The 57671-nt window shown below is 37.1% G+C and carries 56 protein-coding genes and 1 riboswitch (2 of these 57 cut by a window edge); of the genes, 6 read left to right on the plus strand and 50 right to left on the minus strand.

What is annotated here, in order from left to right:
• The 11 genes from QNH24_RS23830 to putP all read right to left on the minus strand — a co-directional run.
• A protein-coding gene (locus QNH24_RS23830) for a siderophore ABC transporter substrate-binding protein (RefSeq protein WP_283869841.1) crosses the window boundary here: on the minus strand, positions 1-965 show its 5' portion. 43 nt of this gene lie to the left of the window's left edge; the window shows 965 of its 1008 coding nt (coding positions 1-965); its start codon is at positions 963-965; its stop codon lies off the left edge, out of view.
• Positions 966-1028: 63 nt separating this feature from the next.
• Entirely contained in the window at positions 1029-1790 is a 762-nt protein-coding gene (locus QNH24_RS23835) for an iron ABC transporter ATP-binding protein (protein WP_283869842.1), read from the minus strand.
• Entirely contained in the window at positions 1787-2740 is a 954-nt protein-coding gene (locus tag QNH24_RS23840; protein ID WP_283869843.1) for an iron chelate uptake ABC transporter family permease subunit, read from the minus strand. The genes QNH24_RS23835 and QNH24_RS23840 overlap by 4 nt, the downstream gene beginning before the upstream one ends.
• A complete protein-coding gene (locus QNH24_RS23845) occupies positions 2733-3683 on the minus strand; it encodes an ABC transporter permease (RefSeq protein ID WP_283869844.1) in 951 nt (316 codons plus the stop codon). The genes QNH24_RS23840 and QNH24_RS23845 overlap by 8 nt, the downstream gene beginning before the upstream one ends.
• A 288-nt stretch (positions 3684-3971) precedes the next feature.
• A complete protein-coding gene (locus QNH24_RS23850) occupies positions 3972-5024 on the minus strand; it encodes a YkvI family membrane protein (RefSeq protein WP_283869845.1) in 1053 nt (350 codons plus the stop codon).
• A 98-nt stretch (positions 5025-5122) separates the two neighbouring features.
• The gene (gene menC, locus QNH24_RS23855; protein WP_283869846.1) at positions 5123-6229 is read right to left on the minus strand and encodes an o-succinylbenzoate synthase; all 1107 of its coding nucleotides are present in this window, start codon (positions 6227-6229) and stop codon (positions 5123-5125) included.
• 22 nt (positions 6230-6251) lie between these two features.
• A complete protein-coding gene (locus tag QNH24_RS23860) occupies positions 6252-7076 on the minus strand; it encodes a GNAT family N-acetyltransferase (protein WP_283869847.1) in 825 nt (274 codons plus the stop codon).
• Positions 7076-8221, minus strand: a complete 1146-nt coding sequence (locus QNH24_RS23865; protein ID WP_283869848.1) for a M20 peptidase aminoacylase family protein — start codon at positions 8219-8221, stop codon at positions 7076-7078. The genes QNH24_RS23860 and QNH24_RS23865 overlap by 1 nt, the downstream gene beginning before the upstream one ends.
• Before the next feature lie 276 nt (positions 8222-8497).
• Positions 8498-9985: a peptide MFS transporter gene (locus QNH24_RS23870; RefSeq protein ID WP_283869849.1), complete on the minus strand. Its 1488-nt coding sequence runs from the start codon at positions 9983-9985 to the stop codon at positions 8498-8500.
• Positions 9986-10366: 381 nt separating this feature from the next.
• Positions 10367-11650, minus strand: a complete 1284-nt coding sequence (gene hflX, locus QNH24_RS23875) for a GTPase HflX (protein ID WP_283869850.1) — start codon at positions 11648-11650, stop codon at positions 10367-10369.
• Between the two features lie 124 nt (positions 11651-11774).
• Positions 11775-13259, minus strand: a complete 1485-nt coding sequence (gene putP, locus QNH24_RS23880; RefSeq protein ID WP_283869851.1) for a sodium/proline symporter PutP — start codon at positions 13257-13259, stop codon at positions 11775-11777.
• Between the two features lie 159 nt (positions 13260-13418).
• Here putP and QNH24_RS23885 point away from each other — a divergent pair, with 159 nt between their 5' ends.
• Complete coding sequence (locus QNH24_RS23885) at positions 13419-14579, plus strand: class I SAM-dependent methyltransferase (RefSeq protein WP_283869852.1); 1161 nt, start codon at positions 13419-13421, stop codon at positions 14577-14579.
• Between the two features lie 60 nt (positions 14580-14639).
• On the opposite strand, the gene QNH24_RS23890 is transcribed toward QNH24_RS23885, so the two are convergent.
• Both QNH24_RS23890 and QNH24_RS23895 read right to left on the minus strand, forming a co-directional pair.
• Entirely contained in the window at positions 14640-15959 is a 1320-nt protein-coding gene (locus QNH24_RS23890) for an ABC transporter permease (protein WP_283869853.1), read from the minus strand.
• Between the two features lies 1 nt (position 15960).
• Positions 15961-16647 carry an ABC transporter ATP-binding protein gene (locus QNH24_RS23895; RefSeq protein WP_283872937.1) on the minus strand — a complete coding sequence of 229 codons (687 nt, stop codon included), beginning with the start codon at positions 16645-16647 and terminating at the stop codon, positions 15961-15963.
• A gap of 374 nt (positions 16648-17021) precedes the next feature.
• Here QNH24_RS23895 and QNH24_RS23900 point away from each other — a divergent pair, with 374 nt between their 5' ends.
• The 3 genes from QNH24_RS23900 to QNH24_RS23910 all read left to right on the plus strand — a co-directional run bounded on the left by QNH24_RS23900 (position 17022) and on the right by QNH24_RS23910 (position 21274).
• A complete protein-coding gene (locus QNH24_RS23900; RefSeq protein WP_283869854.1) occupies positions 17022-17642 on the plus strand; it encodes a DUF47 domain-containing protein in 621 nt (206 codons plus the stop codon).
• A gap of 20 nt (positions 17643-17662) precedes the next feature.
• Positions 17663-18679: an inorganic phosphate transporter gene (locus QNH24_RS23905; RefSeq protein ID WP_054771035.1), complete on the plus strand. Its 1017-nt coding sequence runs from the start codon at positions 17663-17665 to the stop codon at positions 18677-18679.
• 483 nt (positions 18680-19162) lie between these two features.
• Positions 19163-21274, plus strand: a complete 2112-nt coding sequence (locus QNH24_RS23910; protein ID WP_283869855.1) for an MMPL family transporter — start codon at positions 19163-19165, stop codon at positions 21272-21274.
• A gap of 45 nt (positions 21275-21319) precedes the next feature.
• Here the strand turns inward: QNH24_RS23910 and QNH24_RS23915 are convergent, their stop codons facing one another.
• The 23 genes from QNH24_RS23915 to QNH24_RS24025 all read right to left on the minus strand — a co-directional run bounded on the left by QNH24_RS23915 (position 21320) and on the right by QNH24_RS24025 (position 43809).
• Positions 21320-21928 carry an alpha/beta hydrolase gene (locus QNH24_RS23915; protein WP_283869856.1) on the minus strand — a complete coding sequence of 203 codons (609 nt, stop codon included), beginning with the start codon at positions 21926-21928 and terminating at the stop codon, positions 21320-21322.
• Positions 21929-21946: 18 nt separating this feature from the next.
• Positions 21947-22138 carry a hypothetical protein gene (locus QNH24_RS23920; protein ID WP_283869857.1) on the minus strand — a complete coding sequence of 64 codons (192 nt, stop codon included), beginning with the start codon at positions 22136-22138 and terminating at the stop codon, positions 21947-21949.
• Between the two features lie 22 nt (positions 22139-22160).
• Entirely contained in the window at positions 22161-22625 is a 465-nt protein-coding gene (locus tag QNH24_RS23925; protein WP_283869858.1) for a P-loop NTPase family protein, read from the minus strand.
• Positions 22626-22736: 111 nt separating this feature from the next.
• Entirely contained in the window at positions 22737-23357 is a 621-nt protein-coding gene (locus QNH24_RS23930; RefSeq protein ID WP_283869859.1) for an NUDIX hydrolase, read from the minus strand.
• Positions 23358-23368: 11 nt separating this feature from the next.
• Positions 23369-24478, minus strand: a complete 1110-nt coding sequence (locus QNH24_RS23935; protein ID WP_283869860.1) for an AI-2E family transporter — start codon at positions 24476-24478, stop codon at positions 23369-23371.
• Positions 24479-24662: 184 nt separating this feature from the next.
• Positions 24663-26360, minus strand: a complete 1698-nt coding sequence (locus QNH24_RS23940; RefSeq protein ID WP_283869861.1) for a M3 family oligoendopeptidase — start codon at positions 26358-26360, stop codon at positions 24663-24665.
• A 68-nt stretch (positions 26361-26428) separates the two neighbouring features.
• On the minus strand, positions 26429-27004 hold the full coding sequence (locus QNH24_RS23945) for a YdcF family protein (RefSeq protein ID WP_283869862.1): 576 nt from the start codon (positions 27002-27004) through the stop codon (positions 26429-26431).
• An 86-nt stretch (positions 27005-27090) separates the two neighbouring features.
• Positions 27091-28833, minus strand: coding sequence for a methyl-accepting chemotaxis protein (locus QNH24_RS23950; protein WP_283869863.1), 1743 nt, complete (start codon positions 28831-28833; stop codon positions 27091-27093).
• Positions 28834-29480: 647 nt separating this feature from the next.
• On the minus strand, positions 29481-30776 hold the full coding sequence (locus tag QNH24_RS23955) for an arsenic transporter (RefSeq protein ID WP_283869864.1): 1296 nt from the start codon (positions 30774-30776) through the stop codon (positions 29481-29483).
• Between the two features lie 52 nt (positions 30777-30828).
• Positions 30829-31548, minus strand: coding sequence for a YebC/PmpR family DNA-binding transcriptional regulator (locus QNH24_RS23960; RefSeq protein ID WP_054771039.1), 720 nt, complete (start codon positions 31546-31548; stop codon positions 30829-30831).
• Positions 31549-31942: 394 nt separating this feature from the next.
• Positions 31943-32407 carry a low molecular weight protein-tyrosine-phosphatase gene (locus tag QNH24_RS23965; RefSeq protein WP_283869865.1) on the minus strand — a complete coding sequence of 155 codons (465 nt, stop codon included), beginning with the start codon at positions 32405-32407 and terminating at the stop codon, positions 31943-31945.
• Positions 32408-32512: 105 nt separating this feature from the next.
• Positions 32513-33121 carry a lysophospholipid acyltransferase family protein gene (locus QNH24_RS23970; protein WP_054771040.1) on the minus strand — a complete coding sequence of 203 codons (609 nt, stop codon included), beginning with the start codon at positions 33119-33121 and terminating at the stop codon, positions 32513-32515.
• 165 nt (positions 33122-33286) lie between these two features.
• Complete coding sequence (locus tag QNH24_RS23975; protein ID WP_283869866.1) at positions 33287-34117, minus strand: putative RNA methyltransferase; 831 nt, start codon at positions 34115-34117, stop codon at positions 33287-33289.
• Positions 34118-35503, minus strand: a complete 1386-nt coding sequence (locus tag QNH24_RS23980; protein ID WP_283869867.1) for an MATE family efflux transporter — start codon at positions 35501-35503, stop codon at positions 34118-34120.
• A 149-nt stretch (positions 35504-35652) separates the two neighbouring features.
• Positions 35653-36420 (minus strand): tyrosine-protein phosphatase, encoded by a 768-nt coding sequence (locus QNH24_RS23985; protein ID WP_054771041.1) that lies wholly within the window; start codon positions 36418-36420, stop codon positions 35653-35655.
• 176 nt (positions 36421-36596) lie between these two features.
• Complete coding sequence (locus QNH24_RS23990; protein ID WP_283869868.1) at positions 36597-37124, minus strand: hypothetical protein; 528 nt, start codon at positions 37122-37124, stop codon at positions 36597-36599.
• Positions 37125-37140: 16 nt separating this feature from the next.
• The gene (locus QNH24_RS23995) at positions 37141-38373 is read right to left on the minus strand and encodes an aminopeptidase (RefSeq protein ID WP_283869869.1); all 1233 of its coding nucleotides are present in this window, start codon (positions 38371-38373) and stop codon (positions 37141-37143) included.
• A gap of 22 nt (positions 38374-38395) precedes the next feature.
• Positions 38396-39157: an ABC transporter permease gene (locus tag QNH24_RS24000; protein WP_283869870.1), complete on the minus strand. Its 762-nt coding sequence runs from the start codon at positions 39155-39157 to the stop codon at positions 38396-38398.
• Between the two features lie 4 nt (positions 39158-39161).
• Entirely contained in the window at positions 39162-40100 is a 939-nt protein-coding gene (locus QNH24_RS24005) for an ABC transporter ATP-binding protein (protein ID WP_283869871.1), read from the minus strand.
• Between the two features lie 482 nt (positions 40101-40582).
• The gene (locus QNH24_RS24010) at positions 40583-41548 is read right to left on the minus strand and encodes an ABC transporter substrate-binding protein (RefSeq protein WP_283869872.1); all 966 of its coding nucleotides are present in this window, start codon (positions 41546-41548) and stop codon (positions 40583-40585) included.
• A 1-nt stretch (position 41549) separates the two neighbouring features.
• Positions 41550-42092 carry a hypothetical protein gene (locus QNH24_RS24015; protein ID WP_283869873.1) on the minus strand — a complete coding sequence of 181 codons (543 nt, stop codon included), beginning with the start codon at positions 42090-42092 and terminating at the stop codon, positions 41550-41552.
• Between the two features lie 258 nt (positions 42093-42350).
• Positions 42351-42548: riboswitch (cobalamin riboswitch) on the minus strand.
• A 76-nt stretch (positions 42549-42624) separates the two neighbouring features.
• Positions 42625-43170, minus strand: a complete 546-nt coding sequence (locus tag QNH24_RS24020; protein ID WP_283869874.1) for a glutathione peroxidase — start codon at positions 43168-43170, stop codon at positions 42625-42627.
• Between the two features lie 90 nt (positions 43171-43260).
• Positions 43261-43809, minus strand: a complete 549-nt coding sequence (locus tag QNH24_RS24025) for a hypothetical protein (protein WP_283934518.1) — start codon at positions 43807-43809, stop codon at positions 43261-43263.
• An 81-nt stretch (positions 43810-43890) separates the two neighbouring features.
• Here QNH24_RS24025 and ytvI point away from each other — a divergent pair, with 81 nt between their 5' ends.
• Positions 43891-44949, plus strand: a complete 1059-nt coding sequence (ytvI, locus tag QNH24_RS24030; protein WP_283869876.1) for a sporulation integral membrane protein YtvI — start codon at positions 43891-43893, stop codon at positions 44947-44949.
• An 88-nt stretch (positions 44950-45037) separates the two neighbouring features.
• Here ytvI and QNH24_RS24035 read toward each other — a convergent pair whose 3' ends face one another.
• The gene (locus QNH24_RS24035; RefSeq protein ID WP_283869877.1) at positions 45038-46156 is read right to left on the minus strand and encodes a C40 family peptidase; all 1119 of its coding nucleotides are present in this window, start codon (positions 46154-46156) and stop codon (positions 45038-45040) included.
• Between the two features lie 337 nt (positions 46157-46493).
• Complete coding sequence (locus QNH24_RS24040) at positions 46494-48482, minus strand: ABC1 kinase family protein (protein WP_283869878.1); 1989 nt, start codon at positions 48480-48482, stop codon at positions 46494-46496.
• 288 nt (positions 48483-48770) lie between these two features.
• Between QNH24_RS24040 and QNH24_RS24045 the strand changes: the two genes are divergently transcribed.
• Positions 48771-50465 (plus strand): FAD-dependent oxidoreductase, encoded by a 1695-nt coding sequence (locus QNH24_RS24045; RefSeq protein WP_283869879.1) that lies wholly within the window; start codon positions 48771-48773, stop codon positions 50463-50465.
• Positions 50466-50503: 38 nt separating this feature from the next.
• Here QNH24_RS24045 and QNH24_RS24050 read toward each other — a convergent pair whose 3' ends face one another.
• The 12 genes from QNH24_RS24050 to QNH24_RS24105 all read right to left on the minus strand — a co-directional run.
• On the minus strand, positions 50504-51454 hold the full coding sequence (locus QNH24_RS24050) for a c-type cytochrome (RefSeq protein ID WP_283869880.1): 951 nt from the start codon (positions 51452-51454) through the stop codon (positions 50504-50506).
• A 233-nt stretch (positions 51455-51687) separates the two neighbouring features.
• Positions 51688-52392, minus strand: coding sequence for a DsbA family oxidoreductase (locus QNH24_RS24055; RefSeq protein ID WP_283869881.1), 705 nt, complete (start codon positions 52390-52392; stop codon positions 51688-51690).
• A gap of 13 nt (positions 52393-52405) precedes the next feature.
• Positions 52406-53182 carry a sulfite exporter TauE/SafE family protein gene (locus tag QNH24_RS24060; RefSeq protein WP_283869882.1) on the minus strand — a complete coding sequence of 259 codons (777 nt, stop codon included), beginning with the start codon at positions 53180-53182 and terminating at the stop codon, positions 52406-52408.
• Between the two features lie 95 nt (positions 53183-53277).
• Positions 53278-53505: a sulfurtransferase TusA family protein gene (locus QNH24_RS24065; RefSeq protein WP_049663237.1), complete on the minus strand. Its 228-nt coding sequence runs from the start codon at positions 53503-53505 to the stop codon at positions 53278-53280.
• 158 nt (positions 53506-53663) lie between these two features.
• Entirely contained in the window at positions 53664-54791 is a 1128-nt protein-coding gene (locus QNH24_RS24070; RefSeq protein ID WP_283869883.1) for an MBL fold metallo-hydrolase, read from the minus strand.
• A gap of 90 nt (positions 54792-54881) precedes the next feature.
• Positions 54882-55277 (minus strand): DsrE/DsrF/DrsH-like family protein, encoded by a 396-nt coding sequence (locus QNH24_RS24075; protein ID WP_283869884.1) that lies wholly within the window; start codon positions 55275-55277, stop codon positions 54882-54884.
• A 12-nt stretch (positions 55278-55289) separates the two neighbouring features.
• Positions 55290-55844 (minus strand): sulfurtransferase TusA family protein, encoded by a 555-nt coding sequence (locus QNH24_RS24080; protein WP_283869885.1) that lies wholly within the window; start codon positions 55842-55844, stop codon positions 55290-55292.
• Positions 55845-55922: 78 nt separating this feature from the next.
• The gene (locus QNH24_RS24085) at positions 55923-56219 is read right to left on the minus strand and encodes a rhodanese-like domain-containing protein (RefSeq protein WP_283869886.1); all 297 of its coding nucleotides are present in this window, start codon (positions 56217-56219) and stop codon (positions 55923-55925) included.
• 12 nt (positions 56220-56231) lie between these two features.
• A complete protein-coding gene (locus QNH24_RS24090) occupies positions 56232-56522 on the minus strand; it encodes a rhodanese-like domain-containing protein (protein ID WP_430675555.1) in 291 nt (96 codons plus the stop codon).
• A gap of 93 nt (positions 56523-56615) precedes the next feature.
• Positions 56616-56876, minus strand: coding sequence for a metal-sensitive transcriptional regulator (locus QNH24_RS24095; protein ID WP_283869888.1), 261 nt, complete (start codon positions 56874-56876; stop codon positions 56616-56618).
• 256 nt (positions 56877-57132) lie between these two features.
• Positions 57133-57357 (minus strand): sulfurtransferase TusA family protein, encoded by a 225-nt coding sequence (locus tag QNH24_RS24100; RefSeq protein ID WP_283869889.1) that lies wholly within the window; start codon positions 57355-57357, stop codon positions 57133-57135.
• 17 nt (positions 57358-57374) lie between these two features.
• On the minus strand, positions 57375-57671 hold the 3' end of the coding sequence (locus tag QNH24_RS24105) for a YeeE/YedE family protein (protein ID WP_283869890.1). The gene runs 765 nt beyond the window's last position; 297 of the gene's 1062 nt are visible here — the last part of the coding sequence; its start codon lies beyond the right edge, outside the window; the stop codon is at positions 57375-57377.

The following is a 57671-nucleotide window of genomic DNA, read 5'->3' on the forward strand; positions in this document are numbered from 1 at the left end:
GAAGTTAATCCACCACCTGATAAATACCATACTTGAGGATCAAGGTAGAAGATTTTGCTATTTTTCGCTGCATTAGTAGCACTAACGATTTCGTTTTCAATTGCAGCTTTTGTACCTGACTCACCTTCTGGGTTTACTGCAGCGTCACGGTCAACTACAAATAAAATATCTGGGTTTGTATCACGAATATATTCAAAGCTTACATTGTCACCATGAGTATCAACTTTAATGTTTTCATCAGCAGCTTTTACACCAAATACATCATGAATCACACCAAAGCGTGAACCAGGACCATATGCAGATAATGAGCCTTCAGAGCCTAAAACAATTAAAGCTTTCTCTTCTGATGTAGTAGTTTTCGCTTTTAATTCTTCTACTTTAGCTTGATATGCAGCAAATGCATCAGCAGCTTCTTTTTCCTTACCAAAGATTTTACCAGCTAATTCAGTATTCGTTTTGAATGATTCTACAAAATTAGCGTTATCAACACCAACAAATACTGTAGGCGCGATTTTAGAAAGTTCCTCGTAAGCTGAAGCTTGACGACCAGAAATGAAAATAATATCAGGAGCCATTGAAGAAATCGCTTCGAAATCAGGCTCTTTTAATGAACCAACATTTACATAAGTTGTATCAGTATATTTGCTTAAATAGCTAGGAACAGATTGTTGAGGAATACCTGCAACTTCTACTCCTAAAGCATCTAAAGTATCAAGGAAACCGTAATCAAATACTACAATGTTTTTTGGTTGTTCCTTAAGTGTTACTTCTTTAAATGTGCTTTCTCCGCTTGTACTACCTGGGATTGTAATTGGATATGCTGAGGCTTCTTCTTTTTGTTCTTCAGCTGGTTTATCAGTTGTTGTACCTTTATCATCTTCTTTATCTTCTTCCTTAGAACTACAAGCAGCTAATACTAATAGCATCATTGCCATTAATATAGTAAGTAATTTCCAATTTTTCATTGTAAAATTGCTCCTTTAAAATTAAAATTTATAGTTTGATGATGGTTGAACCATCTATTACTACTAAGAGTTAAAATACACACAAATACGACAGCCATTCTGTTCTTGAACAGGGATATCCATATCATAGATTTCCTTCAATGCATCCGAGTTAATGATGTCATTTGTTGGTCCGTCTTTTACAACACGCCCATTTTTTAAGGCTACGATATGATCGGAATATACGGATGCAAAGTTAATATCATGCAATACAATAACAACCGTTTTACCTAGCTCATCAACTAGCTTTCGTAAAATTTTCATGATTTGCACAGAGTGCTTCATATCTAAATTGTTAAGTGGTTCATCAAGCAGGATATAGTCTGTATCCTGAGCTATAACCATAGCAATAAAAGCACGCTGACGTTGACCACCTGATAATTCATCCAAATAATTGTGCTGCATATCTTCTAAATTCATATATTGAATAGCTTCATCTACCTTCAGCTCATCTTCTGGCTTTAAATTTCCTTTTGAATAAGGGAAACGGCCAAATGACACAAGCTCACGAATAGTTAGACGTACATTCATATAGTTTGATTGCTTCAAAATAGAAACACGCTTTGCAAAGTCATCTGATTTCCAACGACGTACATCTGATTTATCGAGTAATACTTCTCCAGTATCTGCATTTAGTAAACGGCTTACCATTGAAAGTAATGTTGATTTACCTGCACCATTTGGTCCAATAAATGACGTAATTTTCCCTGGGGCAACGTCCACACTGACATCTTGAATGACCGGTTTTTTACCAAAAAACTTGGAGAGTTCCTTTACTTGGATCATCCTGCTGACCTACTTTCCTTCAATAATAAGTAGATGAAGTACACGCCACCTACAAAGTTAATAATAACGCTAAGTGTTGTATCAAAGTTGAAAATTCGTTCAACCATCCACTGACCACCGACCAAAGCAACAATACTCATCACACAAGAACCTGCTATTAACACAGAGTGCTTGTACGTTTTGAAAAATTGATAAGATAAATTCGCTACGATTAAACCAAAGAATGTAATGGGTCCAACAAGAGCAGTAGATACTGCAATTAATACTGAGGACAGTATAAGCATGCGTTGTACAAGCTTATCGTATGGCACTCCTAAGTTGATAGCTGTATCACGACCAAGAGACATTACGTCTAATTGGCTCATATGTCGCCACCCATAGATAAAGGCAACGATAATTGCAATAGCTGCAAGCCACACTAAATCCGAATTCACATTATTGAAGCTTGCAAACATTTTACTTTGTAAGCTTAAAAATTCATTCGGATCAATTAAAACTTGGAAGAACGTTGTCACACTTCCTAAAAAAGTTCCTACTATCATACCGACAAGCAGTAAAAAGTAAATTGGACGCTTTCCCTCTTTGAACAATACACGATAGAAAAGTAATGCAAAGACAACCATTGCTGAAACAGCAAGTAAAAAATTGTATTGAGCGCTAATCACAAATATCGACATTGAACCAAAGAAATAATAGATAAATGTTTGAACCATCATATATAACGCATCGAGTCCCATTACACTTGGCGTTAAAATACGATTATGTGTAATTGTTTGAAAAACCACAGTAGAATATGCAATAGCTATTCCTGTTAACGACATCGCTACGACTTTAATGAGGCGGCGAGGGAACGCATAATGATAGTTTCCATTTAGTTCATGAAATACATACAGTAAGATAGAAGCTACTGCAAGACCAATTAAAATCAACATCTTTGTATGGTTACGCATATGCTTTCCCCCTAAACAACATAATTAGGAAGATCGCACTTCCGATGACACCAACTGTCATACTAATTGGAATTTCATAAGGGTAAATCAGCACACGCCCTAAAATGTCGCATAATAGTAAGAACGACATCCCTAGCAAAGCAGTATGAGGCAATGTTTTTGCAAGATTATCCCCCTTGAACAGCGAAATGATATTTGGAATGATTAACCCAAGGAAAGGAATCACACCAACAGTAAGCACCACTGTTGTTGAAATAAGGGCTACTAACACTAAACCAAAATTCACAACAAACTTGTAGGAAAGACCAAGATTTTTAGCAAAATCCTCACCCATACCAGCGACTGTGAAACGGTTTGCATAAATGTAAGCAAAAATCAGCACGGGTACACTTATGTATAAAAGTTCATAACGACCTTTCATCATTAATGAGAAATCTCCTTGTAACCATGCAGAAATGTTTTGGATAATATCTGCCTTATACGCAAAGAATGTCGTAATAGACGAAAGAATATTCCCAAACATCAAGCCAATAAGCGGTATAAAGATTGCATCTTTAAATTTAATCCGATTTAATATTTGCATAAATAATAGTGTGCCGGCTAGAGCAAATATGAAAGCGAAGGAAATTTTTTGAAAGTACGTGACATTTGTAAAAAACATCATCGAAATCAGCACACCCAACTTTGTAGCATCTAAAGTACCTGCAGTTGTGGGTGACACAAACTTATTCCTACTTAAGCTTTGCATAATTAAACCAGCAATACTCATACCTGCACCAGCCAGTAAAATTGCTACAAGCCTAGGTACACGACTAATTAAAAATAGTCTAGTTTCTTCTGATTGGAAGTCTAATAGATCACTCGGTTTAATATTCACTACTCCGATAAACAGTGACACAATCGACAACACTACAGTTGCTGTTAAAAGATATCTTATTTTCATTGTAATCCCCGGTAGATTCATTTTAGCTCGTAATCCATTCTCTAGTGAAAATGATTATCATTACTCACGATTCCAATTATAAGTGTGTTTTCATTCTCAGTCAACCTATAAATGAGAATTGTTCTCGTTTTTACTAGAATCCTTTAAAAACGAGCAGAAATAACAAAATAGCAACACTTTCTACTATTACGTAAATTGAAAATATTCACTTATTCTTCAAATTTCTTATACAAAGGAAAAAGGTAATTGAGAATATAATATTTTATCTTTCCTCAATCACCTTTTTAATTAAGCAATACGTTGATTTCTTTTTAGCCATGCAAAAATAATAAAAATGACTAACATAAAACCTACATATCCCATAACAGCATATAGCTTTGCCACAAGCGTCGTAAATCCGGCGAGGCTTGCAAAAAAACCTAAGATGCCAATAATGACGCTCGCAACCTTAAAACTGGGTTTGCTAGGTTTAAAAAAACGAACCATAAAGGAATAAAACATTCCTACGGCAGTATTATAAATCATTCCTAATAAAGAAAAGGACATTAGAAGACCAGCGAATGGATGAATTTCATTTGCCAATGCTAGCATCGGTATGTCTAATCCTACTATGACATTCATTTTAGCAAGAAGGGAAAGATTAATTAGCAATATTAAAGCTCCAAGCAAAATCCCACCTATAATGCCCCCCATACCTGCAACCTTCTCATTTCGAATAGCACCACACATTACTGTTAATAGGGAAAAACAAACACCTATATTAAAAGACATATAAAGTAATGCCGTCATCCACCAGCTTTTTGAGCTTACTCGTGCCTGCTGTGCAATCACAGACTGCTCAACGAAGGTTAAATCCATTGTGGCTAATGAATAGACTGCTATTATGGATACAATAATTAGCAAATAAGGGGTAGCTATCGCAATAATGTTGATGATGCTTTTGACATTCATCATGACTGTTGCGATCGTAAGAACAATCATGCAAATACTTCCTAGCCAAACAGGTAGCCCAAACATTTGCTGTAATGTGGCACCCGCTCCAGCAAACATAATAACCGCCACACCAAATAGGAAGAGTGACAGTAAATAATCCATCACAAATCCCATAGATTGCCCTGATATTTGATAAATCAAATCCTTATGTGATGTTGTACGATATCTTGAGCTAATTTGAGCAATGCACATACCAACTAAGGCAAACCCAAAAGTAGCAAGAAATGCACCGTAAATTCCTTTATAGCCATAGCTCGTAAAATATAGTACGATCTCCTGTCCTGATGCAAATCCTGCACCGACGATAATCCCTACATAGGCACCACCGATTTGCAAGCTTTTCTTCAAACAGTCCTCTCCTCGTTTATGATGTTAAATCACTAAGAGATGCATATCACAAAAAAATATGGAATTTAGAGGGAAAATCGGCCAACCCCCTACTCTAATTATTGGTAAACTTTCTTGCAAAGTGTCAACTTCTCAATTACTTTCATATTAGGAGAATACCCTATTCCTATAGCCTGCGGCACACTTATATAGCCGTTTTCCACAATCACTTCAGGAAAAATAATGTCCTCATACCAATAATGACTAGAACCCGCAGTATCTCCAGGCAATATAAAATTGCTAAGTGATGTTAATGCTATATTATGTGCTCGTCCGATTCCTGCCTCTAGCATGCCACCACACCAAACTGGAATATTATTCTCTTTACATAGATCATGGATTCGCTTGGCTTCGGTTAATCCGCCAACTCGTCCTATCTTGATATTTATAACACCACAGCTACCAAGCTCTATTGCCTTGCGGGCATCCTCATAGCAGGTGATACTTTCGTCTAAGCAAATAGGTGTTGTTATTTTCCCTTGCAGCTTAGCATGATCCACAATATCATCTACAGCTAATGGCTGCTCTATCATTAATAAATTATATGCATCAAGCTGCTGCAATACATCTAAATCATTTAATGAATAGGCTGAATTAGCGTCTACCATCAACGGGAGATCAGGCATCTCAGAACGAATAGCACGTACCACCTCCACATCATGGCCCGGCTTAATTTTCACTTTCACTCGTTTATAACCCTTCTTAAGATGATTCTGTATAACAGTGAGTAAAACTTCCTTTGAAGGCTGAATTCCCACACTAACTCCTACCTCTATTCGCTCCTTTTTACCGCCTAAGGCTCTAGCCAATGATTGATTTGTTTGTTGCGCGTATATATCCCATACAGCACCTTCAATTGAGGCCTTTGCCATGCAGTTACGGCGAATCGAGGAAAATAAAGTACTAACCTCATCTGGATGCCCAATCTCTTTATGTAACAAGATAGGTATCAAAAAGTCCTCCAGCATATGCCATGTTGTTTTTAATGTTTCCTCTGTATACCAAGGTGCTACAAAGGCAACTGCTTCTCCCCATCCTATCGTGCCTGATTGATCTTTAGCTTCTATTAGTAGCAATTCTTTGTCGTGAATGGTACCAAAGCTCGTTGCAAAAGGCGCTTTCATTGGCATTTTTATATGTCTAACAATAATTTCCTTTAGTTTCACGCATATTCACTCCTTAACCTTATTATAAAGCTAATAAGGAGCGTCTTACTAACAGATAGCTATGCACATATTCCTTGTGCTTTTTCATTCTTACAATGGCATAATCTTGTTCAAATAATGTTGTTAAGATTGTACGAACTTTATAACGCCAGTCCTCTGCAAGCTTAGGGCTTTCCACTTTCATCTTTTGTAAAAATTGAGGGATAGGTAATAAATAAGCATCTTTATAAAAGGATTGCTCTTGCTGGAATGTACCATCGATATCTAGTACTGGTAAGCCATCCACTGTCAATGACCACGCTACAACTTCTTCAGCTCCCTCTTCCAGCTCATCCAAACTATCCTCTACTCGGTCACGCTCAATCCACCATTCTACAACAATTCGATCTGAAGGCAGCCCCTCGTTAAAATCATCTTGGAGCTGACCATAATAATCATTTTCATACTGATAACTAAAAGCATTCAATTTCAAAAATGACAAATTAGCCATACGCGCTTCCAATGGTTCAAATAGCCATTGCACAAGCTGAAACCCATGATCCCTTGCATATTCCTGTTGTGCGTGCTTTAATAATTCTCCTACGCCTTGTTCACGATATGATTTCTCCACTCCAATCATGTGTGAGTGCAAATACATTATCCCTTCACGATAGCCTACAAAACAATAGTTAAAGCCAATAAGCTTTTCCTCTAAATAAGCTCCAAGTACTAGTCCACCATTTTGGACTGCTGCCAATAATTGATGTGAGGGGATAGCCTGAGTTCCCCAAATCTCTGCATTTAAACTCTGCACTTCTGCAATCTCAGTAGGTGTCATTATTTTTTGAATTCGCACTCTTTCTAACATTATGCCGATGCCTCCTTTGTATTCCCCGACTCCAAAGCTAACAATACCGCTCTTGTCAGAATTTCAACTCCCGTTACAAGTCTTGCCTGTTTAAATCTCATCTTTGGATGATGCAACCCTGGGGTTAATCCACAGCCTAAACCGAGCATACTTGTTTTTAAATGGGGGCGTTGCACTGCATAGTGATGAAAATCCTCGCCACCTGGGGTATGAACTGGCTTTCTTAAATTCGACAATCCGGTCGCTTGGACGATCGCCTGTTCCATGATGTATTGAGCAGCAGGGTCTACCTCAGCTGCGACTATATTTGCAACTGTTCTTAATTCAATTTGTACTTTATGCAAGATTTTAGAGGAGTCAATCACCCGTTTTACACCTTGAGCAAGTGCATCCATGACATCATTTTTCTGCGCGCGAATATCAATCGTAAAGGATGCATTCCCCGGAATAATATTGCCAGATTCACCTCCCGCGTGGAATTTAGTCATTTTGATGGACACTGGAACCATTGGATCGGTATGAATGGTTCTTAAATCTTCAATAATTGTTGCTCCTACCTCAATAGCATTTACACCAAGATGTGGTCTTGCTGCATGTGCATCTTCACCAATAATTTCTCCCTCCATTAATCGTGAGGCACCATGATACAATGCAGCACAATATGTACCATCTTCAAGTTCATGCACTGGTCTTACATGGACACCGAATAAAAAGTCTAAATCATCAATAACTCCCTCCTTTAGAACAGATAAAGCACCTGTTCCTTTTTCTTCAGCGGGCTGGAATATTACACGAATGGTACCCTTTAACGACTGAGCCTGCTCTTTTAACAGCAACAGAGCACCAATAGCCATCGTCATATGTCCATCGTGCCCACAGGAGTGATTTGCTCGAAAAACACCATCTACCTCCTGCCATAACGCATCTATGTCTGTTCGCAAGCCAACCTTGGGACTGCCTTTTCCTACGTCAACATAAAGTCCTGTACTGTTTTTAAAGCGTATAGGTGAAAATCCTTCATTTGTTAATAAATCAAAAATATAATTGGTGGTTTCAACCTCATGCCAGCTTACTTCTGGGTTTGCATGTAAATATGTGAAAATTCCCATTAATCTTGGCCTCAAACGATCCAATGCTTCCTTCACAGCAACCAGCCCCCTTTAATTTTCATACTAGTAAGATTATTATAACTAAAAAAAAATCTTTTCATAGAAGCTTATACCCACATTTAGCAAATAAAACGATAGCGACAGCTCTTTCCTATCAGTCACTTTATGTGTTTTATCCTCCACTTTGATACTTCTATCCTTCACTTCTGCCTCTCTTTTAATCATTTCATTCATTCTATCCATCCAGTTTTAAAATCAATAAAAAAAGATGTAAGTACAGCCATCGATTAAACTGTACTTACATCCTTTAATTTAGTTAATACCTCGCATAGCTTTTGAAATGATTGGCGAAAGTACTAATAAAATAATCCCGATAACAATTGATAAAGAACCTAAGAAGCCGAAATACGTGAATTCGCTTACAACTTCATATACCCTAACAAGTTGTGCATTAATCGCTTGCGCTGCGGCACTAGTTAAAAACCATAGAGACATTGTTTGTGCAGCGAATGCCTTTGGTGCTAATTTTGTCGTAGCTGACAACCCTACTGGTGATAACAAAAGCTCTCCGACAACGACTAAAAAGAAAGATAAGACTAACCACCATGGACTTACTAATGCTTCTCCACCTGATAAATATGCCGGAATCATCATTACTAGGAAGGATAGCCCTGCAAAGAATAAAGAATAGGCAAATTTTCGAGGAGTAGTTGGTTGTTTATCTCCCCATTTTAACCATAGCATTGCAAATAACGGAGCCATCGTAATAACGAATAATGGGTTTAATGATTGGAACCATGAAGATTGAATGTGAAAGCCACCAATATTCAACTGTGTACGCGAATCTGCGTATGTTGCTAAAATAGTAGCACCTTGTTCCTGAATTGCCCAAAACATAACTGCAGATAAAAACAATGGAATATAGGCAAGCAGACGAGATTTCTCATCCTGTGTTGTTTTTTTACTACGATACATGAAGAAAAAGAACAGCGTTGGAATGATAATTCCTAAAGCTGTAATGATTAAACTGAATACATTCATTGTCAGTACACCCGTTTTAATGCCGATTGCACCTAAAATGATAATAATTAATGCTGCCATACCGAATTGTGTAAAGACTTTTTTACGTTCTTCTGGCTTTAACGGATTATTGACTTGTAAGCCTGCTAACCCCAAATATTTTTTCTCTGTTAATTTATAAACAATTAAACCAATTAGCATACCTAACCCAGCAAAACCGAAGCCAAGGTGGAAATTATATTTTTGTCCAATTGTTCCGACAATAAATGGTGCAATGAATGCCCCCATGTTAATACCCATATAGAAAATTGAGAACCCTGCGTCACGACGGCTATCCGTTTCTGCATAAATATCGCCAACAATACTTGAAACGTTTGGCTTTAATAGGCCTGTCCCCATAACAATAAAGGCCATTGAAGTAAATAACATGGCTATACCACCTGGTAATGCTAGCAGTAAATGACCAACCATAATTAACACGCCACCATAAAAGATTGTTTTACGTGTACCTAACAGTCGATCGGCAATCCAGCCCCCAATGATCCCCGACATATATACGAGTGAACCATAAATAGCCATTATAGAGTTTGCTGTTCCACGATCTAAACCAAGTCCACCTTGGTTCAATTCATAATACATAAAGAAAATGAGAATTGCTCGCATACCATAGTAGGAGAATCGTTCCCAAAATTCTGTAAAAAATAATGTAAAGAGCCCTTTAGGGTGTCCAACAAAGCCATTTTGAGGGACGGATTTTACAATTTCATCTTTAGTAGACATAACAATATCCTCTCCCGATTTCATTATTCAACAAAAATATTATTACCCATTATCATGAATAAAAAACTTTGTTTCATCATACTAAAGCGTTTTAAAAACTTTATCAAGAGTTTTAAAAAATGTTGAAAATTTATCATTTTTCTATAATTTCAGACTTATTTTTATATAATAATATTAAATCCTTTGATATATCTAAGTTTTCTTACTCTTTCATTACAATAAAACTATAAATAGCTATTAAATTATTCTAAAATACTTTATAGTCAGACTATTCATAGTTTTAACATATATACTAGGATTATCCACAAAACATTTCGAACGTAGCCATGAAAAAAAGCATGCTAGAAATACATCCAGCATGCTTTTACATCAGTATGGCGATTAAATTACGTATCCCTCATATTTCGTATAATCAGCTTCCTTGACTTCAAGGGTAAGCAGTGTTCCATTTTCTTCATATTCTGTGTCATAGACAGAAGCATGTTCATTTAAATAGGACACAATATTCCCTTGTTCATAAGGTATGAGCATTTTACACGTCACATAGTTAGCGAAAATATGTTGTCGTATCAAATGTAGTAATTCCTCTAATCCAACTCCCTGCTTTGCAGAGATCCAAATATTATCTCCACTTACAACTGGGTATGGAACGTTTGCCAAATCAGCTTTATTGTAAACATAAATCGTTGGTATTCCTTCAACACCCACAGCTTTAAGTGTTTCATTCGTTACCTCCATCATAAAACCATGCTCTGCATTTGATACATCTACCACATGTAGCAATAAATCTGCATCACGCGCTTCCTCCAACGTAGAACGGAACGCCTTTACTAAATGATGTGGCAATTTACTAACAAACCCAACAGTATCTGTTAATAAAAAATTCTTTCTATCAGGTAGTTCTATTTGACGGACAGATGTTTCAAGCGTAGCAAATAACATATCCTTTTCAAATACTTGTTTATGATCCTCCTGCCCGATTTTAGCGAGTAGTTGATTCATAATAGTGGATTTACCAGCATTTGTATAGCCAACAATAGAAACGACAGGGACAGCATTTTTGCGTCGTTGTTTACGCTGCGTCTCTCGTTGTTCCTTTACTTGCTCTAGTTCTTTCTTAATTTTAGCAATTTGATCCTCAATTTTTCGACGGTCTAGCTCTAATTTCGTTTCACCAGCTCCACGGTTTTTAAAGCCACCGCCTGTGCCACCCCCTTGGCGACTCAAAGAGGCATGTAAGCCAACTAATCGAGGCAGCATATATTGCAACTGCGCTAACTCTACTTGTAACTGTGATTCTCGTGTTTTAGCTCGGCGTCCAAAAATATCTAAAATTAACATTGTCCGATCAATGACCTTAGTCTCCAAATCACGCTCTAAATTACGAATTTGTGAAGGAGACAATTCATCATTGAAAATGATTAAATTAGCATTTGCTTCATCATAAAAGCTTTTTATTTCTTGAATTTTGCCTGTGCCTACATAATGAGATGGCGTAATACGCTCTAAATTTTGAGTAATAACCCCTACTACCTCAACATTTAAAGCTTCTGCTAAATTTTTTAGCTCCTCCACTGAATAATCAAAATGCTCATCATTTCGTAAATTGACGCCAACTAATATGGCCTTTTCTAACAATATATCGACATCCTTGATTCTATTCATCCACAATCCTCCCACCAATACCTGGTGCTTCTTACGATAAATTTTCTTCATCTTACCATATAATGCCCTAAATCATGCCGTTTTTTTCATAGCAAAAAGCGCCCCTGTAAAAGGCGCATTTTGTTTATTTCTCTTGTTTTAGTAATTCTTCGGTACGTTCAAATTCCTCTTCTATTTCTTTGTTTGGTCTATATGTCAACATACTGACAATAACAGCAACAATTAAACAAACAACGAAGCCTGGTACAATTTCATACAGTGCACCACTTAAAACTTTAATCTTACCCCAAATAAAGGCTGTTGCAGCTCCTGCTACCATTCCACTTAACGCCCCGAAATTTGTTAGCTTTCTCCAGTATAATGAAAGCAATATAATGGGACCAAAAGCAGCACCAAAGCCAGCCCATGCGAAACCAACCAAGTCCAATATAGAACTTTCTGGATTCCAAGCTAAAATGGCGGCTACAATGGCTACAACTAAAACAGCAATACGCCCAACAAATACATAATGCTTATCCTCTGCTGTTTTATTAAATAATGCCTTATAAATATCTTCTACAAGTGCTGAAGAAGTAACAATTAATTGCGATGAAATTGTACTCATTACCGCAGCTAATATGGCGGCTAGCATAATCCCCGCAATAAAGGGATGAAATAGAATTTGACCAAGCACAATAAATACGGTTTCAGCATCTTTTAACTCACTAGCATTTTGGTCGAAATAGGCTACACCAACCAGCGCAGTCCCAATCGCACCAAATAGACTAAGCATCATCCAGCCAATACCAATACGTCGAGCCTGCTTCGTCTCTTTCACTGAGCTAATGGCCATAAAACGAACAATAATATGTGGCTGTCCAAAATAACCTAACCCCCATGCGAGCGAAGAAATAACTCCTGCTGCTGTTGCAGTTGCTGGCAATAAATTTAAATGCTCAGGATTTACCGCTTTAATAGATGCTATCGTATCCCCTAGACCCCCCGTTAAAAATAGACCAAATAATGGTACAGTTACGAGTGCCAAAAACATAATGAGTCCTTGTAAAAAATCGGTATAACTAACCGCTAAAAAACCCCCGAATAGTGTATAAGCTACAACAACTGCAGACACAATTAATAAACCTGTATGATAGTCAAAGCCAAATGAACTATCAAAAAACTTACCCCCTGCTACCATTCCCGATGATACATAAAATGTAAAAAATATTAAAATAATTATACCAGATGCAATTCTTATCAGCTTTGTTTGGTCACGTAAACGATTATCCAAATAACTTGGAATGGTGATGGAGTCATTTGTTACTTGTGTATAGACACGCAGTCGTGGAGCAACAATCAACCAATTCAAATAGGCTCCTACGGTTAACCCAATAGCAATCCAAGCCTCCACCAAACCAGATAAATAAATGGCTCCTGGCAAGCCCATTAAGAGCCAGCCTGACATATCCGCTGCTCCTGCACTAAGGGCTGTTACAGCAGGACCAAGTGATCGACCACCAAGCATATAATCTGTTAAATTGGACGTTTTAACGAATGCATACCAGCCGATTCCTAGCATTACTACCATATAAATAACAATCGCCAGTAATTGATACATGTTACCTGACATATTTTCTCCTCCTTGTGGCTTTTTCATCTATTCTACTTAAAGTAAATATTCCCATAAAATTACTTTTATGCATTTTGTATAACACTTAAAGTATCATCGCTCTATATAAATTGTGTTAAACTAGTGCCATCTATTACTGAATAAAGAAGGCGAAAAAGTATGATATTTGAAGAAATGAAAACTCAACTGACAGAGAGAATTTTACAGCAGCAACTTGTTACAGCGACCATTAGTCAACCACGAATGAAATCAAATGAAGTTAAGCGCATCAAGCTAAAGCCTATTTTGCTTAAGGAAGTTTATCATATACAAATTGAGTACCAATTTGAACGTATTTTAAAACATGAAAATGTCCCTCTAGAGGATTTTCCAGTAAGACTTGCATTATTTTTTAATGAATACCGTCAAGCGCATATGGATTTTATAGACGAAAAAGTACAAATTCAACTATCCAAAAAGAATAAAGTACTATGGAAATCAGATAAATCAGCCGCTCCCAAGCAAATTAATTTAGCGCATAATCGCCAAAAAAACTATCTTCTTAGAGAGGATCAACCATATCCATTTTTAATCCGTCTTGGCGTGCAATCAGAAGAAGGAAAAATTAAAAAACAAAAATATGATAAATTTAAACAAATTAATCGCTTTATTGAATTTATTGATGATGCCCTTGCTTATTTACCAAAGGATCGCCAGGTTCGTATTTTAGATTTTGGCTCTGGAAAATCCTATTTAACTTTTGCGCTTTACCATTATTTGAAAGTTGAAAAGGGTTTAGATATTCGTGTTACAGGCTTAGATTTGAAAAAAGAAGTCATTGAAGAATGTTCCAAAATCGCAAATGATTTAGGTTACGAGCAGCTTGAGTTTTTAGTAGGGGATATTAATGATTATAATAGTGAGTCAAATGTAGATATGGTTGTGACATTACACGCCTGTGATGTTGCCACAGATATGGCTTTAGCACGTGCTGTGAAATGGGGAGCAAGGGTTATTTTAAGCGTTCCTTGCTGTCAGCATGAATTAAATCGCCAATTAAATACACCAGCACTTGACATTATGCTTCAGCATGGGCTTTTACGCGAACGATTTGCTGCACTTGCTACCGATGCTATTCGAGCCGAAATATTATCTCTTGTTGGCTATGAGGCACAATTACTGGAGTTTATCGACATAGAAAATACACCAAAAAACATTCTTATCCGTGCTTATCACACAGGTAAAAAAACGAGCTCTGAGCAGCGTGCTCGTTACGATAATTTTTTAGCCTTACTAAATGCCCAGCCATTCTTAGCGAAAGAATTAGAAACATACTTATAATTTTGTATAGTTTAGTTAAACAGAAAAAAAGGCGGTCCAATATTTGGATCGCCTTCTCTATTATAGTTCTTGTCGTAACGCTTGGATAACATCGATTTTAGTGGCTTTACGTGCTGGACGATAGCCTGAAATCATAGCTACTCCAATACTGATAGCTGCTGCAATAACAACAAGTTGCCAAGGAATTAAGGAAAATGTAATATCGTTATTACTAAAACCATCTTCACCGGTTGCAGCCTTTAAAATTAACGGTAATACGGCATTAGCTACGAAGCTTATAGCATATGATATTGCTACTGCAATAACAGTACCAACGATACCAATGAACATACTTTCCATTAAAAATAATCGTTGGATAAGCTTAGGACTAGCACCAATGGCCTTTAGCACACCAATTTCACGAGTACGCTCTGTTACTGCCATTGTCATTGTATTGAAAATACCAATTGATGCAATTAATACGGCAATTGTTCCAACAAATATAAGACCAATTTTTAGGACAAGGAAAAATACATTCATTTGATCTAATTGCTCAGTAATAGAATACACGCTATAGCCTTTATCTTTAAGACTATCTAATATAGGCTTCACATTTTCTAATGTATCAGCAAAAATATTAAATTCTGAATAAAACATTTCATCCTCTTTAACATCTACCGCTGTAGCCAAATTAGATGCTAATACTGGCTTTTGTTCTATATCCATATAGACAGCGTTATTAATCATCCAATCATAGGAGGGCTCCTTCATCACACCCACAATTGTATAGTTCATTTTCTCTGTCTCTTTAGCTGCACTAATGTTAGGTGCTAGTGACAATTCGATTTCTTTGCCAATTAAAGAGTCCTTATACCCTTCTTCTTTACCATCATAATATGTGCCTTCTACCTCGGCTTCTTTATTTTTTTCTTCAATAATTTTACGCTCAGCATCATTTAATAAGGTTTGAGCAAAATGATAGCCAACTATAATTTCATTTGGCTTTGATGGATACTTCCCTTGTGAAAGCTTGCCATTTACTTGCTCAAAATCCTGCATATTCGCAACATAGAGGGTAGAGCTTGTATCTCGCCCCTCAAAAAATGAGTGTGCAGATGCATTCACTGTAATCGTTTCTAGTACAGATTCTACATGCTCAACTCCTTTTATTTCCTGTATTTGCTCATCCGTAAACGGCTCATTATCGAATACTTGAATTTTTGTTACCTTTTCATTTGATAATATATTATTGCGTAATGAATCCTGTAGACCAAACCCTACAGATGCAAGGACAATTAAAAATGCACAGCCCATTGTTGCTGCTAGCACCGTCATAAAGACACGTAATTTATTTTTCTTAATATGTTGTGTAACAAAATCTATCTGATCTTTAAATAACATGTTATGCCTCCTCCTTAACAAGCTCACCGTCGTACATACGGAAACGTCTATGCGCTATTGTTGCTACTTCTTCGTCATGAGTAATGATGACAAATGTTAAACCAAGCTCCCGATTTAAGCTTTGGATAAGCAACAAAATATCTTGCTCAGTTTCCGAATCAAGACTTCCTGTAGGTTCATCTGCCAACAGTATAGGTGGATTAGTGATCAAAGCTCTAGCAATACTTACACGCTGTTGCTGCCCACCAGACAATTCATTTGGATAATGGTCTGATACCTCTGATAAGCCAACATTGTCCATTATTTTTTTAACCTTTTCCTTTCGCACAGCCTTCCTAGCACCCTGTAACTTTAAAGGAAGTTCAATATTTTCAAACGCAGATAATCCGGGCATTAATTGAAAGTTTTGAAAAATAAAGCCAAATTGGCTCAAACGAAAAGCTGCACTATCTGCTTCTGTAAGATGAGCTGTTTCCTTTCCATTAATCTTGATAGATCCTTGCTCAGATTTCATGAATCCTGCTAAAACTTGTAATAGGGTTGATTTTCCAGACCCACTTTTGCCAACAATTGCAACAATCTCTCCTTGCTTAACCTCAAAGTTAACTCCTTTCAATACAGGAATTTGTTTTTCCTTGCCCTTTTTTCCGATTAAAAATGTATGTTGTAAGTTCTCGACTTGAATCATTGTCATTAACGCCCCTTTCTCATTCTCTTTCTATTGTAGAAAAAAATTCTTAAAAAAGTTAAAGGATAAAAATGAAGATATTCTTAAGAAAAAGGGCACACTAAATAGAAAGCCGTTCTTTACATTATCTTTACAATTACATTGACGATTGAAAGTTTTTTGTATAATACTGGCTATTATAATCCCCTATTTAAAAGCTCTTTTATTACTATTTCCAGTTTCTAGCTTATATTTTGTGAACATTTTGCATATTACAGGAATGTAAAGTTTTGTGTAGAATGTATGAATTTTATGTAGAAAAATTAAAGATTTTGTTATGATAGTAAAGTTTAGAGGTCGATTAATTTATTTATATCCAGGAGGATTCGATTTGCATGCTTAACTCAAAAAAACAAGACCCTTTCTTTATTGCCCTGCATAAAATTGCTGAAAATATGAGAGAGGCCGTACATTACGCAAATGATTTTCGTATCAACAGTGTAGCTGACCTGAAAGAGATTAGCATTACTATGAAAAATTACGAAACGGCTGGCGATAAGCTCATTCATGATCTAATCGTCATGCTAAATAAATCATTTATGACACCTATCGAGCGTGAAGACATCTTAGAATTTGCGATTCGTATGGATGATGTATTAGATGGTACGGAGCATTGTATCGCTCATTTTGAAATGTTCTCCCTAACAGAAGTCGATGAATCAATGCGTATCTTCTTAGGATACATCTCAAAAAGTGCTGATGAAATTGTTAAAGCAACAGAAGAGTTAAAGAAAAAGAATCTTATTGGTATGCGTCCACACGCAATTCTAATTAAAGATTACGAGCGTGAATGTGATGAAGTACAACGTTCATCCATCAAACAATTATTTTTAAATGAGAAAGATCCGATTCGAATTATTAAATTTAAAGATATATATGAACAATTAGAAGATATCGCTGATTATTGTCAAAATGTTGCCAACACAATGGAAACAATTATCATGCGTAACGCGTAATTAGGAGATGGGCACTTACAATGAACACAATCATTATACTAACCGTACTGGTCGTCATCTTTGCCCTAACATTTGACTTTATCAACGGCTTCCATGATACAGCAAATGCTATCGCAACTTCGGTTTCCACTAGAGCATTACCACCACGAGCAGCCATTTTAATGGCAGCAACGATGAATTTTATCGGGGCTATTACCTTTGTTGGTGTGGCAAAAGCTCTTACAAAAGACATTGTAGATCCATTCTCTTTAAATGCCTTTCAAGGAGACACAACAGGCTCAATTGTTATTTTAGCCGCATTAATTTCGGCAATTATCTGGAATTTACTAACATGGTATTTTGGAATTCCTTCTAGTTCATCACACACATTAATCGGTTCCATTGCAGGGGCTGCTGTAGCATCTGCGGGTTTCAACGTTTTAAACTATGGCGGCTTTACTAAAATTATCATGGCATTGGTCTTTTCACCAATCCTTGCTATTTGTGCCGGCTTTCTGATGATGACACTATTTAAACTATTATTTAAAAATTTGAATTTATATCGTACAAATAAAGGATTCCGTACGATGCAAATTTTCACAGCAGCTATTCAATCATTTACACACGGGACAAACGACGCTCAAAAGGCAATGGGAATTATGACCATGGCTTTAATTGCTGGAGGATTGCATACAGGAGATGAAATTCCTTTTTGGGTACGTGCTGCGGCAGCAACTGCTATGGGCCTTGGTACCTCTATAGGCGGTTATAAAATTATTAAAACAGTCGGCGGTAAAATAATGAAAATCCGCCCTGTAAATGGGGTAGCTGCAGACTTAGCATCTGCATCTGTAATTTTTGGCGCTACTTTAATCCACCTACCAGTATCAACAACACACGTAATTTCTTCCTCAATTATGGGCGTAGGCTCTGCACAACGAGTACGAGGTGTTAACTGGGGAATGGCTCGTAAAATAGTTACTACTTGGATTATTACAATGCCAATTTCTGCAGTAATGGCCGCTGTTATTTACTTTTTATTATCTTTATTCTTTTAAATTACATCTAAGACTCCTGTTCATTAATGGACAGGAGTCTCTTGTTGTTGAAATACTATTATGTTAATGAAATCAAGGTGACAAATTAAAAAGTATAGCCCTTTTTCAAAACGAGAGGTCTATCTCCGTTCCGACTGAGTGCTTTCCTGAGGGCGTCCGATGAGCCGCTTCACTTACGTTGCTCGCCCACTGGAAGCTTTGCTCTACGCGATAGAGAAGCGGCAGCAACAAATGTTTTAACTGTGCGAAAGCGAAGCGGCAGCAACAAATGTTTTAACTGTGTGAAAGTGAAGCGGCAGCAACAAAGCGAGTAGCTCGGAACGGAATTCCCCTTCATTTTGACTAAATATTCACAAAGGTATCCTTGATCTTTTTCAATGCTCAAAAACTCCTATTCATTAGTGGACAGGAGTCTTAACATTGTCACACGACAAAATGAGACACATCCTTTACACTATTTGAAAAGGGGGATGCTACACAACTATGAAAACTTTTTCAGCTTTTATAACAGCACATGCAAAAGCCATCGTAGCTATTTGGCTTGTGATTTTTATTGCTATGGCCGTTTTTGCCATACAATTGCCAAGTAAGTTGCAAGGAGATGGCTTTTTTGTGGAAGGAGATCATACCTATGTCACAAAAGAGCTAGCCGAAAATTTTGATTTACCTTCAGATACAATTTTGGTTGTTTTCGATCCAGCTAAAAATAAGGAAATTCAAGATACTTTAAAGAAGTTGGATACCATCAAGGCAATCCATTCCATTCAGTCACCGCTTGATGATGCCTCTTTACAAAAGAACGGTATTGCCTATGCTATGGTTCATCTGAAAAATAATATTGATAATCAAACTGATATTGTAGAGGATATTCGTTCTTTAATTGAAAAAGACGGTGTTACTGTAACAGGTGGACCCGTTATTTCTGTAGACATTAATACAGCCAGTCAAAAAGATTTAGCGTCCGCAGAAGCAATAGGCTTGCCAATTGCAATTATAGTCCTATTACTTGCTTTCGGGACTGTCGTAGCCTCTATACTACCAATTATTATTGGTGTTGTCACAGTTGTCACTGCATTTGGCGTTATGACATTGCTTAGCGGTAATGTTAACTTATCTATTTTTGTATTAAATATAGTACCTATGCTTGGACTAGCTTTAAGTATCGATTTTGCTCTATTGTTTATTAACCGTTATCGTGAGGAACGGGCTCATACATCCATCCCTGAGGCCATACAAATCGCTATACAAACCGCTGGAAGATCTATTATTTTTTCAGCCGTATGTGTGATGATTGGTTTGGGTGCGATGATAGTTATAGACGTTGAAATTTTCCATAACATTGCATTAGGTGGCACTATTGTGGTATTACTGGCAGTGTTATCTGGCCTTACGCTACTACCTGCTACGATGATGCTCTTAGGAGATCGCTTAAATAAATGGCGTTTAATACGTGTAAAGCCTGGTGGAGCTAATCGTTGGCGTGGCTTTGCAGGCTTTGTAATGAAGTATCCAGTAACGATTGTTATTGCAGCATTATTACTATTAGGCATTGGCATGATTCCATTGAAGGATATTGAACTTAAAATACCTCAAGTAGATTCATTACCGACTAAATATGACGCACGTACCGCCTATGACAAATTAGATGACACATTTGGGCTTGGTGAAACCTCAACATTATACTTGCTTGCTGATCGAAAGGAAGGATGGGAGGATAATGAGGCGAGAGAGCTTATTTATACGATTCAGGAAAAGCTACTTGCTGATCCATTAGTAACGAATGTGTCAACGATTTATACGGCTGCTAACATCAATACTCCTGAGGAACTGAATGCTTCCTTGGAAATTCCACAGGTAGCAGAGCAATTACAGCCCGTTCTAAGTACGTTTACTAAAGAAACTCAGCTATTTATCCCAATTACATTAGATGCAGCCGGTTCTTCATCTACTGCACAAAAATTTGCTCGAACGTGGAAAGATAAGGATTTAGGCGTTGATTTTGCACTCGGTGGGCAGGCAAAATTCAATCAAGAAATCTTCGATGAAATTGCCAATAAAATTGTATTGGCTATTTCTATTATTCTTATTTCAACATTTTTTATTTTAATGCTCGCTTTCAGATCCGTATTAATTCCACTAAAGGCGATTATTATGAATATTATTGGTCTTTCTTCTGCCTTCGGAATACTCGTCTATATTTTCCAATATGGACATTTTGGTATCGATGCAGGTTCAATTGTCCTGATTATTCCAGTTATTGTTTTCTGTCTAGTGTTTGGCTTAAGTATGGATTATGAAGTCTTCTTAATTTCACGTATTCAAGAGGAATATTTAAAAGGTGTAGATAATACACGTGCCACAATCGATGGACTTACTTCTACTAGTCGTATTATTACATCTGCAGCGCTTATTATGATTGTTATTACAGGTGCCTTTGCCTTTACGGATGTAATGCCTGTTAAACAAATTGGTGTAGGTATAGCCATTGCCGTTGCAATTGATGCAACCATTATCCGTCTTATGCTTGTACCTAGTCTCATGAAGCTGTTCGGTGACTGGAACTGGTGGCTACCCTTTGCTAAAAAAAATAAGTAAGACCGAAAAATCCGCTTTCTTTGTAAAGGCTGCGGATTTTTTCTTTTATGCATAAATATTGTTATACCATTCTTTTGCTGCTACTACTTCAGGCATAGTCAGCTGGTGACCAAAATTAAACCATTTAGTTGTCACATTTGCACCCGCCGAAATTAAAAGTGCCCCTAAATCCTCTGATTCCTGTGCAGTACACATCGGATCATTAGTACCAGCACCGATAAAGACAGGAATAGATGAAAGTTTCGGAAGTTCTATGCCACGTCTTGGTACCATAGGATGATGAAGAATAGCACCTGCTAAAGCATTCTCATAATGGAATAATAGGCTTGCTGCAATATTTGCACCATTTGAATAGCCAATAGCTACAACTTGTTTGCGATCAAATCCATGCTGCTGTCCTGCCTCTGATAAAAAGTCATATAATTCCTTTGTACGGAAGATTAAATCCTCCATATCAAAAACACCCTCCGCTAAACGACGAAAGAAGCGTGGCATGCCATTCTCTAACACATTCCCACGAACGCTTAAAATGCTTGCAGTTTCATCAATTTCCCTTGCAAGACCAATTAGGCTCTCCTCATTTCCACCTGTACCATGTAGTAACAACAATACTGGCTTTGTTTCATCTGTTCCTTTATAAAAAACGTGCTGCATAAACAGACCACCTTCCGATTATCTTGAATTCGAGATAATTGTAGCCTGTGGTAAAATTAAATTCAAGCTCTTTGACTTATTTATTTCACGATTTTCACTATTTGGCTGTTTCTCGTGGTCTTTGTAAAATTTAGTAATCGTGAAAACTGAAAATAAACATGCCGCAACAACAACTACAATAACTATTCCCACAATTTTTTTCCCATTCATTGACCATGTTCCCCCGAACTACTTATTTCTTCTTACGAAAACCTTCTTCTAGTAAATATTCTTTCGCAGCATCATACGTACCAAAAGCTTCTTCTAAATTTTCTCCATGATAAACATTCCAAGAACGCTGCTCAAAGGCTAATGTTAATTGTACATTATCTCTACTTTGCCATATCTCAACAACCGGCTCTTGTTCATCCTCTTCCTCTGATAAATATTGAATAGCATCTTCAATAATTTCACGCAGTCGTTGCTCATCATAATCACGTATATTCACTAAGCCTTTATCATTCGCCTCTTCCTCATAACGCAATAAATCTCCAACAAAGACAAATCCGTTGCCATTTGGATGAAGCTTTTCTACAACAATGGTCTTTTCATACAGGCTGTCCATAAAATGATAATTTAAGCGCTTTAAAGAAATTTCCTTCTTAGTAAGCTCAGAAAATGATTCGATGATACCTTGTTTTTGTTCAAATGTTAGCATATAAAATGCTCCTTTTCTATACAATCTTCCTACAGTATAACTTATTTTTTCTGTTATAACGAAGCGAAATAGGACAAGCACTATTAATGAATAGCTCTTGTCCTATTTTACTTATGTTGTTTTAAACATCTTATCTTTTACAAACTGAATAACATGTGCTACATATAGCTCTCGATATGGAACAAACTGTGCAGTACTTACTGGACGCACAATTTTTGCTCGTTGACCGTCTGGGAAGTATTCATAGCCTTCAATATTAAGAGTGGCTGTTTTTCCTAAAAAGAATGCCTCTGCCTCATTTAAATTTGCTCTCACAACCCCTGACACTTCCTCATATTGAAGATCAAAAGAATTCCAATCATGTTTGAATGGATATATGTAAACATGGCAAAATTCATTGTCAATCATATTTTCCGATACTATACTACAGGATGTCATGCCCATTTTTACGACATCATCCACATTGATATCTAGACCCAGCTCTTCCTTTACTTCACGAATTCCTGATTCAACTGTCTCAACGGCTAATAAATGCCCTGCTGCTGTTATATCCAACAAGCCTGGGTAGTCTTTTTTCTGTGCACTACGGATTTGAAAATAGATATAGTTCTCATTGACAAGCCAACAGTGGAATGTTTCATGCCACAGCCCTTTCTCATGTACCTCAGCTCTTGTTGCTGTTCCAATTTGTTCATGCTGCTCATTAAAAACCTTCACAATTTCTTGTTCCATTTTTTCGACTCCTATACTGACTTCGTAGCCCTTTTCTTAATTGCGTTACGTTGATCATAAATATTGGATACGATAACCTTTAATACGGCATAAAATGGCACAGCAATAATAATTCCGATAAAGCCCGCAATATTACCTGCTGCTAAAATTATCGTAATAACTGTAAGTGGGTGTATATCGAGTGATTTTCCCATAACATTTGGAGTAATAAAATTACTATCAATTTGCTGCGCAACTAATGTGACAATCGATACCCATATTACAAGCACAGGATCCTGAATTACTGCTACAATTAATGCAGGAGTAAAGGCAATCCAAGGTCCAATAAACGGAATCATATTCATAAAGAAAGCGAATATGACAAGGAGCAATGAATACTCTAAACCAATAAGTAAATACCCAACGTACATAATTAGCGCTAATAAAAAACTAATTTGTAGTTGCCCTTGAATATAGCTGCGTAGAACATCATCAATTTCACTTAATGTTTTTTTAATCCATTCACGACGTTCTCCACTGAAATATTTATAAATCGAAGGCGCAAATTTCTCGTGATCCTTCAACATAAAAATAAAGAAGAACGGAATTAAAATAGCTAATAAAGATACAGATACTATAGATTGTAAAAAGGAGACAAGCCCTTTACTTGCCACTACCGCAATATCCTGTACGGAATTTGCCATTTTATCAATAATATCTTTCAACTGTGTTGGGAAGTTATCCTTATTTTGCAACAAATAGTCTGTTGCATCTTGAATACTTGTACTAATACTTGCACTTATACTCGCACTAATCATTGGTGCATTTTTTACTAATTTATTGACCTGCTCTGCAATCGGATTTCCTACAATCCATCCAAAAGCACTTGCAATAGCAATCAACCCTATAATAATTGTTAATATACTTGCCCACCGCGGGAATTTACGTTTTTCCAAAAATCGCTGAATTGGCTCTGTCACGTAGTATAAAACACCACCAAGTAAAAGAGGCACAAAAATAGCTTTTAAAAGAATGACTAGCGGTGAAAAAATCCAATGAATCTCCACAAAATATTTAATGATTAGTAGTGTTAGTAATATCCCTACACCTACTTGAAACCAAACTTTTCTTGTCACTCTCATTCACTTCCTTTTTTCACAGTTACTGAAAATACTACTGATATATTAACCATTTCGCAAGTATCCTAGTATTGATTGTTAAAATAAAATTTGCTTTTCATTCACAACTGAAAAAAATTCGCACACTTTCACAAGTATTTACACAGTGAAAGTGTCACGAATTTAAATAATCAAGTGTGTATAAGATTTATAGTGCCGTGTCGTCTACTGAATTTAGGTACGCCTTGATTTCACCAATAACTGATTCGACACAGCCATCCTCAAATGGTGATATTAAGCCAGCCTCTTTTACAAGCTTTGTGAAGGACATAGAACCACCTAAGCCGCATAAATGTAAATAGTCCTTCCATGCCTCCTCAAACTCTTCTCTTGAGCGTTTCCAGAACTGGAAGGCACAAATTTGTGCTAGCGTGTAATCAATATAGTAGAACGGGCTTGCATAAATATGACCCTGACGCTGCCAAATTCCTCCTGCTTCAAGGTAGTCATTATGATCATAGTCACGATGTGGTAAATACGTTTCCTCAATTTTCTTCCATGCTAACTTGCGTTCAGCAGGTGTCATTGTTGGATTTTCGTATATAACATGTTGGAACTCGTCTACTGCAACACCATATGGTAAGAATAATAGGCCACTACTTAAATGTGTAAATTTATATTTCTCTGTATCCTCTTTAAAGAACAGCTCCATCCAAGGCCATGTGAAGAATTCCATACTCATTGAGTGAATTTCACAAGATTCAAATGTTGGCCATAAGTATTCTGGAATACCGATGTCACGACTTGAATACACTTGGAAGGCATGTCCAGCTTCATGTGTTAATACATCTATATCACCTGAAGTACCATTAAAGTTTGAGAAGATAAATGGTGAATGGTAGTTTTCGATAAATGTACAATACCCACCGCTTTCTTTCCCTTTCTTCGCGACTAGGTCCATTAATTCATGATCAATCATGAAATTGAAGAATTCACCTGTTTCTTGTGATAACTCCTCATACATTTTTTTACCGTTCTCTACAATCCAAGCTGGATCACCCTTTGGAGTCGCATTTCCTGATAAGAAATTTAATGCTTCATCATAGAATTTAAAATCAGAAATACCAATTCGTTTTGCCTGACGCTCATACAGCTCAGAAGCAACTGGTACGATTAAATCGCGAACCTGATCGCGGAATTTCTTCACCATATCTGCATTATAATCAATGCGGTTCATGCGAACATAGCCTAGCTCCACATAATTTTTATAGCCTAATTTTACGGCAATTTCATGACGTACCTTTACAAGCTCATCATAGAGTCGATCAAATTCTTCTTCATGCTCAGCAAAAAAGCCAAAGCGTGCTTCTGTTGCTGATTTACGTATTTCACGATCAGTGGACTCTGCAAATGGTCCAAGCTGAGCAAGTGTTAATGTTTCCCCATTAAAATCAATTTGTGCAGAGGCTACTAGTTTATTATATTCTGATACAAGCTTGTTCTCCTTTTGCATTAAATCAATGACTATTGGTGAAAAGCCTTTAATTTGATAAGTTGCTAAATCGAATAGCTGCTGACCCCATTTATTCTCTAATTGTTCACGAAATGGAGAAGCAATCAATGCTTTATAATATTCTGTGGTTACCTCTTCTAGCTTGGGACCTACCTCATCGAAATAATCACGCTCTGCTTGATAAAATTCATCATTTGTATCAATTGATGCACGTATATACACTAAATTCGCCATTGTAGCATAATCATTACTTAAAGCGTTGAGTTGCTGAATGATGCTACTTTGCTCGTCCATCGTCTGCGCACGTTTAAATTGCTCAATTAAAGATAATTGCTGCTCTTTCATTTCTTCAATATTTGGTCGACGGTATTCATAGTCTTTAAACGTTTTCATAGAAGTCCCCTCTTTCATACACCGTTATATTTCTATTATATGCCAAATATCTAGTATTAAGAAACAATTTAATAGCCAATTATATATGTTTTTAATAATGCTGCTCTTTCACGTAGCTTTAACTTTGCTTCTACTGATTTTGGTGTTTTGGCCGCCACCACATCTACCTCTAGATCCAATGTTTCAGCTATATATTTTGCTCGCTTTAAATGAAAATCATTGGAGACAATCGTAATATGCTTCGTTTCCTTTGGTAGTAGTTCTTTTGAAAATAGTAAATTTTCATAGGTTGATGTAGATCGATCTTCTGCTATTATTCTGCTAGCTTCGATGCCATTGTTTAGTAAATATTCAAGCATAACTGAAGCCTCAGTCTGATCTTCATCCAGCCCTTGTCCGCCAGAAACAATTACTTGGACATGAGGGTATTTCTTTAGATACCTCACAGCCTCTTCCAATCTATTTTTCAATGAAAGCGATGGAATGCCCCCTGGTTTTACCTTTGCACCTAGCACAATCATATACGCAGCTTTTCCGTTTGCAGCTGGCTGAACGCCTTCCTTCATCTCTTCACCTAGCCAAATATACATGCCAATACATATGACAATGCTTAATAAGCCTAGTCTCATCACCCATTTTTTCATGATATTTTCCTCCCCTACCTTTTATTAACGTTTAGGAAAGAAAAAAGGATGCTTGTCCGGTGCTACGGTACAAACATCCTGTTCAATTATCTTAATATAAAGCGTCTAATCGATTCCTGTAATGCTGTTATTTCGTCTGTTAAATCATTAGAAGATTCACTAACCAATTGAATCGCACGCTGTTGCTCATCAACGGATGCAGTTACCTCCTCTGATGCAGCGGCATTTTTCTCACTTATCAAGGCAATACTTTCAATAGAGTGCATAATGTGATTCTTTGAGCTATTCAAATACGCTACGCCCTCAGTCATATCTCCAATGACTGCAATTATTTTCTCTACCGCTAATTCAATTTCCTTGAAGGAGGACTCAGTAATAGCTACAGAGTCATTTTGCTGATGAACGATGACATTTGTTTTCTTCATCTCGTCGTTTACTAAATTGGTTTCGCTTTCAATTCCCTTTAAAGTTGTTCGAACTAGTTCAGTTGCAACAGATGTTTGGTCAGCAAGCTTTCTTACCTCCTCAGCCACAACTGCAAATCCCTTACCATGTTCACCAGCTCTAGCTGCCTCAATGGATGCATTTAATGCAAGAAGATTTGTTTGATCCGAAATCTCCGTAATCGTACCGACAATTCCTTCAATTTCTCTTACTTTCTCAATTAAACTACTGAATACTGATTGTACAGTGTAAATTAATGCTGAAGATTCTTGTGATTTCTCTTTTAACCTATTTAAGTTGACAAGCCCTTCCTGATTGGATTGTTTCATATGTTGGGAGGCGTCAAATATTAATTCATTCTTATCATGCAATACTTCAATCTGCTGCGCAAAATTAATAGCCGTTCGATTTGTATCCTCAGAATCTGAAGCTTGCTTTACAGCCCCTTTTGAAACCTCATTAATTGCTTTTACTATTTCATCCCCATAAGCATTTGTTTCCTCAGCGACAGATGTTAAATTTGATGATGTTGATTGAATCTCTACAATGGCTTCTTCTACATCCGTAATTAACGTTTTTAATTGATCGACCATTTCATTGAAACCTTCATTTAACTGCCCAATTTCATCTGAGCGTTGTAAATCTTCAATTTCTACTGTTAGATTCCCTTTAGCTACTTCACGCACACGTTTAGATAGCTTTTGAACAGGTACGGCTAAATGTCTAGAAACCGTTATGACAACTGCAGTTCCAATAATGGCGGCACCCAATAATGTTATGCCAATAACAAATAATAATGAATGAGCTTCCTTATTAAAGTCTTGCATATATGTACCTGATGCTATGATCCATCCCCAATTAGGATCCTTAGCAGAATAAATAATTTTATCGGCTAATACATCTTGACCAGGTAGCTCGAATTCATACTCCGTAAAACCTCCTCCAGCAAGTGCTTTTTCTGTTACTTCACGAATAAAATAATTACCGCTGCTATCCTGATCCTCCCATAGATTATCCCCTTCTCTAGTTGGATGAGTTGTTAATGTCCCCTTATCATCTAAGACATAAATATAGCCGTATTCTCCTAAATCTCCAGGATAATTAATTGGCCGCTTTCCCTCACTATCCTTTGGTCCGAGAAATGCTTCACGCACTCGCTCCTGAGCCACCTCCAAAGGGATGTCCCCTTTTTCTACACTTTCATTTGCGAGCTCAATTAATTGCAAAGCAGATTCAACACTATTTTTAATAACTTGTTCCCCAATATCCTCCATACCATTTTTAGCTTTACCATAGCTAACTAAACCTATAATTAAACTAGGTATTATTAATAATGCTAGTGAAATGATAATCAGTTTCCCCTGTATCGAACGTAAAAACTTCATGCTTTGACCCCCTTTTTTTCTCGCTCAATCAGATGTATTACTATATATTATGTTATGGTTTGAAAATTTTCACAATGGGTAAAACGCATTTATGCACGAATTATTTGATTATTTACACAAATATGCTTATATTCATACTTTTATGCTAATAAAGAAACTATCTTTCCACAGGGGAAGTCCCCATTGAAAGATAGTTTTTTGACTTTTATGCTAATTTATATGTATTGATGGCTTCTCTATTACTTCCTTCGTTCAGTGTACATTTTTCTCCGTTGCTGCTAATTTTTTTCAGAGCCAGCGGACACTTCCTCGATGACAGCTGAATCATCTTGAATTTTATTATTCACCTGCTACGGATTCTAAAATTTCCGTTAAGCTATTTGTTGAACTACGTTATTACCAGCCTGTACATCCATCGTGCTATTAGACATTTCCTATAGAGCCCACTCTGTTATCAGCTTAAAACTAACGAAATGATTGTTTATATCGTCGGCAGATACTTTAGACATGTCCGCCAATTTACAAAGCTCATCGGCCACTACAGCAAATTCTTTACCAGCCTCTCAGCTCTTGCTAATGCTAGTAAATTCGTTTGATCGGCATTAATTACCCATCGTGCTATCCTTTTAACTATTTAGACTTGATTACTATGATATTAGGGTTATCCACGCAACTAAAGCTAGTAAGGTAGCGAAAAGAGTCGGGATTGTTAGAATTATCCCTATTTTCATATATTGTACCCAGCTTATTTGAATATCCCGCTGCGCCAATATATGAAGCCATAACAATGTTGCAAGTGAGCCAATCGGTGTCATTTTTGGACCTAAATTGGAGCCAATGACATTTGCATAAATTAGCCCTTCTTTTATAATCCCTGTAGCATTTGTATCTGCAATAGCTAACGCATCAATCATGACGGTAGGTAAGTTATTCATGATAGCTGACAATACCGCTGCAACAAGACCCATCGTAATTGTCGAGACAACTAATCCCTGCTGAATAGCATGCTCTAATAAATCTGCAAGCAACCCCGTCATCCCTACATTTTTCAAGCCGTAAACCACCACATACATCCCAATAGAAAAGAACACGATATTCCATGGTGCTCCTTTTACAACCCGCTTTGTATCGACCGTATCACTTTTGCGCGCAAGCCAGAAAAAGATAGCCGCTACACCACATAGAATAAAGGATACTGGAATTGTTAAAAGCTCACTCGTAAAGAAACCAATTAATAGAATAGCTATTACATACCAAGAAAGTGAAAATAATTTTCGATCACGAATTGCCAGTTTCGGGTTTTCAACTGCCTCTAGAGAATAGGTTTTAGGAATTGAACGATGAAAAACAATATAAAGTACAACAATGCTTATCAGTAAAGAAATGATATTGGGCAGAAACATATGTAAGGCATACTCCATAAAACCTATATCAAAATAATCTGCTGACACAATGTTTGTTAAATTACTAATGACTAAGGGTAATGAAGTCGTGTCTGCTATAAAGCCACTCGCAATAATGAATGGGAAAATCATTTTTTCAGTTAAATGTAGCTTACGAACCATAGCTAAAACAATCGGGGTTAGTATCAAAGCTGCTCCATCGTTTGCAAATAAAGCTGCAACAATAGCTCCAAGACAGGCAATATAAATAAATAACCGAATACCACTGCCCTTAGCAAGTCGTGCCATATGTAGAGCTGCCCACTCGAAAAAACCGATTTCATCTAAAATAAGAGAGATTAAAATAATGCCGATAAATGATAAAGTGGCATTCCAAACTATCCCTGTAACCTCTAAAACATCATGCCAAGTAACAATCTTTAGTGCCAATGCTAACAGAGCCCCTATACAGGCAGACCAACCTATAGATAATTGGCGTGGCTGCACTATAACAAAAAATAACGTTATTAAAAATAAAACAATTGCTAAAACCGTTTGCACAAGTCTCCCCCTAATTAAAAACCAGTAGCGTTTATGCTACTGGCTTTCTTAATTATTCACCTAAATCTGCATTATGGAAAACATTTTGTACGTCTTCTAAATCTTCTAATGCATCAATTAACTTTTCAAATTTCGCTATATCGTCACCCGTTAATGCTACTTCTGTTTGTGGAAGCATGGACAGCTCTGCCACAGTGAATTCCTGAACACCAGCAGCTTTTAAAGCTTCTTGTGTAGCAAAGAATTGATCTGGCTCTGCATAAATAATAACTGTATCCTCTTCTTCTAGAATATCACGTGCATCAAGATCCGCTTCCATTAAAATTTCAAGAACTTCATCTGCTGACTTGCCCTCTAAACCGATTACTGCCGTAGAATCAAACATGTAAGCAACTGACCCACTTACACCCATATTCCCATTATTTTTACCAAATGCTGCACGTACATCAGAAGCAGTACGATTAACATTATTAGTTAAAGCATCAACGATAATCATTGTACCTGCTGGTCCAAATCCTTCATAACGTAATTCATCATAGCTTTCATCGCCAGCACCTTTTGCTTTTTCAATTGCTTTTTCAATAATATGTTTAGGAACACTATATGTTTTTGCTCGTTCAAGAACAACTTTAAGCGCACGGTTTGATTCAGGATCTGGTTCGCCCGATTTAGCTGCCACATAAATTTCACGTCCAAATTTTGCATAAATGCGACTTGTACTTTGGTCTTTAGACGCTTTCTTTTCTTTAATATTGTTCCATTTACGACCCATTGTTTCCACTCTCTTTCAACATGTAAGTTTATCAAAATCATAGATGCGAAATTACACATCTGTATATGGTAAATCAATTATGCCTAGGCATAATTGCGTCTGGAATCGGCTTTGTGCTACACAAAGAATTCCTTTTCGATTCCGTGACATCCGCCGGAGGCTTTAACTTCTTTCAGCGGGTGTTTGGACACCCTCTAAAAAGTAAATAAAATTCGTATTCATCTCACCACCTATAGAGGTGGGAAACTTCTGCTGAAAGAAGTTAAATACTTATCGTATCTTTACTCTGCAAATAATAACACAAAATACGCTTGCAAAGCTAGGTGTACCAATGTTTAACACAAAAAATAAATTATGAAATTTTGCGTTATTAAGGCGCCTGACCATCAATTTCCTACAGTTTTTGTTCTCCTTTGATTTTTTCTAGCAAAGCATAGCAGCCCTCTAAAACTAAATCATAGGTTTCTTGAAAATCCCCTGTATAGTATGGATCAGGTACATCTTTTCGATGGATAGTTAAATCTAAAAAACGAAAAATCTTTGGCGAATCCGGACTGCCTAGCATTGCTCGAATATTACGTATATTACTTTCATCCATACCAATAATGTAATCAAATTTTTCAAAGTCTGTCTTGTGCAATTGGCGTCCTTGCATTCCTTTTATGGCGATGCCGTATTCTTTAAGCTTCTCTTGAGTTCCTTTGTGAGGAGGTTCACCAATATGCCAAGAGCTTGTAGCGGCTGAATCCACTGCAATTTTATGAGCCAAGCTCTCCTTCTCAACCAAATCACGCATAACTGCTTCTGCCATTGGAGAGCGACAAATATTCCCCAAACATACAAAAAGTACAAGAATCATTTTCCATATCCTCCTACAACAAAGCACCCAAAATCAAATGTGATTCTGAGTGCCCTTTTAGTTATCTACTAACGTTCAATGAATCTTCTCAAAATAACAGTGACTTTATTTTTTCCCTGCGGCAATGCGCTGTTCTAATTCCTCTGTTAAAGACGCTAGTTCATGCTCTAAACGATGTGTAAATTCATCGCGTCCTTCTTTGCCTTTCCCCGTAACATAAAAGGGTTCACCATAAATTAGATAACCTTTTCCACGTTTAAAAACATCACCAACATTACGTGCACCCACGTATGCGGCAGGTACAATTTGTGCTTTGGACAGTTGTGCTATCGTAATAGCGCCCTGCTTTAAATCTGTACCTTCTGCACTTCTAGTACCTGAAGGAAATATACCAACAATTTTCCCCTCCTTCAATAATTGTGAGGGAATTTTAATAACACTAGGACCAGGATTATCGCGGTCAACTGGGAAGGCATTTAAACGTTTAATAAGCCAGCCAAGTCCCTTCATTTCAAATAATTGCTTTTTAGCCATAAAATGAATTTCTTTAGGATACATCGCAACCCCTAAATTTAAAATATCAACATAGCCTGTATGGGTACATGCAATAATATACCCACCTTCTTCTGGTAAGTTTTCCTCTCCATATACCCGAGCCTTTGAGCCCATTAATTTTAAAAATACTTTGACAACATTTGCTGCTAATTTATACACTGTTTCATTCCTACCTTATTTCAATAGTTACCCCCATTGTAATCGAAAAGACCAGTATACTGCAATTGCATAAGTCCATTCAACGCTATCCGCTATAGCCTACTTCTTCTCGAGAAACAATAAAACTCCTGTTTTTTTCACAGGAGTTTCCAAATCTCTTCATAGTTATACACGGCCCACTAATATATCAACATCAATCGTAATTTCATTTAAACGGATAGCAGCGCCTTCTTTTTTATGCCACCCCATTGGCGTCATTTCAAGCAATTCTGGGATTAGTTCAGTAGCAAGTGGTGTCGTATAGGTCACGCGCTTCACATTTACTTCCATAAAGCTTTCTTTAAAACGAGCAACTATTTGGTCATTTGAATAGGACTCCTTGTCCGAATCCGCATATAATTGTGCTCGAAGCTCATGCAAATACCTACTTTGAGGGACAACTTTTACTACACAACCACCTGGGGTCAGTAAACGTTTAAATTCTTCGTAATTTGCAGGTGATAGAATATTTAAAATGGCATCAAAGCTCGATTTTGCAAATGGACTTTTCGCCAAATCACCCACACACCAAATCTGCTCTGGATAATGTCTAGATGCAGCAAGTATTCCTTCCTTCGCAATATCAATCCCCACACCAATGCCTTTTTTCTCAGCCATTATACGGGCTAAATGTGAGCCCTCCCCACAGCCAGTATCAAGCACGGTTTGTGCAGGAGCAATTAGTTCTATAATTTTATCTTCAATTTCATCATAAATGCCACTATTAATAACTGTCTTACGAGACTCAAAGAGCTCCTTGCTATATTTTGAAGCAGCTCCATGTGTCAGCATATTAATGTAGCCTTGCTTGGCAATATCAAAAGAATGATTGGCTGAACATACCATTCTTCCTTGCTCCTGTATCGTCATGGATTCCTGACAAATCGGACAGGCAAAAAGTGATAGATTATTATTCATTAAAGCCGCTCCTGCAGCTCGTTTAGAAAGTGCCCCCATTTAATGTGCCTCCTTTTGTTCTGTCGGCGAAACAAGCGCATAACGCTCCCATTTTCGACTCTTCCATCTAAAGTATACGATAATCGCTCTCATCCATTCATCTGCTGATATCGCTAGCCAAATGCCTACTAGACCCCAATCTAAAACAAAAACGAATAAATACCCCAAAGGAAGACTCATACAAACCATTGATAAAAAGCCAATCTTCACAGGAAATCTAGCATCACCAGAGGCACGTAATGAGTTAATAACAACAATATTCATTGTACGTCCTGTCTCAAGCAAAATACTTAATGCTAATACAGAGGCACCAATAGCAATAACCTCTGTATTATTCGTAAAAACATGCATTAATGGCTTACGGAAGATTGTCACAATCGCCACCATTGCAAATGTAAATACAAAGGCTGCACGTACACTTTTCCAAAGCTGTTGATAGGCCTGATCCTTATTGCCAGCTCCAACATAACGGCCAATAATAATGGCTGTTCCTGTACCAATTGCAATGGCAAATAAATACGTAAACATTGAAATATTCATTGCATATTGTCTCGCTGCCAATGTCTCAGCCCCTAAATATGTTGCATAGTATAGGAAAACTATCTGACAGAATTGATAAAGCACCTGCTCAAATGCAGAAGGCAAACCAATGTTTAATATTTTTCGAATATAGTCCTTTGAATACTCAAAATAATATTCTAGTTTCACTCTTACCTCCATCACCTGATAAAGCAGCCAGAAAAACACTAGAACTGCTAATCCACGGCTGATAACAGAAGATACAGCTGCTCCCTTTACACCTAGCTCTGGTAATCCTAAATTACCAAAGATTAAACCGTAATTTAAAATAACGTGTAGCACATTCATTCCTAGTGATACATACATTGTTTGTTTCGTCCAACCATGTACGCGAATTATTGCTGCTAATGCATTGATAATTGCCTGTAAAAAAATAAAGCTTCCTATAATGACTAAATAGCTTTGTGCATATTTAAGTACTTCTCCCTGTAAGTTCATCATTGTCATTAGATGACTTGCGAAGAAGAAAAAGAGCACACTCATCATGATTCCTACAACCATGTTCATCGTAACTGCCAAAGCTGATATCTTCGCAGCTTCAAAAAAGCGCCTTGAGCCTAAATATTGAGATACAACAATCGATGCACCATTACCAACTACTTCAAGTATTAAAATTGCAATATGAATATATTGATTGGCTGCACCAACCCCTGATACAGCATTATCAGATAAAGCACTTAGCATAAAAGTATCGGCAAGGCCCATTAACATAAATAAAAATACTTCTAAGAAAATCGGCCAAGTTAAATGAAATAAGCTTAACTTGTTTGTGTCTTTACTATCACTTTCTTTTACTGTCGTTGCCAATTCATTCCACTTCTCCTATTTCCATTAAAATAAATAGTATCTTATCATAGATTTCGCGACTGTAAAGAATTTTTCTAGTGTAATAAAAAATAAAACAGCCTATCTCACTTAAAAACCCCTCTCACCACATCATGTGAAAGGGGTTCCTATTATGTTAAACAATTTGCCTGTAATTGCCTACGTTTATCTGCTGTTAATCCGAATTCCTGCTCTAAAAAGGCGGCCTTTGAACCATACCGTCTATCCATTGCATCAAATGCTGCCTGTAAATAATCCTCACGAGCTGACATCAATGCATAAAATTGCTGTAATTCCCGTTCATTATAATGTTGTTGAATGGCCTGAGCCATTCTTTCAACCATCGGACGTAAATGTAAATTTGTATCTAAATAGTCTTCCATAATTGTTTCCTCTGGTACATCTAAAGCCAGTAAAATAAGTGCACCACCGATGCCTGTTCGATCCTTCCCGACTGCACAGTGATGAACCAGTCCAAGTTTATTCGGGTTTTGAATAATCGTCATTAACTCTTTAAAGGAAGCATTATTAAAGGGCATTTGTGCATAAAATTCCTGGAACATCTCTGGACTAACAACCTTATAAAAATCTTTTCTACCAGTGTTTGTTGGCATCTCAAAAGCATGATTGCCCTTTGCAGGGATTTGAATATAGTGAGCATGCGGAAAAATGGGATTAGGATTGTTTTGGGCTTCATGATTATCACGATAGTCAAATATTGTTTTCACACCTAATGTTTCAAAAAGCTGCTTATCGGCTGCCGTCATTTTACCAAGTGCTGCTGAGCGAAAAAACAAGCGACTCTTTACGACGCGACCATCTCTCGCTTTATACCCACCCATATCACGAAAATTATAGACTGCTTCAAATGGAATAACCTTCACATTAAACTGTTTCATTCATTACCCCTCCCATAATTCAAGCATTATTATCTTTATTTTATAGAACGAGTAGAAAGAATACCAATTTTTGCACTATGAATTCAAAGATTTATTCACTTCATAAAAATAATACTCCAACAATCATTCCCTTAAAATGATGTTGGAGTTTCAATTTGCCAATTACGCTCGTGTCATTAATTTTTCTGATTTTCACTTTTTTTATAAAAACCTTCTATAAATTGCATTAATTTTTCAAACTCCACTGAAAAAATATCCTGTATACCAAAATATCCCTCGCTGTCCCCTATTATTTTAGCAAATTTTTTATAGAGTCGATGGATATATTCATGGTGACGATAGGCATAAAATTGAACCTCCTTTACATCCCTATGTTCTTCTAAAATATGCTTGAGCATTTGTGAAAAGCCATTAACAAAGGAACGGCTATTTTGATATTCTTTCTTTAGTAGGGCACAATCAATAAAGACAATTTCTTTACTTTTAAAATGATCCTCCCGTAATCCCAACGTATAGCTAGCTGCCGCGATTACTTCCTGTTGGATATTATAAAAGAGAAGTAGATTTGTCTCTTCTATCATGATTGATAAACTTCCTAGAGTCTCCAAAATGGGATACATATCATCAAACATATTTCTGTTTTGTAAAAAGAAAATCGCAAACTTTTCATAATCCTCTTCTGTCTTACATTTCATTATATGCATTCATCTCACCCTCCTTCTAATCGAGAAACTTAGCTGCCCATTTTCCATCTATTAAAATTGGTTCCACAGTGCCGTCCTCACGCACACCATTCACTTGTAGGTATTCGGAGCCAATCATAAAATCTACATGGATTATACTAGAATTAATACTGCTTTCATGATCTACTCTATTTCCCTCTTTCAAGCCTGAAATATATCCATGCCCAATCGCTAAATGACAAGACGCATTTTCATCAAATAAAGTATGGTAAAATAGTTGATTACTTGCTGAAATAACAGAGTCATGAGGTACTAATGCAACCTCACCAATATATTTTGCTCCTTCATCTTTATTCAGGATACCCTTTAACGCATTCAGCCCTTTTTTAGCACTGCAATCAACTATCTTCCCGTATTTAAAAGTAAGGGTAAAATCATCAATTACATGCCCCTCATAAACTAATGGCTTTGTATTTTTAACCATCCCATTAACACCCGTTTTAAGTGGTGTTGTATAAATCTCTTCTGTTGGCATATTACAAATAAATGGTGTCCCATTGACATTTGTTTCTAAGCCATTCAGCCAATGATGATTGTTTGGTAATTCGATTTTTAAGTCTGTGCCTTCACTGATAAAATGTAAATAGCGAAAGCGCTCATCGTTTAACAGCGCTGCCCTTTTATTTAATCCTTCTATATGTTGCTCCCATGCTGCTATTGGATTTTCAGCATCCAATTTCATTATCTTAAAAAATTCCTCCCATAGCTGCTCTAGTCCTTCCTTTGGCACCATATATGGAAAGATAGACTCTGCCCATTTCTCCGTCGGATAAGCAATAACAGTCCAGCTCACTTGCATGCTAGTCAATTTTTCGGTAAAGGAACGGAAAGCAATGGCAGAAGCATATTCAGCTTTTTCGGTCTTAATTGGATCAATTCCCTCCATGTTTTGCAGATGGGGTGAAATAATATAAAGAAAGGCAGCACCATCACTAGCCATCTCTTCATATCCTTTCACAAGCCAATCTGGTGTATACCCCAACCCCTGCTCTGACATTAATTCATATTCAATGCGAGCGAGCTCTTCATCTATCCATTTAATATATACAAAATGTGCCCCATTGAGATAAGCATATCGACAAATTCTTCTGACAAAATCAGCAGCAGCAATAGATGCAGATATTACTAATGTCTGCCCTTGTTGAATATTTATTCCCACATTTATGACTAACTCCGCATACTCTTCTACTTTATTTTCAAAAGTTTTCATTTTTTATTTCACTCCCTATGATTTATTGAAGACGCCAATGTATTTTTTTACTTATCAATAGATAGGAAATACATGAAAAAATAATTAAAATAAACACTTCTTTCAATAAAGATGCTGTCCACCCTACAGTAAGCATCTCATGGAGGATATTTGCTACATAGGTTGTTGGCAGCACATAGGAAACCCATTGGAGAATAATTGGAAGATAAGTTATTTTTATCATAACTGGTGTTAAAAAAGTAACAAACATCAGTAAAAATTGAGCGACAATATTTGTGAATTGCGGATTTGGCGATAAAAAACCCATTAAAACACCTATACCTACTACACTAAAGATTGCCAATAGTGCTACTGGTAGCAGAAGCCATTCGAAATGAAGACTCACCCCATATAGACGCTGACCTAAAATAAATACGATAATAAAGGATGGTAGGGAGGTTAAAATGCCATAAAATAATAAGGATAGTATGAAATTAACTTTACGGATGGGAAGTGAAGAGTAATATGTAAAATAGCCTCCAAATTTTTGATAGGAAATATCTTGTCCTAAAATATTCATCCCCATCAGCAGAATACTAAAAACCATATTTCCGATAATTAATCGTGCCAACTGGTCTTGACTTGAATCCCCTAATAGAAAATTTAAGAAAATCAAGGTAACCATAGGAAATATTGCAGACATAGCGATAATCCACCATAATTGATGTCGTACAATAGCAATTTGGATTCGAAAGAGGATAAACAATTCAATAAAAATTTGAGTGAAGAGGTTCATTATTCTCATTTTGCTATTCACTCCTCTGTTGCTCTTGAAGCTTAGAATAGACATCCTCTAGGCTTGGCGGTAGCAGTGAATATTGGCTAATGTTCAATGCCTCGTCTTGTATCAAATCAATAACAGGACGAATAGTATGTTTATCTATAAGCATTGCGAGCTTAGCATTCTCCACTAATTCAACTTTTCCAAAACTCTCAAGTTTATCTTGGATCTTTTGAAAAGAAGCTTCATGCGGATAAATTTCTAAACGCATTCTTTGATCCACCCTTCTCTTCAGTTTTTCTACATGGTCAATTGCTAAAAGCTTTCCGTTGTCTATAACAGCTACACGATGTACAACTTTTTCAGCTTCTAAAATATTGTGAGTCACTAAAATAATCGTTGTACCCTTGCAATTAAGCTCACGGATGATTTCCCATACTAATTTCCGCTTTAATGGATCTAGCTCATTTGTAGGTTCATCTAGAATTATGACTGATGCCTGCCCAATCAATGTCGTTCCCAGGCTAATAAGTCTTCTTTGTCCTCCAGAAAGTTTAGATACCAGTTTATTTCGATATGCCTCCATTCCTAAACGTAGCAGGATGTTATCCGTCTGCTGCTTTGCTTCTTTTTTAGATAACCCCTTTAACCTCCCCGTAAAATAAATGGCTTCCCATGTTTTTAAAAATGATAAAGCAAAAGTCTCTTGTGAATAATAAGCGATTTGCTTAATGACATCCTTTGTATTTCTGGACACTTCCTGTCGCTGAAATTTCACTGATCCTACTGTAGGTGCTAAATGACCAATCATCTGCTTTATCAATGTTGTTTTTCCTGCACCATTTGGTCCTAGAATTCCAATGATTTCTCCTTTATATATGGTCAGTGAAATGCCATCATTAGCTTTGTACCTTCCTTTTTTGTAGTAGAAAGTTACATCTTCTAACTCATACACTGGTTCAAGCATATTAAACAGCCTTCCCTGTTAAAATTTTAAAAGATTGAGGCCTGACTTATAAGCCAGACCTTTAAACAAATTATCTACCTATAGGTAATCTATCACCCGTACGAGTGGGAAATGATGGTGGTGGAAACATCATTACTATTCACCTCACATTCTATTGAAGAAATAAGAAGGTCAATCACAGATTTTCGTGATCAATTATGCCTCGGTATAATTGTGTCTGGAATCGGCTTTGTGTTTACACAAAGAACTCCTTTTCGATTCCGTGACATCCGCCGGAGGCTTTAACTTCTTTCAGCAGGTGTTTGGACACCCTCTGAAAAGCAGCTTAAATTCGCATTCATCTCACCACCTATAGAGGTGGGAGACTTCTGCTGAAAGAAGTTAAAAAACCCTCTCCTTCAAAATACAACCTGAAGGTTAAAATTAGGTTAAAAAATACAAAAAAGCTGCCCTTATTTGGGACAGCTTGCAGTTTTTATGTTTTATTTAAATAACTCAGGATAAACAGCCTTTGCTACTAGCTCAACAGCTTCACCAATACGAGGGCCAGGACGGTTTGTAATATCATTATCTATATAATAGACTGCTTTGTTTTGAATAGCTGTGATAGAATTCCACCCATCACGCGTAAGAATTTCTGCTTCTGGGTCTTTTGTATAGCCTACCGTAGTTAAAATAACTTCTGGATTTTTCGCAATAACATCTTCTTCGGTTACTTTTTTCCAGCCTTGGAGCTCAGCAAATACATTGCTTACATTGGCAATATTTAAAATTTCCTGTTGGAATGTACCAGAGCCCGCTGTATAGATGTCTGGCTTTGGACTAATTTCTAAGTAGATATTTTTTGGTGCTTTTACATCTTTAACTTTTGCTTGTATCTCAGCAATTTTTGTTTTTATATCTTCATTTAATTTTGCACCTTTATCTTCAATTCCCATAACCGTTGCTATCTGTTCAATATCTCCATATACATCATCAAATGAAGCTGCGGATTGAATGGCAAATACTTTTACACCTGCATCTTCAAGACTTTTTAGAGCATTTAAGTTATCTTCATCTTTTCCTGTTGTATAAGCAATGACAACATCTGGCTTCAAAGCTAAAATACGCTCACTATTAAACGTAACAGAATTAGAAACACGTTCAATTTTTTCTGCCTCTTCCGGATACGTATCATAGTCAGTTGCCCCAACAATTTGATTGCCGACACCTAAAGCAAATAAAATTTCTGTATTACTTGGTTGTAATGAAATAATTGTTTTAGGTACTGCATCAAACTCAACCTCTATACCACGGTCATCCTTCACTTTATAGCCTGCTTTTTCGATTGGTTGATCTTCCTTAGTAATATCCTCTTTAGTAGTTGCCTCATCCTTCGCACCACAACCTATTAATATGAGCGACAGCATAATTACTGAAAGCCATTGAAGCTTCAACAATTTCTTCATTTTATTTTTTCTCCTTTTTCTTTTTCATAGGGTATGACTTGCTTACAAACGGAATTTCAGCAATCCCTGCTTGCTTATTCATATAAACGGCCATCACAAAAAATACATTGGCTAGTAGTCCTAAATAATCAAAAAGAATTGTCGGTACTTCCTTTTCGTCAGATACCTTATGCAAAATACGATAAGATTTTTTTGCCTCACTACGACATACATGTAATGCAGTAGCAGCCTCTGTTCCTTGAGGTAATACAAAGCTCTGGATCTCTTCTTTTACATAACTAACATGAAAATCATAGCGAGCACTTAGCCATGCTAAATCCTCTTCAGTGACCGCTAATTTACCTCGAACCGAGCCATTAACATGGTAGGTCATTGGCAAGATTGTAGAGAGATCTTGTGCAACAACCTCTACTTCCTCTTTTTTTACTGCTGTCAAAGCCATACCAATATGTGTAGTAAGGCTATCTGTTCGAATTTCAAAATCCACTGTAGATGCTTTTTCACGCATAAATGGATAACAAGAATAACGCGCATCCTTTTTCAACTCTAAATCCTCGCTTTCTTTACACAATCAATTGTGTCCCAACGTAATTGCGTCTGGATTTTTCTTGATTCAAAGGCGTATGAAAGGCCCGCCGATAGGAAAAAACTGCATTTATCCTGCCCATATAAGGGTCTGAATCAAAATAAAAAACGCCGTTCCTACTCCTAAGGAACGACGAAAATAACATAATTAGAATCGTATATAGATACGAAAGAGACTACGTATTTGCCGCATATCCTCCTAGCTTCCGAAGAGTATTTATACGTTCAAATAAAGGTCGGTCTCCTGGCTTGTACAGTGTCCATCACTTAATGTAATGTATGTCATAAACACCTTCCCATCAAATTGACAGTGGTCTACGATTATGATTCCTGTACTTACAGTTGCGGAAACAGCTTCGGATTTTCACCGAATTCCCGATTATACTATCTTAGTACCCTTATCCTGCAAGAGCTATTCACTTATAAAGCAGTTTATCACATATTATTATGAAAAACTATAAAGATAATAGTTTTACAATTGTACTAGAAATTTATAGGATTTTTTCAATAGCCTGCTCGATATCAAGCTGAGAATCAGTAGGCTCAAAGCGTTCTACTGTTTTACCATTTGCATCGATTAAGAATTTTGTAAAATTCCAGCGGATATTACGTCCTTCTAAAAAACTAGGTGCTATTTGAACTATTGATTCTGCTAGCATTTTTTCCTGCATACTTGCTTTTCCAAATGAGCGGTAATCGACCTCATGCTTTAAATAATTAAACAGCGGATGTGTTGCATCACCATTGACCTGCACTACCTCAAAAATCGGGAATGTTACACCATAGTTAACCTGACAAAGTTGTGTAGTTTGCTCACCATCTTCAGGGTTTTGATTTCCAAATTGATCGCAAGGAAAGCCTAACACAACAAAGTTTTCCTTGCCATATTTGTCGTACATTTTTTGCAAGTCTTCGAACTGATATGTAAAACGACATTGATTAGCTGTGTTGACAATTAACAGCGTCTTTCCTCGATAGGTCTCCATTGATAAAATCTCACCATTCGGCTTCTTTACTAAATAATTATAAATACTCATGTATGAATCCCCTTACTTTTTTCCTATATTATAGTAAACTTTTTTCTATTCATAAAAGGATTTGCATTAAAAAAAGCCATTCCATTATTTTTAACGGATGGCTGCCCTATATTTCTTTTTGTATTTCATATCTTGCTCTTCCTCAATTAAACGTTTCACAATGTCTAGCACCTTTGAATTATTCGTAGCATCATATAATTTCTTAAAAGATACTACAATATCATAACGTATTAATGTTGGATGTTTTTCATCTAGACATGTCTGAAATCTTTTAGCCAAATAAGAAATAACTAAATCCCGTTGTACCTGCCCTGCTAAACCTATTTTCCAGATGGCCTGTAGAGTATTACTTGCTGTTGCAGTATTTTCATCATATGTCACTGCCCAAATCTTTAAAAAGTCCTCCAATACTCTTTCTTCTGGATCACTTTTAGCTGCTAATGCGCATAAAAATTGTGCTGCAAGCGCGCGCATATGACCATCTTTATATGTAAGAGCTTGAACAAGTTGTTCCCAAACTGCATATGTCCAATCAACTGGTTCTTGCATAATTTTCATCAATTCTTCGTAAGATTCGTATTGAATTTCACGGTCACGCTCTGTTAAATTACTAAAAAGCTGCAAAATTTCTTTTTCCATCATTCATCCCTACCTTTATTGTGTCAGAACGTAAAATTTTTATGGTACACTTATCTTAATTTGCGTAAAGAAGGTGAATATATGAATAAATTAAATACTAGGAAACTGATATTTAGATTAATAATGATTATTTCTATAATCGTAGCTGCATATTTTATTATCCCTGTTTCCGTACCAATCATCTTAGCTGGAGCCACCGCATTTTTTTTAGAGCCAATTGTTATGTTCTTTAAACGGCAATGGAAAATGTCACGGAAGATTGCAGTTGCTTTTATTTACATAGTGAGTGTTATTCTAATTTCTATTATTTGTTACTTTACGATTACACAACTTATGTCTCAAATAATATTAGTTTCAAAGCAAGCTCCCTACTATATTTCAAAGCTATCAGAAATGTGGCTTACTATGCAAGAAAACATTTCTAAATACACTGAAGACTTTCCACCTGAAGTAAGCGCCTCGCTTCAAAATACAACGATGGATTTCATTAAGAAAATTGAAGAATCTTTTTTGAATTTCTTTAATTATACCAAAGTTACAGCCTTCTTTTCAGAAATTCCAAGCCTATTCATTAGTCTTCTCGTATATATGATCGCTCTCTTTCTATTTATGCTAGATTTGCCTAAATTAAAACAGATCACTTATAAATATTTGAAGCCTAGCACTGCAAACAAATTAAAGATTATTTTAAATCGCTTAAAGGATGCTATTTTTGGATATATGAAGGCACATTTATTTGTTAGTTTTATCATTGGAGGCGTCACACTAATTGGTCTTTTATTAATACAGCCTAAATACGCAGTGACAATGACCATCATCATATGGATCATTGACATTATTCCTTTCCTTGGCTCCATTATTATCTTGGCACCATGGGCACTGTATCATCTGCTGATAGGAAATATATCTATCGCTGTAAAATTATTCATCTTAGCAGCTATTTTACTCATTATTCGTCGAGTAGTCGAGCCTAAATTAATGGGTGACCATATTGGGCTATCCACTTTACCAACATTAATAGCTATGTTTATTGGTCTACAATTATTTGGTGTAATAGGCTTACTTGCTGGACCCTTTGTTATTATCTTCTTCGTTGCTTTAAAAGAAACTGGTATTATCAAATTGAATTTTAAAATATAATCGAGAGGAAATAATGTATCAAAAAAAGGCCATCTTTGTAAAAAAGATGACCTTTTTGTTATTTCAATCGTCTATATATTAGTTGAGCTTATTGAATTCGACCGAAGCCAACTAAATACTGATTCCACCAATCAAGTGATTCAACAACAACACCCTTATTTTGAGCATCGATCATTGTGTTGTTTCCTAAATAAATACCTACATGCGCTACTCCCGAGCCGTAGCTGAAGAATACTAGGTCACCAACACGTGCTTCATTTGCTGAAATACGTTGAGTTGCTAAATATTGTTGTGATGCTGTACGTGGTAAAGATACACCTGCTTGTTTGTAAGACCATTGTACAAGACCTGAACAGTCAAATCCTGTCGATGGGTTACTTCCACCCCAAACATAGCTACGGCCTAAGAATTGCTTTGCCGTTGAGATAGCATCTCCTGAAGATGCTGTGCCTGCACCTGAACCGAAAACAATTTTACCCCCGTTATTTGAAGCATGTACAGCCGGAGTTGCTGCTTGAAGTGCACGTAAACGAGCTGCTTCTTCCTCTGCCGCTTTACGTTCCGCTTCTAAACGTTCTTCCTCTTGCTTCGTTGCAATTTGTGCTTTTAATGCAAGTGATTTAGCTTCATTTTCAGCCTTTTTCACTTCCATTTCACTTTCCTTTTGTTGAAGCTCTTGGAATTGTTTTTGAAGCTCTTTTTGTTTTTCATCTAATGTTGCCTTTTGTTGCTCTAAGCTAGCCTTGTCCGCTTCCTGTTGATTAACTAGTTCTTGGTCAGCATCCATTAATGTTTTAACCGCTACGACACGGTCCATTAAATCTGCAAAGCTTTTTGCCTCAAGGACAACGCTTAAATAAACACCCACTGTGTTATCCTGCGCTTGGTATGCAGCCATACGCTCGCTTAAAATAGCTGAACGCTGCTCAATACGTTTTTCAGTTTCAGCAATACTTGCATCGACTTCTTTAATGTCTGCCTGTACTTGATTAAATACTTTTACTTTTTCATCGATCTCTTGTTGTAGGTTTGTTAATTCTTCTTGGAGCTTTTTAACTTCTGCATCTATTTTAGCTTTTTTCTCGATCATTTGTTGAGAAGTTTCTTCCGCATGCACTTCTGTTGGTTGTACTGTATTAAATAATAAGCCGCCAGCTAGTGCCAGTGCTAGTACCATCGACTTACGCCATTTATTGCGCTTACCCACGTTAACTTCTTTCCCTTCATCTCGTCAATTTCGTTTCCTGTGTTTTATGTAATCACTTGAACGATGTATATTTGTAAATTTATTCTTATATTTTCATTAGCCTTTTAAAGTTTAGCATTAATAGCATAACTTTTATACTATTTCACGCCTATTTAATACTTTAGTAAAACTCGAAATATTTCTGTAACATTCGATAAAGCGCATGCAAATTCTATTTTAATCGATTATTTTCTACAAATACACCACTTTTCCATTCTACACTATTTGACCTATTTTGAAATTTGTAATGTTTCTGTAATATTTTTTGCACAAAAAAGGGTAAGGGTTTTTCCCTTACCTATTGCTTCATCGATCGTAATGCTTGAATGGAAAGCCGTACTAATAAAATTGCACATAAAAATAAACCTAAATATGCTGCGGTATTCAGATAAACAGCATACGAATCATGAATAAATTGTGAGATGGCTAATAGCGCTACTGAAATAATCCCAAAGGTGATACCGACGAGAAGCAAGACAAAACGTGAAAACAGATTAGTAATAAAGCGAGCATTATGTTCATCCGAAAAAATATCATGATGTAAAATAATTTTCCCGCTCTCTACTCGTTGAATTAGCTGATCAACTCGCCTTGGCATTTTGCGTAATGTCGGAATAAGCATTGACAATTCTTCTTGTAGGCGCTCCTTTGTGGCCATCGGTTCTTTGAATGGCTTGAGGAATGATGACCGCATATAAGAAGCGGAAAAATCTTTGGATTCAGAGAAAATATCAAAGCTTGGATCGATGACTTTTAATGTTCCATCTAATGTTACTAGTGAACGGAGCGCTAAGCCAACTGCAGGATAAAAGGCAAGTCCAAAATCACGGACAACCGTAAACAATGCATGTATCAATTCTTCAGTTGGTATTTTATCTACATAAGAAATTTTCAACAAAATTTGGTCAATTGCCTGCTCCATTCTTGCACGCTCAGCATGATCCGCATGTTCAACCAATAATGTTAAGCCGTCATATAAAATACTCGAATCATTTAACTGTATGCCCATTAAAAATAGCTTCAAGCCCTCTTGCTGAGTTGCTCCTAGGCGACCAACTGCTCCAAAATCCAGCAGGATTGGTAGACCATCTGTCTCATCGATATGAATATTCCCTGGATGTGGATCTGCATGGAAGATACCCGAAAAAAGCATCTGCTCAAAGAAGGAATATAAAACAGTACGCGCAAACTGTCTACGATCAATTTTTAAGCGTTTAAACTCAGATGCTCCACTCGCAACACTTTTTCCCTGCACATACTCCATAACAATTATATTTTCAGTACAGTAATCCATATAAATTTTAGGAATCCGTACCTTGTAATCACTTTTAGAAAGAGCATTTGTCACCTGTAATGTATTTCGTACCTCAATATCTAAATGAATTTCCTCACGCAATCCATCTGCAAAACCACCAGCTAATTCTCGAAAGCCTAGGGATTCAGCCCATGTAGACTTATTTGTCAGCCAATTTGCAAATTCCTCTAGAATGTCAAGGTCATCACGCATAATCCCCTTTACTTCTGGACGCAGTAACTTTACCACGACTTCATCATAATTCTTTAATCGTGCTTTATGTACCTGTCCAATAGATGCTGCTGCGATTGGTTCCATTTGAAAGCTCGCAAACACCTCATTCACTGGCCTTGGAAGAGATCTTTTTAAAATTTGAGTCACCTGCTCTGGTGGTAGGGGCTTTACATTATGCTGTAGCCTTTCCAGCTCATCAATAAAAATTGGAGAGAACAATTCCTTACGTGTAGAAAGGACCTGACCAAATTTAATGAATATCCCACCACATTGCTCCAATGTAGCCCTTAAAGCAATAGCAAGTTCCTTTTCATTTTCCCGTTGTCGTGCATATTTGATAGTTTGGACAACACCATTTGTTACAGCAATTTTTAACACCTGTCGTAACCGTTTTTGCTGTCGCCAATAACTTCGAAGACGTAACACTAAGGTTTTTTGACCATTGCGCCGATCTCCAGCTGTAATACCACTTGAATCAAATAGCTCAAAGACAAGGTATAGCAGCATAGAAATTAGTAGCATGCTTCCAATCCAAATAAGTGTACTAACCTCCGTTACTGTTTGCATCATCGTCTCTGATAAAAAATCCGTATGGCGCAAATAAGAGTACCAGTAAACAAAGGATGTTAACGTTACACTAATGAGTACTGAAAGAAACCTACGCACAAAGTTAATATTTGAACCAATTAAGCGCCCGCTAACAAAATAAATAAGCCCAGATACAACAACAATTTGGATTAATAACTTTAAAAAAATCAACAATGCCACCTCCGATGCTACTTCCTAATACTGCTAGTATAACAAATATAGACACTTATTTTCTTTAACTAGGTTTACCTCAAAAGTAGGGTAAAATCGAACCGCTTCCCTTTTCCATTTATTACCCTATTTCAAGGATTTTATTTTATATTGATAAAATACCTATAGAGGTATATTATGTATTTATAGTAAGGATTTTTAAAGTTCTAACACTAATTATTTGTTATAAATCCTTATTTTTAGACCTAAATACCCTTATGTGTATAAAAGAAAAGGATGTGTCTGTAAATGCGAAAAAAAATTTTAGTAATCGGTGGTGTAGCTGGAGGGGCTTCTGTGGCAGCACGAATTCGTCGACTTGATGAGCACGCTGAAATTATTATGTTTGAAAAAGGACCAAATGTATCATTTTCCAACTGTTCTTTACCCTTTCACTTAAGCGGTATTGTTGAAAAAAGTGACAAATTGATTTTAATGTCACCGCAAGCCTTTCAAACAAAATACAATATTGAAGCACGTGTTCATCATGAAGTAACACGTATTTCCCGAGAGAAAAAAATGATTACTGTAAAGGATTTACACACAGGTAATGAATATGAGGAAAGCTACGATACGTTAGTGTTATCCCCTGGAGCCAGTCCAATCGTTCCTAATTTGGATGGCATTCATTCTTCTCATGTTTTTACTGTTCGCAATGTCTCGGATATAGATCGTTTAAATCGTTATATACAGAGCGATGATATAAAAGATATCGCTGTCATTGGTGGCGGATTTATCGGCGTTGAGGTTGCAGAAAATTTGCAACTTGCTGGCTTTAATGTCTCACTCGTAGAATTTAGTCAGCAATTTATGATGCCATTTGATTATGATATGGCTCAAATTTTACAAAAAGAAATGATGGATCGAGGAGTTAATGTCATTGTCAATGATGGTTTAGCTAAGGTTGCCGATGATTATGTAGAATTAAATTCCGGTAAACAAGTAAAGGCACAGGCTGTCGTTTTAGCAATTGGTGTCCGACCTGAAACCTCTTTAGCGAAAGAGGCTGGGCTGGAAATAGGTGAACTTGGCGGTATTAAGGTCAATGCTAATTATGTCACATCTGACCCTTCTATTTATGCTGTTGGCGACGCCATAGAAGTATTTCACCAATTAACCCATAGGCAAACACGGCTAGCACTAGCTGGCCCTGCACTTAGACAGGCACGGGCAGCCGCAAATCATATGTTCAATATGCCTCAGCAAAATAAAGGTGTTATCGGTTCCTCAAGTGTGCAGATTTTTGATCTTGTATGTGCCTCTACTGGCTTAAATGAAAAAACTGCACTAGCACACGGCTTTCAAGCTAAGAGTGTGTATCTAATTGCACCAGACAAAGTCGGTTTAATGCCGAATAGTCATCCACTTCATTTCAAGCTTGTTTTTGAACAACCTACCGGAAGAATTCTTGGGGCACAAGCGATTGGAAAAGGTAGTGCAGAGAAACGTATTGATATTATAGCAACTATGATTACAATGGGTGGCACCATAGAGGACTTAAAGGAGCTAGAACTTACTTATTCTCCAATGTTTAGCACTGCACGGGATATTGTCAATTTAGCAGCGCTCGTCGCTCAAAATCAATTATACGGCACCTATAAGCAGATAAAAGTTGATGAGGTTAGAGATCTTGTCGAAAAAAACGCCTATTTTTTAGATGTGCGTGAAAAAAATGAATATGAGGCGGGTCATCTCAACCATGCACATAATATTCCATTAAGCGAGCTACGTAACCGGATGAATGAGATCCCACAAGATATTCCTGTTTACGTTCATTGTCGTTCTGGACAACGAAGCTACAATGCAGTAATGGCCCTACAGAATAACGGATTCACGAATGTTTTTAATGTAGCAGGCTCCTTCTTAGGGATTTGCCTATATGAATACTTTACAGATATCACCACAAACAGAAAAAAGATTGTCACAGCCTATAACTTTAATTAAGCTTAAAGGGATGCCGCCAAATTGCAGCATCCCCTTTTTTAATTAGTGGAAAGCACTTGCTCCCAATTGATTGTGCCATTTTTTACTTGATCACGTTTTTCTTTATCCATGATATCGTTCGGACGTCCACCCTTAGGCCAGTCTTTATTATGATTTGCCCATTCAGGTCGGTCCTGCGATAAAATGAAGGCAGCTAAATCAGCAGCGTCTTGATCGGTAAGTGTTCCAACTGCACCAACTGGCATATTGTTTTTTATGTAGCCCGCCATTTTTGACATACGTGCAATACCAGCACCATCATTAAATGAATTTTCACCCCATAATGCAGGTCCTGTATTAGCTCCTGTACCGGCACCATCTGCTGCGTGACAGGCGATACAAGATTGTCCATATAATGATTCACCATTTGTAACATCTGGTATAGGAACATCTTTCATATTACTTGTGCCTGCCCATTCACGTTCAGCTCCAATTGGAACCCCTTCTGAAATATAGGCGAAATAAGATACCATTGCCTCTAATTCCTTGCTATTCATGTCAAACTTTTTACCATTCATACTACGAACCATACAACCATTAATACGCTCTTCTATTGTCACAATATCACCAGACCGCGCAATATATTGTGGATAGTTTGCCATAACGCCAACTAATGACGATGCTTGCTCATCATACCCTGCTCCTGCATGGCAGCTTGTACAGGACAATTGGTTCCCAACATATTCTTCCGCAGCAACATGTGTATTATTAACAAGCTCATAGCCGTACAAGATGGCTTCCTTCATAGGTCCCTCTGGTACTTCCTCAATACTTGGTGGTGCATAGACAACTGACTGCGCAGCTGCTGATGTTGGTATTTTTGATTGTGTTGCTGCTTCTTCAGTTTCTCCATTAGCATCACCTAAAATTTTGTCACTTATGACAGCTCCTATAAAGAGTGTGCCTGCTAACAGCACTGTTCCCGCTACTCCTGCTACGATAGGTTTCATCTATAATACCCCCCTTTGTATAATCACCTATATTTTAGCAAAATAATGTATTTATAGATGTGATTTTTCTCACACCTAATCAAAATAGAACCATTCAGATGATAAAAATGGATAAATTATGAAATCAAGATTGTTCTATAACACAATAAACACGACTTAATACCTCTTGTAGTATATAGATTTTTCTGAAATAAAAATGCCGAGTACTAATTGTACCCGACACCTTATACTTTTTATATTTTACATTCATCAGTAGCACAAGAAGCTACTCCATCACCTGCCATCTTTAAATCAGGTTGAATACCCGCTATCTCCGCTGCTTGATGCAACGTTCGGACGAAAACCTCGTTCGGCTCTGCTCCTTTAATACCGTAGCGATTTTCAAAAACAAAGAAGGGTACACTTTGTACACCAAGCTGTTGTGCATCATAGCGATCTTTATCTAAATCTTCACTGAAGTCGTTTGATGCCAGTACACCTTTTGCTATTTCAACGTCTAAGCCTAAATTTTCAATGACTTTTAACAAGAACCCGTCATCGTTCAAGTCTTTTCCTTCTGTAAAATAACCACTCATTAGTTCTTCCGTATAAACCGACTCTTTACCAAACTGTTTTGTCCATTTTGCCAATCGATGAGCTTTCTCAGTATGAGCTGTTTTCATATCTTCAAAATTGTAACGCAGGCCAACCTCTTCGGCCCGCATTGCTATACTTTTAGTTATTTCCTTTACTTCTTTTAATGTAGAGTTAAATTTTGCAGCCATCCCATCATATAAAGTTGGTGCGTCTTTCTTAGGCGTATGTGGTCCAATTTGATATGTTTTATATTCAATTTCTACTTGCCCTGAATAACCCGCCATGTCAATAGCACGTTCCAATTCCCGTTTGCCAATATAGCAGAACGGACATGCAAAATCCGAAAAAACCTCAATTTTCATATACTACTGCCTCCTACAATATATCCACCCAAATTTTAATAGCAGTTGCTAATATAAGCACCGCTAAAATAGCTTGTAAAATCTTTGTATTTAATGTTTTCCCCGCTTTTGCACCTAGTGGAGCAGCTACTAAGCTAGCTACAATCATAATGATCGCTGGATAGTAATTAACTTGTCCCGTCATCAATTTTCCAATCGTCCCGCCTATTGAGGATATAAAGGTAATAGCAAGGCTTGTAGCGATTGTCATACGCGTTGGTATTCCTAATACCACTAGCATAATAGGGACTAACAAGAAACCACCAGCTGCCCCAACAATCCCTGATCCAATACCAACTATAAAGGCTAACACGGCTGCTACTGTTTTATTGAACGTTACTTCATCTAAAGGCTTGTCGTCAATTCGCTTCTTAGGAATAAACATCATCACTGCAGCAATCAACGCCAATACACCATAAACGATATTAACTCCCACTTCAGATAAAAATTTGGAGCCATAGCTACCAACGAAACTACCTACTAATACAGCACCACCCATATATATAATCAGTGATTTATTTAAATATCCACCTTTTCGATATGCCCATACCCCTGACATAGAAGCAAACAACACTTCTACTGCACTAATCCCCGATACCTCATGTGCTGAAAATGCTGCAAAACCAAGTAAAGGTGGGATATATAATAACATTGGATATTTAATAATTGCTCCGCCAATTCCTAGCATCCCTGATACAAACGAACCTACAAAGCCAATTAAAAATATTGTAATGATCCATGCTAAATCCATACTTTTCCTTCTTTCTGGTTACTTCACTATGGACTAATATTAAACGAAACGAGGGTTGTTCTACCTTCAAATAGAAGAGACAACCCTCACCAGTCTTAAGCTTTCTGAATAAAGAATGTAATGACACCAGCATCCTCAGATTTGTCTAAAATTGCATGACCACCTGCTTTTACCCAAGCAGGGATATCCGCTAGAGCCCCCTTATCTGTTACTTGAACCTCTAAAATTTCCCCTGAAGCTAATGTATCTATCGCTTTTTTTGTTTTCACTATAGGCATTGGACAAGATAAACCCTTTGCGTCTAGTTGTAAGTTTGATTTCATATTTTTCTCCTTTGGAACGGCAAAGGTTGTAAGCGATTTTGCCGGTTCTGTTTGTTTTTTCACGACTTTACGAAGGATGAGCGCCTTCGCTTCGCGGTATTTACACGCTATAACCATGCATGCGTAATCATTGCATTTCAACATATTTCATAAACGGACTATCGAACCGCACAGCGATTCGGACCAATCTCCATCTCTGTTTGCTCATCCTGCGTTGGGGTAATCTTCCCCATATTTACTCGACGAATTTCTTGATATGCATTTGGCTGCGGAGGCAAATGCTCTGTTACAACACTTCGGAATTCTGCTTCATCTTTAATATTTAAGCCGTGATTTTCGGCAAATAATTGTCCAAGATGTTTTGCTACAGTCCCATCTTCATTTAGTTCATCAATAATCATAAAATGAGCCGGTAAAACTATTAAATCATCCGATAATTCTCTGTATCGTTTGTACAGTGTTTCGCGTAAATCACCAACCCAGTCTTCTGCAAGACCCGCTAAATCTGGGCGTCCAATTGAATCAATAAATAAAATATCTCCAGTTAATAAATACTTGCCGTCCACAACAAATGACGTTGAACCAATTGTATGACCAGGCGAATAAATTGCTCCTACATCAATTTTAGAGGCGCCAACTTGTACAGTTGTTCCGTCAAGCAAAGGTGTATAGTCAAACACAACCTCTTCGGCATCTTTTGGTGGTAAATAATACGTCGCACCAGTAGTAGCTGCTATGTGTCGACCACCGGAAATATGATCAGCATGTAAATGTGTATCGAACACATATTTAATCTTTACATTTTTCTCTTCTGCAAAGCTTGTGAATGCGTCTGTAAAACGCACAGCATCGATAATCGCTGCTTCACCCTCAGAGATGACCATATAAGAAAGGCAACCCTTCCCTAAACGTACAAATTGATAAAGCTCACCACCACCTGTTAAATCTCCAACTTTAACAGGTTCTAAATATTCACTCCACGTTTTCATTCCACCTTCTAAATAAGCCACAGCACGTCCTGCTTCCGATAACATCTCAGCAACCATCAGCGATGAACCTTCTTTCGCACAAACGACTAACACATCTTTATCAGCTGGTATCTTCGGTAAAATATCCTCTACGCCGTCTAACAGCTCAAAATACGGAATATTAAGGTATTCAAATTTATGGCCATCAATTTTCCAATCTTCGAATGCATCTGCATTTCGAACATCTAAAATAAATAATTCTTCATTATTAATTACTTTTTTCGCTACCTGCGCTGCACTCCATTTTAAAACTGACACTCGTATTACCCCCTAAGGTATTGTTTTAATGATTTTTTTAGCGGAAAGGGTACCCTCTCCGCCTCTATTGTTAGTTTAGCTTCAAATTAATCAGAATGTTAATGACGGTGCTGCATCTTTCGCAAACTCTAAGAACGTCACAGCTCCCCCGACCTCGATACCTTCAACAAAATCATCTGTCGTTAAACCCATTACATCCATAGTCATTTGACACGCGATAAATTTCACACCTAATTCTTGTGCCATTTCCACTAATTGAGGAATTGCCGGTACATTAGCTTTAGCAAAACCTTCTGCATAATGCTTCGCTCCCGCAGGCATAGGTAATGCATGCATCCCTTGTTTATGAATTAAATTTAACCCTTCGAATGTAAAGAAGATAGCTACTTCTTTCTCTGTCGCAGCCGCTGCTGTTGCGATATTGAACACCTTATATGCATCGAAAAGACCACCGTTACTTGCAATAATTGCCACTTTATTTGACATAATAAATTCCTCCTAAATACTTTTTGTTAAATCGCCCGTCCAGGAAGTCATACCTGGCAGAACGTTAAATACCTTTGTAAAGCCATGTGCCGTAAGCTTTTGGGCAGCTAAATCACTACGCTTTCCTGTTCGACATACGACATAAATCTCTTGCTCTTTCTCAAGTTCAGAAAGACGTGCATCTAGCTCACCCATCGGAATAGACTTCGCTCCCTCGATGTGTCCAAAAGCAAACTCTGCCTCCTCGCGAACATCGAGAATAAGTCCTCCTCTTTCCATGGCCTCTTCTAACCCAATTGTTCGTTCAAATGTTCGCTCATCCATTGTGTCGTCTGAGCATTTACGAATGTAGTGTTTAAGCACACTTTCTTCTTCCACTGTCCCAACGTATTGATGACCCACAGATTCAGCCCATGCAGCAATATCCGCCTTCGAGCCCTTATCTGTTGCTGATACTTCTAAAATTTGACCATCTACTAAATCAGCCATCGCCTTTTTCGTTTTAACAATCGGCATAGGACAAGAAAGCCCCTTGGCATCTAGTTGAAAATCCGCCTTAATACTCATAACTTCCTCCCTCATACCTATACGGGTATTATTTTTGCTAAAAAAATATAGCAAGTTCTACAGGTTCCATGCATCTCCTTACTTTACTTCACCATCCCAAGCAAGCATACCACCAACCATATTGGATACATCGAAGCCTCGGCTTTCTAAAAACTGAGTTGCACTGCCACTACGACCACCTGATCGACAGACCATAACATATGATTCATTTTTATTTAGCTCATGCATACGAAATTCAAGTAAGCCAAGTGGGATATGAATAATTCCTGGAATGTGTCCTGACTCCACTTCATCTACTTCACGTACATCAACTAAATTTATTGCCTGACCTTGCTCTAAAGCTTGTTGTACTTCCTTTGTTGAAATTTCTTTCATGCCGTTCTCCTCCTAATACGCACTCATGCCTCCACGTACATTTGTTACACGTTCAAATCCTTGCTTTTTTAATTGCTTACACGCCTGACTACTACGCATCCCACTTTGACAAATGACCACTATCTCTTTATCTTTCGGTAATTTATCAAAACTTGAACCAAGTGGCATATTTTTAAATTGAGGGATATTTCGACCCTTATATTCAGCTGGTGTACGCACATCGATAAAAACTTTATCCTTATCATGTAAAATATTTTTCAATTGCGCCGTTGAAATTGACTGCACTCCTTTCGGCGGTTTCATTCGCCAGACGAAAAACGCTATAACAACGGCAAGTAAAATCCACGTTCCCAAGTAACACCGCCTCCTTCCACATACTATTTAGGGTATATAAATTTATCTGCTTTTCACGACTAAATCCATCGCTTCTTGGATGACTATATTCACTTTTTCCGCATCCCCTTCAGCAGTAGTTACACATTCCAATAAATTTTCACTAACAATTACTCCAATAGTCCGATCAACCGCAGAACGCACGGCAGATAGCTGTGCAATCACATCTTTACAGTTTTTTTCTTCTTCCATCATGCGTAAAACACCACGCAATTGACCTTCTATTCGCTTCACTCGATTAGCTGTTTTTGTACCGTAAGCCATACTATCACGCCTCCTTTCATAACGATCGATTGAACTTGCTTACGTGATTCATAATATACCCCATTAGGTATAATGTCAACATGCAAGCTCGAATTTTTTTTAATCATTGTTACAACGTCATTTCCCTCTTGTATCAACGTTTTAATCTGTCACTTTCAGGTTGTTACCCTTATTTTCTTATCTTTCAGTTACAAAAAAGCGAGAAATCCGACGAATTTATCATCGAATTTCCCGCTTAAATAGACTTTGAGAAGACTTATTTCTTTTTAATAGTTATTGTCCAAGCAGCTTCGCCAACTTGTTCATATTCCGTTACCTCATGCCCTTCTTCAGCAGCCCAACGAGGAATGGATTCTGTACCTTGTGTGCAATCAAATTGCACTTCTAATTCATCTCCTGAATTTAAGTCTTTTATGGCTTCTTTTGCTTCTACTAAAGGAAATGGACAAATCATCCCCATCACTTCTAATGTTCTTTTCATATAAAAACACTCCTTTTTTACGCTGTTATTACGCGAGCGGCTTGCTTAGCTTTTTTACTTGGTCGAACGAATACAAAGTAAGATGCTGTCCATGTACCTAAAATCATAAACCCTAATGAAATCCAACCTTGCCAAGTCATCATCGCTGTCATCACCAATCCATTACCAATTGAGCAACCTCCTGCTAAACCTGCGCCAAATCCCATCAAAAGTCCACCACAAAAGCTGTTAATCGCTGTTTTTGTATCTGGAATACGGAATCTAAATTCCCCACTCAATTTTGCTGCGAATAATGATCCAAAGAAAATCCCTAG

Origin of the sequence: Lysinibacillus pakistanensis (assembly GCF_030123245.1) — a bacterium.
Classification (GTDB): domain Bacteria; phylum Bacillota; class Bacilli; order Bacillales_A; family Planococcaceae; genus Lysinibacillus; species Lysinibacillus pakistanensis.

Excerpts from the sequence above, each read along its gene's own strand:
- QNH24_RS23835 (WP_283869842.1), bottom strand. The coding sequence starts at position 1,790 with ATGATCCAAGTAAAGGAACTCTCCAAGTTTTTTGGTAAAAAACCGGTC.
- QNH24_RS23845 (WP_283869844.1), bottom strand. The coding sequence starts at position 3,683 with ATGAAAATAAGATATCTTTTAACAGCAACTGTAGTGTTGTCGATTGTG.
- QNH24_RS24020 (WP_283869874.1), bottom strand. The coding sequence starts at position 43,170 with ATGAGTATTTATAATTATTTAGTAAAGAAGCCGAATGGTGAGATTTTA.
- QNH24_RS23900 (WP_283869854.1), top strand. The coding sequence starts at position 17,022 with ATGCTTAACTCAAAAAAACAAGACCCTTTCTTTATTGCCCTGCATAAA.
- QNH24_RS23950 (WP_283869863.1), bottom strand. The coding sequence starts at position 28,833 with ATGAAGTTTTTACGTTCGATACAGGGGAAACTGATTATCATTTCACTA.
- QNH24_RS23840 (WP_283869843.1), bottom strand. The coding sequence starts at position 2,740 with ATGCGTAACCATACAAAGATGTTGATTTTAATTGGTCTTGCAGTAGCT.
- QNH24_RS24060 (WP_283869882.1), bottom strand. The coding sequence starts at position 53,182 with ATGGATTTAGCATGGATCATTACAATATTTTTAATTGGCTTTGTAGGT.
- QNH24_RS24080 (WP_283869885.1), bottom strand. The coding sequence starts at position 55,844 with ATGAGTATTAAGGCGGATTTTCAACTAGATGCCAAGGGGCTTTCTTGT.
- QNH24_RS23870 (WP_283869849.1), bottom strand. The coding sequence starts at position 9,985 with ATGTCTACTAAAGATGAAATTGTAAAATCCGTCCCTCAAAATGGCTTT.
- QNH24_RS23915 (WP_283869856.1), bottom strand. The coding sequence starts at position 21,928 with ATGCAGCACGTTTTTTATAAAGGAACAGATGAAACAAAGCCAGTATTG.
- QNH24_RS24085 (WP_283869886.1), bottom strand. The coding sequence starts at position 56,219 with ATGAAAGAAATTTCAACAAAGGAAGTACAACAAGCTTTAGAGCAAGGT.
- QNH24_RS23895 (WP_283872937.1), bottom strand. The coding sequence starts at position 16,647 with ATGATTCAAGTCGAGAACTTACAACATACATTTTTAATCGGAAAAAAG.
- putP (WP_283869851.1), bottom strand. The coding sequence starts at position 13,259 with ATGTCAGGTAACATGTATCAATTACTGGCGATTGTTATTTATATGGTA.
- QNH24_RS23960 (WP_054771039.1), bottom strand. The coding sequence starts at position 31,548 with ATGGGTCGTAAATGGAACAATATTAAAGAAAAGAAAGCGTCTAAAGAC.
- hflX (WP_283869850.1), bottom strand. The coding sequence starts at position 11,650 with ATGAATAGAATCAAGGATGTCGATATATTGTTAGAAAAGGCCATATTA.
- QNH24_RS24055 (WP_283869881.1), bottom strand. The coding sequence starts at position 52,392 with ATGAAAATTGAGGTTTTTTCGGATTTTGCATGTCCGTTCTGCTATATT.
- QNH24_RS24005 (WP_283869871.1), bottom strand. The coding sequence starts at position 40,100 with ATGCTTGAACCAGTGTATGAGTTAGAAGATGTAACTTTCTACTACAAA.
- QNH24_RS24100 (WP_283869889.1), bottom strand. The coding sequence starts at position 57,357 with ATGAAAAGAACATTAGAAGTGATGGGGATGATTTGTCCATTTCCTTTA.
- QNH24_RS24050 (WP_283869880.1), bottom strand. The coding sequence starts at position 51,454 with ATGAAACCTATCGTAGCAGGAGTAGCGGGAACAGTGCTGTTAGCAGGC.
- QNH24_RS23945 (WP_283869862.1), bottom strand. The coding sequence starts at position 27,004 with ATGAAAAAATGGGTGATGAGACTAGGCTTATTAAGCATTGTCATATGT.
- QNH24_RS23940 (WP_283869861.1), bottom strand. The coding sequence starts at position 26,360 with ATGAAAACGTTTAAAGACTATGAATACCGTCGACCAAATATTGAAGAA.
- QNH24_RS24065 (WP_049663237.1), bottom strand. The coding sequence starts at position 53,505 with ATGAAATCAAACTTACAACTAGACGCAAAGGGTTTATCTTGTCCAATG.
- QNH24_RS24000 (WP_283869870.1), bottom strand. The coding sequence starts at position 39,157 with ATGAGAATAATGAACCTCTTCACTCAAATTTTTATTGAATTGTTTATC.
- QNH24_RS24045 (WP_283869879.1), top strand. The coding sequence starts at position 48,771 with ATGCGAAAAAAAATTTTAGTAATCGGTGGTGTAGCTGGAGGGGCTTCT.
- QNH24_RS24025 (WP_283934518.1), bottom strand. The coding sequence starts at position 43,809 with ATGGAAAAAGAAATTTTGCAGCTTTTTAGTAATTTAACAGAGCGTGAC.
- QNH24_RS23910 (WP_283869855.1), top strand. The coding sequence starts at position 19,163 with ATGAAAACTTTTTCAGCTTTTATAACAGCACATGCAAAAGCCATCGTA.
- QNH24_RS23965 (WP_283869865.1), bottom strand. The coding sequence starts at position 32,407 with ATGATTCTTGTACTTTTTGTATGTTTGGGGAATATTTGTCGCTCTCCA.
- QNH24_RS23975 (WP_283869866.1), bottom strand. The coding sequence starts at position 34,117 with ATGGGGGCACTTTCTAAACGAGCTGCAGGAGCGGCTTTAATGAATAAT.
- QNH24_RS23990 (WP_283869868.1), bottom strand. The coding sequence starts at position 37,124 with ATGCATATAATGAAATGTAAGACAGAAGAGGATTATGAAAAGTTTGCG.
- QNH24_RS24075 (WP_283869884.1), bottom strand. The coding sequence starts at position 55,277 with ATGTCAAATAAAGTGGCAATTATTGCAAGTAACGGTGGTCTTTTCGAT.
- QNH24_RS24090 (WP_430675555.1), bottom strand. The coding sequence starts at position 56,522 with ATGAAACCGCCGAAAGGAGTGCAGTCAATTTCAACGGCGCAATTGAAA.
- QNH24_RS23860 (WP_283869847.1), bottom strand. The coding sequence starts at position 7,076 with ATGTTAGAAAGAGTGCGAATTCAAAAAATAATGACACCTACTGAGATT.
- QNH24_RS23985 (WP_054771041.1), bottom strand. The coding sequence starts at position 36,420 with ATGAAACAGTTTAATGTGAAGGTTATTCCATTTGAAGCAGTCTATAAT.
- QNH24_RS23905 (WP_054771035.1), top strand. The coding sequence starts at position 17,663 with ATGAACACAATCATTATACTAACCGTACTGGTCGTCATCTTTGCCCTA.
- QNH24_RS23930 (WP_283869859.1), bottom strand. The coding sequence starts at position 23,357 with ATGGAACAAGAAATTGTGAAGGTTTTTAATGAGCAGCATGAACAAATT.
- ytvI (WP_283869876.1), top strand. The coding sequence starts at position 43,891 with ATGAATAAATTAAATACTAGGAAACTGATATTTAGATTAATAATGATT.
- QNH24_RS24010 (WP_283869872.1), bottom strand. The coding sequence starts at position 41,548 with ATGAAGAAATTGTTGAAGCTTCAATGGCTTTCAGTAATTATGCTGTCG.
- QNH24_RS24095 (WP_283869888.1), bottom strand. The coding sequence starts at position 56,876 with ATGGCTTACGGTACAAAAACAGCTAATCGAGTGAAGCGAATAGAAGGT.
- QNH24_RS23995 (WP_283869869.1), bottom strand. The coding sequence starts at position 38,373 with ATGAAAACTTTTGAAAATAAAGTAGAAGAGTATGCGGAGTTAGTCATA.
- QNH24_RS23890 (WP_283869853.1), bottom strand. The coding sequence starts at position 15,959 with ATGTTATTTAAAGATCAGATAGATTTTGTTACACAACATATTAAGAAA.
- QNH24_RS23885 (WP_283869852.1), top strand. The coding sequence starts at position 13,419 with ATGATATTTGAAGAAATGAAAACTCAACTGACAGAGAGAATTTTACAG.
- QNH24_RS23920 (WP_283869857.1), bottom strand. The coding sequence starts at position 22,138 with ATGAATGGGAAAAAAATTGTGGGAATAGTTATTGTAGTTGTTGTTGCG.
- QNH24_RS23925 (WP_283869858.1), bottom strand. The coding sequence starts at position 22,625 with ATGCTAACATTTGAACAAAAACAAGGTATCATCGAATCATTTTCTGAG.
- QNH24_RS23935 (WP_283869860.1), bottom strand. The coding sequence starts at position 24,478 with ATGAGAGTGACAAGAAAAGTTTGGTTTCAAGTAGGTGTAGGGATATTA.